The sequence below is a fragment of the Acidiferrobacterales bacterium genome, from assembly GCA_028820695.1.
Classification (GTDB): Bacteria; Pseudomonadota; Gammaproteobacteria; order Arenicellales; family JAJDZL01; genus JAJDZL01.
Genome location: JAPPIB010000050.1, coordinates 57,560 through 115,230, shown reverse-complemented (window position 1 = coordinate 115,230; position 57,671 = coordinate 57,560). Strand labels below are relative to the sequence as shown.

Sequence of the window (57,671 nt, the reverse complement as noted above, 5' to 3'; positions counted from 1 at the left end):
CGTCAGTTCAAACCAGATCTGGAGCGAAGTCGGTATCGGAACTGCCGCGACCCTGATCGGCAACCAATTCACGGTAATGGCAACACCACAAACTGCTCAATTGCTCGGCTGGTCGGTCGGAGAGACGATCACGATCTCAGGTGCCGAAGATGATTTCAATCTGACACTGATTGGCCTGTTGGAGCCGGCAAATCCCCTGCAAGCACAATCGCTTCGATATCTTCTCCTTACAGATATCGCTACCGCCCAGATCGTGCTTGACCGTCGCGGTTACCTGTCCGCAATTCATGCCCTATTCGATGAGTCGGCCGAGATCGAACTGACTCAGTCCGCCCTGCCCGACGATGTTTACATCGAAAACCAATCCCAGCAGAACGATTCGCAAGTCGCGTTGACTCGGGCATTCCAAATCAACCTTACCGCTCTGGGATTGCTGGCATTTCTGGTTGCGATGTTTCTCATCTACAACACCACATCCTTTATGATTAATCGCCGCCAGCGGCACATCGGACTGATTCGGATACTGGGTGCGCTGCCAAGGGATATCATTGTTTGCGCGTTGCTTGAGGTCGTGATCATCAGTGCGATCGCGACCGCAATCGGGCTTGCGATTGGAATTCAGCTGTCCGTAGTTCTGCTGGAACTTGTTGAGCAATCCATCGCGACCCTATATTTTCCGATATCCGCAGATATTGCCGTATTGTCACCGATTACAGTGACCAAGGCGATCATATTGGGTATCGTCACACCGGTGCTTTTGGCACTGGCGGTGATTCGTACAATTTCATCCATGCCGCCTGCGGTGGCGGTCGGACGGTCGCGAGTCGAACATTACTCGACAGGGCCCGGTATCAGGTCTTTCGCAGTCGGATGCGGGGGGATGGTCGCAGGGGCGTTGCTGCTGTGGGGGAATCAGCGCAGCATCGTTCTCGGATTCGCCGGCATCTTCCTGATCGTTATCGGGTATCTCCAGCTTGTTCCATTGATAACCGACCGGTTGAAACGACTGCTGCGCCCCCTCATCAGGCGAGGATTAGGCGTACAGGGCCTGATGACAATCCGGGCGTTCTCGTCGCGACCGGGACAGACTTCCATTACGATTGCAGTGCTGTGTCTCGCCTTGTCGGCAGTTATCGGAGTTGACATCATGGTCAGCAGTTTCCGTCTGACGGTCGACCAATGGCTGACCAGCCGCCTCAGGGGGGATGTCTACATCACCACGCCATCACAATCTGATACCGGCCTCAAACTCGAGGATATCGCGCAACTTCAGGAGCTTGATGGCCTGACAGCATTCGGAGTCGCAAAGTGGGCGACGATACCAACCGTTTCAGGGAAAACCACCGTATTCGCAGTTGACTACGGAGAAGACGCGTTCCGCGGATTCCAATTCAAGGAACAAACCGATAACGACGTCTGGACACAATTCACGGCCGGTGCCGTGATCGTCAGCGAACCGTACGCTTATCGCAACGATGTCCGGGTGGGAGATACCGTGGAGCTGCTGATCGGGAAAAGCCCTGTTCGGTTCCCGATCGCGGGAGTCTTTTACGACTACAGTTCAGACCAAGGAATTGTTGCGATCCATCGCGATGTCTATGTCAGCCATTTTGGTGATCACACCATTTCGTCCGTTGCCCTGTTTGCAGACCCGCAAACTGACTTGGCGGCACTCTCAGACACCATTGAACAGCGCATACAGTCGCCACAGGCGCGGGTGTGGCGAAATCAGGAGCTTCACGAAGCCTCAATGCAGATCTTCGATCAGACCTTCGCGATCACCTATGTCCTGCGAACCCTTGCGATCATCGTCGCTTTCGTGGCTGTCCTGTCAGCGTTGGCGACACTGCAGATTGAAAGAGAGAGGGAACTTGTCGTATTGAGAACAATTGGTTTCACAGTGCTTCGAAATTGGTCTGTCGCAAGTATTGAAACCGGTGTCATGGGACTTCTTGCAGGAATGCTTTCGCTTCCGATTGGCATCCTGATGGCCTGGCTGCTGATCTGGGTGATCGAGCAACGCTCATTCGGCTGGACCATGAAAATGCAATTGGACCCGTTGATTCTGATCGAAGCGGTGGCGTTGGCAGTCATCGCAGCATTAATTGCCGGAACAATCGCAGCATGGCGGCAGGTCCGTAAGGTTCCGGCCATGGCATTGCAGGGAATTGACTGAAGCTGTGGTATCGGTTCGACCTTTCATTGCAGTTGTGGTGTGTGTGCTGTCGGTCGCGGCGGCGACGTGGGTCCTGCTCAGACCAGACGCGCCACAGCCGCGCCCGGCCCGACTGTCCATAACCGAAGACATCCTGCAACTTGACGATCATGACTTTGCTGTCGTCAACGAGCCGCGTGAGTTTGTTTTTCCCGAAGATCATGGCCCGCATCCGGAATTTCGCACCGAGTGGTGGTATTTCACCGGCAACACAGTCTCATCCGATGGCAAACACTATGGCTATCAGTTCACGATTTTTCGACAGGCCAACGCAAAGGCGAAAACTGAAACCGGCTCAGAGTGGGAAACAAACCAGATCTACATGGCTCATGTGGCACTGACAGACACCTCAGGCAACAAATTCCACTCTGATGAGATCTTCGCCCGAGGCGCGGCAGGCCTGGCCCGGGTCTCAGCGTCACCTTTTGTGGCACATGTCAATCACTGGTCGGCCGAGGGCAACCTGATTTCCGACTGTACCGGTTGCTTGCAATTGAAACTGCAAGCAAAAGCAGACGGTTTTTCAATCGATCTGAACCTGAAGAGTGTCAAACCTGTCGTCTATCAGGCAGATCGGGGGTACAGCCAGAAAGGACATGCGCCTGGAAACGCGTCGCACTACTATTCACTCACCCGTATGGAAACAAGCGGGCACATCCACATCGGCGACAGGGCTGAAGCGGTCAGCGGCCTGAGCTGGATGGACCACGAATGGTCGACGTCGGCACTGGACGACCAACTGGTCGGCTGGGATTGGGTTTCGTTACAGTTCGACGACGGGCGGGAACTGATGTACTATCAGTTGCGAACGCAGGACGGAAACGCCTTTGGAACCAGTGAGGGCACGTTGGTCGACAAAAACGGCGGTACCGAACGGCTCAGGATTCACGAAATCGAATTCCAACCGGTGAGGAATTGGACAAATCCGCATACGCGGGTCAGTTATCCGGTTTCGTGGACCCTCAATATTCCGAATAGGAACCTATCGCTGGAGATTGAACCGGTTATCGACAACCAGGAACATGATCGCATTTTCCGCTACTGGGAAGGCGCTGTCAAAGTTGCAGGTCGTGAAGGAGCTGATCGCATTGTCGGTTCCGGTTATCTTGAACTGGTCGGTTACCGATAACGCGACCAGGTGCGTCGAGACGCACCCCGACACAGCGCTTCATCCGCCGATGGGTTCGTTCAACTCGATCTTGTAGCCGTTGGGATCCTTGATGAATGCGATCACGCGGGTACCGCCCTTCATCGGGCCCGGCTCGCGCACAAATTCTACACCCTGTGACTTGAGATAATTCGCAGTCGCATAGACATCGGAAACCTTGAGCGCCAGATGCCCCCAGGCATCGCCCATGTCGTACGGCTCTTGCTGATCCCAGTTGTAGGTCATTTCGATCGTTGTTCCCTCGTCCTCGCCCTGATATCCGATGAAGGTGTTGGTAAACCGACCTTCCGGATACTCGTTCTGCCGCAGGATTTTCATGCCAAGGATGCGGGTATAGAAATCCAGTGTTTTTTCCTGATCGAATACGCGGATCATGGTGTGGTCAAGTCGAAAGTCAGGTTTTGGCTCACTCATGGATTACCTCCTTTGTCAGTATTTGCGAGTGCGGGTGCAACTGATCGGACTACTAGTTCCTGAAACTTGCGTACGCTGTTTTCCCAGTGCGGTGAGAGCACCCCGCCAGTACTGGCAACCGGAGACCGGCGTCCGAGCTGCATTCGCTCGCACATCTCATGGTCTTCCAGGTGCACCTTGTACCAAAGATCCTCCAGCTGCTTGATTTGATTATCACTATACTGCGATTCCCTGTGAATGTAAATCACCCGGCTCTGTCGGGTGGTCGAGACACTGAGCGGTGTATTGATATGCACCCCCAATTGATCCGGTTGGTATGTGCCCAGAACGAAGTTCGGGAACAGCGTCAGATAGTGCGAAGTCACACCCAAGGTGCCCTCGCGCACCCGAGTCACATCTGACTCTTCCGAATCAAATGCACTGCCAAGGCAGTGCCTGTCGACCACCGTGTAGTGCCCGGTCAGCGGCTGGTCAGTCGTGTCCTTGTGTACAAACTGGACATGGTATGGCTCGATGTAGTTTTCCATCAATGACTTCCAGTTGCAATCAACGACACCCATGTCTATCGTCGTCACCGGCTCGAACTCAGAGACATCGGTCAACCCCAACTGATTCTTGATCGGAGCCAGAAAGTCCTCAAACGGCAACGGACTTGAAGCCAGTTTGACAAATATCCAATCATGCCAGACCTGACAGTGCACCGGCAGCAATCCATATTCCTCAAAACGAAAGTCAACGGGCAGCTCGCGGGTGCGACCGCCAAAATAAGGGGCGCTTTTCAGCGCTCCGCAAAGATCATAGCTCCAGTGGTGATATGGACATCGAATCTGCCGGCCGGTATTGCAGTCAGAACCCACCAGTTGCGTATTCCGATGTCGGCAAACATTGTGATAGGCGGCAATATTCCCATCCTCTGCGCGTAGCAGGAACAGCGGAAATCCCCCCACCTCGATCGGTCGGACATCGCCCACCTTTTCCATCCCGTGGGCAAAACCTGCGAATACCCACTCCCGTGCGAAAATCCGGCTCAGCTCAAGATGGAAAAATCGATCATCTGTGTAGGCTGCGCCAGGCAGGCCGTGGAGCGTTTTCCCGGTCCTTTCGAAGTGTTCCAGCAACGTGATGTCGAAATTCATCAAATGCCTTTATGAGCCAATATCAAACCATCGACGATTTCTGTATTCGCAACTTGTATTGCAAAAAAATTCATCGTTTCGCAGTATTTGATGTAGTATATTCACTATTCAACAAATAATAAACAGTATTTTGATGAATTCACAATGATCAAGACTGAGTCGCGGTCACCTGCAAATCAGAAGTTGAACGGTATAGCAGCGATTGAGGACGACCTCAACCGCGAGATCGTCAAGATGCTTCAAAATGACGGACGTCGTCCGTACCGGGAGATTGCTACAACACTGGGCGTGTCGGAGGGTACGGTGCGCAATCGGGTGCAGTCGATGAAAAACGCCGGAGCTCTTCGGATTGTGGCGCTGGTCGACCCGACCGTGGTACGCTACCAGGCAGATGCAATCATCGGCGTAAGAGTCGCAGCCAATCACTCGGTTGACCAAGTTGCCAAACGAATCGGTGAATCACCCGATGTTGTCTACATTCTATGGGTAACCGGACGTTTCGACCTTTTGGTCGAAGTAGTCACCAACAGTATGTGCAGTTTTCACGATTTTCTGGAAACGGAAATTCATGTCCAACCCGACATCGCATCGAGTGAGGTCATGTCGGGACTGAAGAATTTCAAGAACCAGTTCCTACTCAAGTACGAGTGGAGTTGAACCCTAAAAAAGCCAACCAGCGCCTATGCAAGGAGAATAGCTGATGAATCCCTATATTGAAAACTTTGCCGACGCCCTGCCCTCAGACGAGCGTATCGCTGCGGTACGCAAACAGCTTGAAGCCGAAGGAGTCAAGTACGTTCTGTCGAGCTGGATTGACCTTTTCGGCATTCCGAAAACCAAGCCCGTGCCGATGAGTGACTTTGAATTGCTGTGCAAAGGCAAGGGACCGCAGTTCGCGGTACATTCCATCTCGTATGTTCCCGAACTGACACCGGCGGATTCCGACCAGATCATGGTGCCGGATCTTGATGCGGTATATGTGTGTCCGTGGGACAAAAGCATGGCGATCATATTTGCCGATCTTTTCTGGGAAGGCAAACCCTACGATCATTGTCCGCGTCAGGCATTGAAGCGAGCGATTCGCGATGGCGCCCAAGCCGGCTTTTTGGGCATGGCTGGTATCGAACCGGAATTCATCGCGATGCGTTACGACAACGATGGCAATCCGGTCAAAGCGATCGACAACGACCCCCTGAATGGTGTCAGACCGCGCCGACAGGCATTTGGCTACGATGTCGAGTACTCGCTCGACTCCATGTTTTTCTTCAGGGACATGATCGACATTCTCGAGGGTCTCGGCTGGAATCTGCATGACGTCGTGGCAGAAGGTGCCTATTCGCAGTTTGAGCTTGACTTTCACTACACCCATCCTCTGGAAATGGCAGACCGGCTGGTGTTCTTGCGGATTCTGCTCAAGGAAGTCGCAAAGAAGCATGGCATGTTCATCACTTTCATGCCCAAGCCGACCACCGGTGATTGGCGCTCAGGCGCACACATCAATTTCTCAATGCTGTCGGTGGACGCTCCGGAAAAAAATATCTTCGGCTCGGATGGGTCCGGCTGGTCGGATGAAGCGCTTCACGCAGTCGGGGGCCTGATGACGCATGCGGACGCGCTTACTGCCATTACCTGCCCGACAGTGAATTCCTATAACGGGCTGGTACCGCGGGTCGGTGGATTTGAAGGCGGAACAGTAACCTGGGCACCGACCAATATCACCTACGGTCACAACAACCGGTCGGCCCAGTTTCGTCTGCCACAGAGTCGCTACTGCATCGAGAACCGTGCTGCCGACATGTGCATGAATGTCTATCTGGGTCTTGCGATGACACTGAAAGCAGCAGTGAAAGGCATCGTCAACAAGATCGACCCCGGTCCGGCAACTGACCGCGACTTGTATCAGATGACCGACGCCGAATTCAAGCAAGCCGGAATCCGCCGGCTGCCGCGAAATCTCAGTGCCGCCACCGCGGCGCTGGCCACAGACGAACTCGCACAGGAAGTCATGGGCGAAGGTATGCGCCAGTCCTATATCGCTTATAAAGTCGACGAATGGGAGCGGTACCACCAGTCAGTTACTGATTGGGAAGTTCAGGAGTACCTGAGACTGTATTAACCAACAAAAACCAGGTTGAGTGTTTTCGACCACTGCGAACCGACATGAGTGATCCAGTATGAGCAACGTGCAGTCCGCACCGGCAAGGATAAGCGGTCGCAAGTCTCGACTCTTCGAGTTCAACCGGGCGATTTCGCTGGTCAGCACCATACGTTTGGGATTGGCCGCGTGGTTTGTCTTTTTTGGAATTTGGGAACTCGCAGTCCTGTTGAAAGTGACCAATGCGGTCCTGTTGCCGGGTCCGTTCACAGTTCTCGCGAGTTTCATCGAGTTGTTTACGGTCAAGAACTACCTGCACGACGTCGGGATGAGCCTGTTCCGGATCGTAGCCAGTTTTGCGTTGGCTTGTCTGTTTGCAATCCCGCTGGGCATCATGATGGGTACGTTTCGCAGAGTCGAGGCATTCTTCAACCCGTTGGTTTCGGCGTTCCGCTATCTTCCGGCGCCCTCATTCATTCCCCTGCTGCTGATGTGGCTTGGCGCGGGCGAAGAACAGAAACTGGCTTTGCTGTTTCTCGGTGTGGTGTGGTTCCTGATCACACTCATCATGGACTATGCCAAGTCCGTACCCGCCGATTTTGTCAATTCGGCCCTGACTCTGGGAGGCAACCGCAAACAAGTGCTGCTGACTGTGGTTGTACCGGCAATGTTACCGGACATACTGACCGCCATGCGTCAGATGCTCGCGGTAAGCTGGACCTATCTGGTCATTGCCGAAATTGTCGCTGCGGAGTCCGGCATTGGCGCAATGATGATGCGCGCCAAGCGATTCGTGCACATCGACGAGATCATGGCTGGCATCATCACGATCGGCTTGCTCGGATTGGTTTTCGATATTCTGTTGCGCCGCCTGCGACGTATGCTGTTCCCGTATCTTGATGGTAATTGACGCGATGTCAAAGCCAACCGACACAATTTTTCCGGTCTGACATCAATGCAGACCAATCTTAACTGTCAATACTTTTTCACCCGATTTTGAAGTTGGAGGTACATGAGAAATGACAACAAAAAAATCAATCGCTACATTAATACTCGCATGCGCGAGCTTGCTGACTTTCGCCCTGCCGGCCAATGCGGCCGAAGAGGTCAAGATCTCCGGTTTTACATGGCCGGGTTACGGCTTTTGGTTCATCGCCCGGGACAAGAATCTCGCGCCGAATCTCGATATCCAATACCAGACTATCGAAGACCCGTACGAAAGCTATAACCTCGTGACCGCTGACAGGATGGATGTGGTCTCGAGCACGGTTGAGTTTTCTCCGATCGCGGCTGAACGCAACATGCCGCTGAAACTGGTTGCTTTTGCGAACTTGTCGTATGGAACTGACAAGATCGTGGTCGCACCGGGTATCGAAGGTCCGGCAGATCTCAAGGGAAAGAAAGTAGCCGTGGTTGAAGGCGGACTGGCACAGATTTATGTTGCCATGTGGCTGGAACGAAACGGATTTCCTTTTGATTCGGTTGAATATTCCAATATTATCGCGGATGATGCATTTGCCGCCATGATCGGCGGAGATGTTGCCGCATCTGAGTTCTGGGAACCATACGGCAGCAACGTGCTCAAGGCTCTTGAGGGTTCCAAGGTACTGTCTCAATCGCGAGAAGATTACTGGACCTCTCAAGCGGTCATTGCCGACGGCCTTTACATGAACGCCAAATTCATCGAAGAACGTCACGATGTCGCATTGGATACCATGCGGGCACTGTACGATGCGATTGCCTGGTGGAAAGAAAATCCAACACAAGGCAACGAAATTATTGCGAAAGGAATGAAGATGAGCATCGAGGACGTTGAACTGGTCATCGGTAAGGATGGAACCGGACTTGACGGCGGACTCTACATTTATGACTTCCTTGAAGCGGCACGTTTCTGTGGTTCGGCTCCCGGTAATCCTCCGTTCAACCAAACCAACGGTCAGATGAGCGCTCACTACGAACTCATGTCTGACTGGTGGCTCAAGTTCGGCTTTCTCGAGAGTCGGAATCCTGTTGAGAAGGGCGTAAACTGCGACCTGCTCAAGGAGCTCTATGATTCAGGCTACAGAGGCTAGAAAACCTGCTGCGCGGAGTGTATTAACGCCCGTGCAGCACTCTTTTCATTGACTACTATGGGTACCGGTTACCTGGAACAGGTGCACCGCAGCAACTTGGTGCTTGAGCATGTGTCGAAACAATACATGCTCAAGCGCGCCGAGCCGGTTGTGGCGGTGAAGGACATATCCATGGAAGTTTTTGACAACGAGGTTTGCGTATTGCTGGGCCCGTCCGGCTGCGGCAAGACAACAGTCTTGCATATGATGGCCGGGCTTGTCGATCCAACCTCCGGAGCCCTCAGCTTCAACGGCAAGGAGATTGCCGGTCCCAGTCAGGAACGCGGCATGGTCTTTCAGAGTTACACTTCATTTCCGTGGCTGACGGTCGAAGAAAATGTGGAATATGGATTGCGTCTGAACAAGGTGAACCCGGTTGAACGACGCGAACGGGTGGATTTCTTCATCAAAAAAGTCAAGTTGGAGCGGTTTCGCAAGGCATATCCAAAACAGCTGTCTGGTGGTATGAAGCAACGCGTCGCGATCGCGCGGATGCTGGCCAACTCACCGGAAATTTCGCTTATGGATGAACCTTTCGGCGCACTGGACGCGGAGACGCGCTGGCATATGCAGGAATTGATACTGGACATCATTGATGAATCACAGATGACGGTCGTGTTGGTCACTCACGATATTTCGGAGGCATTGTTTCTCGCTGATCGAATCGTTTTCATGTCAAGACACCCTGGTCGAATCCGTGAGATATTGACCATGGAGTTCAAGCAGGGACGCAGGATTCCCAGCAAGGAAGAATTGTTCGAGACACCGGGTTATTACGAGATTGAACGAAAAATTCTGCATATGATGCGAGAGGAAGCCAGCGATGTGGAACAATAACCCGAGTTTTCCGCCAGACAAGATGACTTGAACGAGTGATGATGACCACAGGCCACGAAAGTTTTTCTCTCGGCAGTTTCGAACTCCAGTCTGGTGCAGTACTGCCGAACGCGTTGCTCGCTTACAAGACTTACGGAAAGCTCAATCAAGACCGAGACAACGTGATATTGTTGCCTACGTTCTACACTGGAACGCACATACGCAACGAGGGCTTTTTCGGACCCGGACGGGCGATTGACCCTGCGCGACATTTCGTGGTGTCAGTAAACATGTTCGGCAACGGAATCTCATCGTCTCCCAGCAACACTCCACCACCATTCGATGCGGCGAGATTTCCCCAGGTGACGTTATATGACAATGTACGTGCACAGCACCGTCTGCTTACCGAAGAACTGGGCGTAAACAGGATCGCCTTGGTTGCAGGTTGGTCAATGGCCGGATGCCAGGCGTTTCAGTGGGGCGCGCAGTTTCCCGATTTTGTCAGCGCGATACTTCCTTTTTGCGGTTCGGCGAGAACTTCCGAACACAACATCGTATTTCTCGAAGGTGTCAAGTCGGCACTCACTGCTGATGCGGTCTATGATGAGGGTAAATACACCACACCACCGGTCAAGGGTCTCAAGGCGTTCGGTCGGGTCTATGCCGGCTGGGCTTTTTCACAGACCTTCTACCGAAACCGAATGTTTGAACTCAAGGGGTTTGCGACTGCGGAGGAATTGCTGCAGGATTGGGAGCGTGACCACTTAGATTGGGATGCCAACGATCTGCTGTGCAAGCTCAAGACCTGGCAGAATGGCGACATCAGCTCGCAACCCGCTTACGGTGGCGATTTCGTTGCGGCACTGAATGGAATCAAGGCAAAGACGATCATCATTGCATGTGACAATGATCTGTATTTTCGTCCGGAGGATAACCAGCTCGAAATCGAACACATTCCGAACGGAGAGCTTCGAATTTACGAATCTCCGTGGGGGCATTGCGTCGCCTCACCGGGTAACGACCCTGAATTTCATGATTACCTGGACCTGGCAATTCGCGAATTACTGGATTGAGTCGGTTTGATCAGAGTGTCAATTCGATCAACCAGCCTCTCGTACTCCCAAATGGAGGTGATAGATTGGTGGGGATAGACGGATAGTGACGTTCCCACCGAGAATTGTTTAGTGCTTTACCGATAGATACTTCAACCCAAAAGGATAACGACTATGTTCAAGAAGGACGTTCGACCGCAGGTCATGGATGGCAGATTCAGTGGATACGCGCAGTCGCAGCCGGCTGCGGCAGATGAGGAAATCGCGAGAATTGGGCCCGGAACACCTGCCGGTGAATATTACCGCCGATTCTGGCATCCTGTCTATACCACCGAAGAGTTGGGTGAGTTGCCTGAAGCGATCAGGATTCTCGGCGAAGATCTGGTTTTGTTTCGCTACGGAGAGCAGCGGGACAGGATCGGACTGGTACACAAACATTGTCTTCACCGGCGCGCGTCGCTGGAATACGGCAAATGCGAGGACAATGGAATCCGATGCTGTTATCACGGATGGCTGTTCGCGCCTGATGGTGAGATCCTGGAGATGCCGGCTGAGAGCTCCAAGACTGCTGACATGCTGCGCAAGACTGCGCGGCTTGGCGCCTATCCCGTTATCGAATACCGCGGATTGATTTTCGCCTATATGGGACCGCCTGACGATCAGCCTGATTTCCCGATATATGACGCATGCCTTTACGAGGACATGACCAGCGCAGTCTACAAGGCTCCGTACAGGTGCAACTGGATTCAGATTCTGGACGCAATTCTCGACCCGACTCACACCACCTACCTTCACAGCCGAAACAGTCACCCACAGTTTTCGGAAGGCATGAAAGCTGAGGGTGTGCTGCAATTCTACGAGCGGCACGAAAACCACTTCCTGGGCTCTGCAACCCGCCGCGTTGGTGACAATGTATGGGTTCGGGTCAATGAGTTGATTCTCCCGAATTTTACACAAGCCGGTTCAGCCTTTGCCGCAGATGGTAAAAAGCAGATTTATTTCGGCCGTTCCTGCTTCACCCGGTGGGTTGTACCGGTTGATGACGAGAACTCGATCGTCTACGCGTGGGCGAATTTCGGCAGTCGCTGGGACCCGCATCAATACAACACCAGGGAAGGTTACGAGATGATCGAGCAAGGCGAAGTGATTGATCGTAGCCTGGAGGACAAGAAACGCTTTCCGGCGGATTCAGAGGCGGTTGAAGGGATGGGCGGCATTTCGACCCACAAGGGTGAGAACCTGATGCCGACGGATCGGGGTATCGCCCTTTACCGCAGGCGCATACGTAAACAGGTTCGCGCACTGGCCGACCAAATCAACCCGCCGCAGCCGACCAGATCGGGCGGCAACTTCGTAAAGACCTATGGCCAGGACACGGTCCTGGCCCTGCCAGCGAGAAGTGGCGAGGATGATCAGGCATATCTTGACCGGATCGGTAAGGCAGTGATGGATTTGCAGTTCGCCGCAGAGGCCGCCAATGAAGAAAGTCGTGATGACGAGATCATCGACCGACTGAAGGATCTTGAAGTGCACGGCATCGACCGAACAGAGTCATTCCAATGAAGGTACATGTCAAGAACAACCGCTGGCGACCGGGTTCGTTTCCCAATACTCCCGAGGGTGAGGCTGTATTCACCATATCGCAGGAACGCATTGATATCGCACTTGCTGAGTTTCCGGATCTCGCGGGCAAAGTTGAGTTCTTTGTCGACTGGGACACCGACAACTTTACGTCGTCCATGTCCGACGCGGACATCTTGCTGACATGGGATCTGCCGACTGAGGCGCTGGGCAGTGTCGCCCCTCGTCTGCGCTGGATTCACTGTATCGGGGCCGGTGTCGAGCATTTGCTGCCAATGAACTGGCTGCCGGAACCGGTGACACTGACCAACAACAAGGGTGTCCATGTGGCCAAAGCTGGCGAATTCGGCCTGATGGCCGTCTTGATGCTGCATTCGCACATTCCCTCGGTGGTGTTCAATCAGCGCAACGCGGTTTACGATTCGCTCTACTCATCACCCATTGCCGGCAAGACACTGGTAGTCCTGGGAACAGGCTCACTCGGCGGTTCGACGGCCCGCAAAGTCAGGCAGTTGAATGTGCAGGTGATCGGTGTGAACCGTTCCGGCAGTCGTGTGGAAGGATGTGACCGGGTGGTGACTACCGCACAGCTCGACGATGTGTTACCCGATGCCGACTACCTGCTGATCGCAACACCAGACACACCACTGACCCGCGGTCTGATGTCGCGTGCGCGGCTTGACCTGATGAAGACCACCGCCGGAATTGTCAATATCGGAAGGGAATCTGTAATGGATTACGATGCGCTTTGTGACAAGTTGGATGAGGGCACGCTCGGTGGCGCCATACTGGATGTGTTCGATCCCGAGCCTATCGCCGCTGATTCACGTCTGTGGACAACCAGGAACCTGATTGTCACACCGCATATTTCCGCTGATGACGGAAATTCCTACGTACCGATGACATTGTCGCTGTTTTTTCGCAACCTTCGACTTTTCCTCTCAGGCAAATCACTGCAAAACCCGGTCAATCCTGAATTGGGTTATTGATTGCAGTGAAATTGACCTTCGCCAAGACTACCGCACAATCATCGTCCGTTATTGATGCATCAAGAGGCGTGCTGGCAGAATTTCGTTGCCACATCCTGCGCCACGTTTTGCAGAAACACTCTTGTATCGGTATCAATCTCACCAAAATAATCGTAACTGTTGCCCACCGGAGATTGATTGTATAGGCACGCAAACACGGTAGCCGTTCCCAGGTAGGTACCAAGCAGGGTTGGATGCGTCCCGTCATATGCCTCGTGTAACCTAATATTCGGACGCCGACGGTAAGCTTCCTCAAATGCGAGGCCCACCGGAATGATCAGTGCATCGACTTCATTTCCCACAGTCGTATACAGAGACTCAATATCCCTGATCATATCACTGCGTTGAAGCTTATGAGGATACACATAAGCTGGGGTCATATACAGTATCACTTCGCCGCCTTGGCGACGTATGAATTGCGCATACTGTCTGACAGAATCGGCGAATTGCGCGCGGTGATCATCCGTCAACGCGGCGGTACTATGCCCCTGTAGAACCACCACCTGAAACGGTTCATCCGAACCGAGTGCGTTCGGTTTGAGATAACTTTCCACATCGTGATGGCGGAGTCTGGCACCGTTGATGGTGACGGATTTGATCGTCATATCAGCCTGATCGTATAACCCGGCGGAAACAACCATCCGAAACAGATGATCGTGGAGGCTATTGTTGTAATAAAGGTAACTGTTTCCGACAAAGAGGAGACGTGAGGGATTATCAACGGCCAAAGACGTGATTTGTGGTGATTCGCCGGCATACGCGACACCCGACAGACAGACGACAAAGACAAATATCAAGCGGACATGCGTCATCATCCCGGTCCACTTACTTGCAGATAACATAGGTCAAACCCTCCATAGTATTGACAGAACCTTAGATTCAATTGCTCACGATTGCATGACAAGGCAATCTGCGCCTACTTGAATCACTCCTGATTGAAGACTATTACGGAACGAACAATCTCACCTCGCTTCATGTCATCAAAGGCTTCATTGATATTCTCAAGCGCGATGCGCTTTGAAATCATCTTGTCCAACTTCAATTGGCCTCGCAGGTAGAAATCCACGTAGCGCGGCATGTCTACGCGAAATCGATTGGACCCCATATTGGATCCCTGCAACCGCTTGTCGTTAATCAGTTCAGCACCTTCGATTTCAATCATCTGTCCCTCTGGCACCATTCCGACAATCGTCGCCACGCCAGATCGGCGCAGCATTTCAAACGCTTGCTCGCTGGTCGGTTTCGTCCCCAATGCCTCAAACGAGTACTCGACACCACCGGATGTCAATTCCCTCACCATTTCCACTGGATCAAGATCGATACTGTTGATGGTATCGGTTGCTCCGAACTGCCGGGCAACCTCAAGTTTCGAGTCCGCAACATCAATGGCAATGATTTGCCCGGCACCGGCAATCGCAGCACCATTTATTGCACTGAGTCCGACGCCTCCACATCCGATTACGGCAACAGTCGCGCCGACTTCAATGTCTGCAGTGTTGACTACGGCACCGACACCGGTCGTTACCGCACACCCGATCAGCGCAGCCCGATCAAGCGGCATATCTCTTCGAATCCTTACCAGAGCATGTTCATGAATCAGCATCTGTTCAGCAAATGAGGACAGATCGTAAAACTGGTGAACAACTTTCCCATCTTGCGACAACCGCGGTGACTCATGGTCTGCCCGCGCGGTTTTTGGATTGGCGCAGCTGAACGGCCGGCCGGTTACGCAAAATTCACAGTAACCACAAAAAACCGAGAGACAGGTTATGACATAGTCACCTGGTTTCACATAGTTCACCTCCGAACCGACTTTTTCCACAATGCCTGAGGCCTCATGCCCAAGCACAGTTGGTAACGGAGTTGCGTAATGGCCATCAATGTAGTGCAAATCCGAATGACAGACCCCGACAGCGGCGGTACGAATCAGGACCTCGCGCGATTTTGGGTTGGATATATCAACCTCCTCGATGATGAGTGGTTGATGCGGTTCGTGCAAAACTGCTGCTTTCATAGGAAAAAATACTTGCCAAACGACACATCTACATTTACCTGGCAATCAAGATACTTATAGTGTCGAAGTCGATTTATTTCAAGGCGAAATTCTGAAGAAGTTTGCCTGAATTGGGATCAACACCAGACAAAAGAACTTAAAGGATTGCAACGTTTCATTTTTACTGCGGTTGATCGGATTGGTTTTGGTGTTCATCCGAGCTTCCGGAGCTTGTCTGGCTGGACGGGTAACCGAAGACAGTCAACGCTGAAAGCCTGCGTCAATGACGCAGGCTTTCAGTATGCGCGTCAGGGCATGGCGCTATTCCGAAACGCGCAGTAGTGGTATGATGACTTGGAGGGGCAAGTCTGCTGCTGACTGGAATCAAACGCCATGGAAAGAAAAACAATTTCATTCGCCGAAAAGTTAGGTGTCGATCCTGAACCGACCAAGACGGACAAATTTGGATTTACCCACTTGCACTGGGCAGTAATCGATAAAGATGTCTCAGCGGTCCAGTATCTGCTGAGTTGTGGAGCGGACGCACAAGCAGTGGCATCCAATGTTTTCGGAGTCTTCGAAAAGCCCCCACTATCTTTCCGAAAACGGATGAAGAGATTCGGAGTCCGGTTCGAGGATGCCAATTTCTGGGCAGTGCGAGAACTGACGCCGTTGCATATTGCTGCCAGTGTTGATTCTGTCGAATGCATGAAGTTTCTGTTTGAATACGGTGCGGCATTTGAAACCTCCGCATATCCCGACCTGAACCCGGTGCACTGTGCACTTTGCGCAGGTTCGGACAAGGCCCTGCGTGCACTGTTGCGCAATGGGTTTGCTGTGGATGCAAAGGACCGGGAGTCCCGGACAATGCTCCATTGGCTCGCCATGTATCGCGCGGACAGCCGGGTTGCTATTTTTCTTGGCGGGCAGTTCTCGAGATTCGGTATGAAGTTACAGGATCCGGCCAGAGCTGTTCGCATAATGCTTGAGCACGGAGCGACGTTTGACCAACAGGACGAAGGTGGAAACACTCCGCTGCATCTTGCCGCCTCAACGAATATGAGTGATGTCGCGGAAGTTTTGCTTGACCATGGTGCACCGGCAGATGTCCGTAATTTTTCCGGTGCGACTCCGTTACATCTGGCAGCATGGTTCAATTCTCCTGAAACTGCGGATCTTCTGTTGGCGCGCGGCGCTCAGATCGACTCCAGAGACTCAGCGAACAATACGCCATTGCATATTGCAACGGCGGATGACGCACAGGATACGCATGATTCAATGATTCCCTACGGGTCGTGTTGCAGTCGACGCGGAAAGAACGTCGTCATAAACCTTCTCGTCGAGCACGGCGCTCAAATCTGTATCGAGAATGTTGAAGGTCACACACCCCTTAGCATTGCAGAATCAAAACGGACATCAAGCGATACGTTTGATTTTTTGAGTCAACAAAGGGCATTGCAGGAACAGACGAATTGACTCCCTGACCAAACAGAACTGAATCGAGTCAAAGTACACCGGCTCAGTTGGTTATTTGCGATCCTAATAGACCGGAGATATTGCGAAAAGACGTGCGTGGCGGGGCTGAAAAAAGCGGCGAACTCGGGTGCTGCGATAGACTGGAGCGCCACCCAAAATATCCGGGTCTCAGTCAATTGCTGATTCAATCATCGTTTGTGCATCACTCCAAAGTTGTAGCAACCGTGTGGGGTCAAATTTGGTTTAAGTGATATCTGTTAGTTGGGATATTGTCAGCGTTTCTCTGTATTTGGTGGGCCGTGCAGGAATCGAACCTGCGACACCCTGATTAAAAGTCAGATGCTCTACCGACTGAGCTAACGGCCCGCAATTCAGGAACTCAAATCTACAGTACAAACGGCGAAGTTCACACCGATCGCCGTTGATTTTCTGGTATCTGGATTGGTCTGCTTGTTGATCGACAAGATGAGGATTTGCAGACAAGACACCCGAACTGAATAACAGAAATGGATTATATCAAACAGCATTCACGATGAAGCCCGATAGATTGCGGCGAATTGCGGTCGATGGATACAGAAATTCCAACCGTCAACAGTGGTTCTTGATCAGGTGTTTTGCGACAGGATCGACCCTGATCAATTCGCCGGTCTCAACTTGGGTTGGGATATCAACATCAAAGCCATGCATCAGCGTAAGCTCCGCAAATGCGGCACCCTGCACCATAATCGGATTCGCACGGTTTAGAATCAATGCGGCAGGTGCCAAACCTCTCGATACCATATCCAGGAGCATCCAGGCAGTAGCGACTCCGCCCTTCGCGGTATTCAAAACCAGAATCTTTCCGACGTAACTTTCCCCATATAACTTATGCGAAGGGCGGGAAAATACACCCCGTATTCGATCCAGATCATATCGGGCGCTGAAATCATCGCTGGCAGACAATGCTACCCCGGATATAGGGTTGCCCATTCCCGCTGAGCATCGGATAATCGTCTCATTCATTGTCATAGAACACCGGTTAGCGCCGCATCAACACACTGTTGCATTGTCGCAAGCTTGGGCTCGTAGCCGTAACCCGCAATGATGTTCACCAGCTTCGCTGAATTGCTGACAAGCATTCTCCAATCGTTCAATTGACCGAGTTCTCTCGCGTACATCTGATAGAAACACACACCGCTTAACACCGTGGCCCCAGATTGCTCCAACTGTTCGGTCAGACCAAACCGGTCACAGGCCGACTTGATTTCAGGCGAGGTGGCAATGAGGAGTTCAGTTGAAGGATTGATCCGACGACCGTCAAGAAACCTGACTATGTCCTGCACCTCGAACAAGGACACCTGCGGCGCCGCAAATACGACAACATCTACCTTGACTGACCGGTCCGCCTTGGCATACATCCGCTCGATGTCTGCGCGGCTAATGCTGACGGGCGTTCCATACGTCTCACCCGCGAACTTTTCGCAATTGAGCGCTTGCGGTGTAACGCCTTGAATGTGAAATAGCGGAACTGACCCGTAACTCGCCATAGCAGCTCCGAAGTGCTTCAGCTCATCGGAAGTTGGACTTCTGTCTATTCCAGAAATCCACGGGGTGTTCCAGTAAGAGCCCGCCTCCCTTCCAATCACGGCACCCAAAGCACCCCAATCAGAAAGCGTACGGGGACGGAAGTCCACCCGAAAATGATGGATGGCAACCCGACACTCATCAAGATGATACCCATAGCGCGGGACTCGCCCTGTCAGCGCGGCAGATAACGCGGCCGGTCCACCTTCGAAATTGCTGCGCGCTCCGAAAACACTGTTCGCGTAAATCACCGATCCGGTATCGCCAAAGGCGAGGTGTTCGCCGAATACCGGTGGCGCTACAGTCTGGTAGTTGATACACGTATCAGTCATCAGAACACCCATGGCCTGCAAGGCGTCAATGAGGCGTTGCTCACGCCTTGCAAACTCTTCAGGCTGACCAAACCGCCGGTAGTGACTGAACTCGATCCCCCTGGGATCAGTAACTGCAGGAATCACCACTTTTCGGCTTTCCTCACTGCTTCGCGCAAGTTTCTCGACATGTGCGATTCCGGCCTCGCCCAGCGATTCCGTATCACACATGATATGAGCCTGAGTCACTTCGACAAAATCCTCGGCACCGAAGAATTGCGCTACCTTCAGCTGCTGTTCCATCGCCCATTGGCGGGGGTAGCCATGCCGGCCATCCAGCATTTGCTTTTCGTGACTCGTCAACTTCACGTCAGAGGTCATGACCGAAAGCTCTCTTGCGCTTGATGTTCACCCGGTCTGCCCGGTCGCCTTCCCGGTGCAATCGGTCAGCAGATCTCAATCGGGTTGGTCAGGAAGAACTGATCCCGATACCTGCGCAGTTCCTCGATAGACTCCATGATGTCGTCCTTGGCGCGATGTCGGTTACGCTTGGTCTGCGTCAGCAACAATTCCGGCCGCCAACGTTTGGCAAGTTCCTTGATTGTGCTGACATCCAGATGGCGATAGTGGAGATATGCTGAAACCTGCGGCATGTATCGGTCAAGAAATCGCCGATCCTGACATATTGCATTGCCGCATAGCGGCGAGCGATTTTTCGTCGCATAACGTCTCAGGAACGAGAGGGTCTGCCGTTCCGCTTCCTGTTCATCAATCGTGGACGCTCGAACAAGATCAATCAGTCCACTCTCCCCATGTGTTTTTGTGTTCCATTCATCCATGGCGTTGAGGCGCTCATCGCTTTGGTGGATGACAAGTTCCGGTCCTTCCGCAACGATGTTCAGATGAATGTCAGTGACAATGGAAGCGATTTCGATAATCCTGTCATTTTGCGGGGAGAGCCCCGTCATCTCAAGATCAATCCAAACTAGATTGGACTTTTTTCGAACAACGGAATCAGCAGTCATCTCTGCGGCCTCCTTACATGTCGCGAGGGCGGGAGCAATATGTGAGTCGAGTTCCGACACCCTGCTTCCTGGCTTTTTGCACGGCCAGGTTTCCCAGCATGATATCGCTTATCGCAAACCCCTTATGCCAGAAAAGACTGCGCTCTGTATCCGACTCCCGACCCGGCTTCAGACCCGCAGCAATTTCTCCAACGTCCGCATACACATGCTCATCACGCAACTCCCCCTGCTGGACCAAGTCAGCGAACTGGCCGTAAGGAGAAATCTTGCACTGATTCCAATCATCAACTACGAATTTATCAACCGAAAACGGCAATTTTCTTTCGACGGATAACACCGCACCGTACGCCTGGACATGCGCGCCGGGTTTCACGTCCTTATCAGCCACTAGAATCTGATGCTCAAGCAGACGCGACGCGTCAATGATGATATCGGCATCCGCTACTGTATCCTTGGTGTTATCCTTCACTTTGATTTCCTTGCCGAGTTCAGATGACAAGACATCCGCAAACCGCTCTCTCGATTCAGGTCGTCGGCTGGTAACACGAATTTCCTCGAAATCGAAAATCTGATCAAGCATCCGTACGTTGTACCATGACGTACCGCGAGCGCCGATATGGCCCAGCACCCTGGAATTCCTGTCGGCGAGATACTTCGCACCGAGTGCAGTCACCGCGCCTGTTCGCATCCAGGTATTCAAAGTGCCGTCGACGATTGCGAATGGCACACCGGTTTCAGGATCGTAAAGATTTACCAGCGCAAATTCTGACGGCAGGTTATGCCGAAAGTTGTCGTGGAAGTCTCCAATGACCTTCACACCGGCGACGTTGACCGGTTCCACATAACCTTTGAGTATGTTGAACAACCGGTTCGGAAAATCCAGAACGAGATGACTTTTTGAGGGCATGATGACTTTCTGCCGGCCATGCGCGATCAGCCCGGCCTCAATGACGTCCATAACCTCCTTCAGGCCTAAGTTCAACGACTCTACATCGTCGTTTGAAAGGAACAACAGTTCCAGCTCATTCATTTGACTTGCACTCGATAGCTGTTCAACTTGCAGCATTACTGATCTCACCGGTCCACAAAGAGCAACGCAAGTCCTTGCAATCAGTTGGAGAAACTACAACGGGGATTTTATACACCAATCGAATCCTGCCGATTCAAGTGTTGTCAGTTGCAATTCACTCGATTTCGCTTCAATTCGAATAATCAAAATCAGACCAGATGCGAAGTTCAGGCACGTTGCAGCCGAATGGAACGTTCACAAAACTGATCCCGAGGCTCGCCTACGTTGCCTCGAGGACGCCGTCCATGCCTGAAAAACTCTCACAACATGGCTTCATTCAAGTGGCAACGAAAAGTTTAAAATATTCGCAGTTGCTGATATTTGCCTTGAACTGATTATCTGATCATCACCAACATGCCTTGACCGGTCTTTTCGGGTGGGGCGAATTGTCGAATGTCACCATTGCGGTCGTCAAGTTCAGAACCTTCCTGCTAACCTGACTTCCCGATCGAGGCGCTCGATTTCAACCATTCTCGTATGGAGTACACCGTGTCCAGCGTAATACACAGAAGCCTATCCAATTCGTTGCCAACTTTATCGCATGGGGAGGGTTTATTTGTCTACGATAACCAGAACAATTCCTATCTGGACGCTTCCGGAGGGGCGGCGGTTTGCTGCCTGGGACACAATCATCCCGCACCAATCGAGGCAATTCACAGACAGATCAGTCAGCTCCCCTATATTCACTCCGGATTCTTTACGTCTGACGTTACCGAAGAACTGGCCGAAGAACTGGCCGCGCTCGCACCGGGCGACATCAGGCATACCTTGTTTCTGTCCGGTGGGTCCGAAGCTGTTGAGTCGGCATTGAAACTGGCACGACAATATTATTTTGAGAAAGGACAGACGAAACGCAATCATTTCATATCCCGTCGCCAAAGTTACCACGGAAATACATTGGGAGTCCTTGCCGTCGGTCATCATGAGTCGAGAAAGGAACCCTATCGACCGCTGCTCATCGATTCGCATGCAATTTCGCCATGCTATCCCTATCGCGAACAGCGCGCCGATGAGTCAGAACAGGAATACGGCAGGAGGATTGCCGACGAGTTGGAGGCGAAAATTCTTGAGCTTCGACCGGAATCGGTCATCGGTTTCGTTGCCGAGACCGTCGGTGGCGCCACCGCTGGCGTGCAGCCGCCGGTTGATGGCTATCTGAAGCGGATTCGCCAGATATGCGACCGCTACGGTATATTGCTGATCCTCGATGAGGTGATGTGCGGAAGTGGACGAACCGGAACATTTTTCAGTTGCGAGCAGGACGGCGTGATACCCGACATCGTGATACTGGCAAAAGGACTGGGTGCCGGTTACCAGCCGATCGCTGCCACAATGTGCAGTTCCGAAATTTACGACACGCTTCAGCAGGGTTCAGGATCACTGGCCAACGGCTTCACCTATATGGGTCACGCAACAGCCTGTGCGGCATCACTGGCCGTAATCCGGACAATCGAGGAGGATAACCTGCTCGAAAATGTCACTAGACAGGGTAAACTGCTTGTCAATTTGCTGAACGAGCGTCTCGGATCTCACCCCAATGTGGGCGACATTCGAGGGCGGGGTCTGTTCGTCGGCGTCGAATTCGTCGCCAAGAGCCAAACCCGGGAACCCTTCGACCCGCGCCTGCAATTCCATTCAGTGTTGAAACAGGCCTGCCACAAAAATGGATTGCTGGTCTACCCCGGCGGCGGCACAATAGATGGCAAGAACGGTGACCATGTACTGCTCGCACCACCCTATATCGTTGACGAGGCACACATAGAAATGATCGTGGACCGATTGTACCAGTCCATTGAAGATGGACTGAAAACGATCAAGTCGTCCACAGTCGCCGCTTAGCTACTGGTCCGGCTGAGGCTTGCGAAACGGCTGGCTGATCAGTCGGTCAAGCCGCAGTTCCTGACCGTCGCGAAATATCGGCAGGCCGATCGACATGCCCAGATGTCCTTCCTGGGGCTGATCGCGATAAGTCCCGAACAGTCGATCCCACCACGGTAGATTGAACCCGAAGTTACTGTCGGTCTCGGTCCTGATCTCAGAGTGATGCACACGATGCATGTCAGGCGTTACCAGGAATAACCGCAATACGCGATCGATCGGGACTGGAATCCGAACATTCCCATGGTTGAACATGGATGTCGCATTCAGCACAATCTCGAACACAATCACCGCCATCGCGGGCGGTCCCAGCAAAGAGATGACCGCAAACTTGATCAGCATGGAGATTACGATTTCGACTGGATGAAAGCGGACACCGGTCGTTACGTCAATGTCGAGGTCAGTGTGATGCATACGATGGAATCGCCAGAAAAACTCCAACTTGTGAAACCACACATGCTGAGCGTAGATTGCAAGATCAAGAATCAGGACTGCGATGACAATCGCGATCCAGTTCGGCAGGTCCACGAGGTTCAGCAATCCAACTCCCTCCGATTCCAGAGTCAGCGCATAGGCCGCCGCTGTCAGCGGAATCACCAGTCGGACAACGACGGTATTGAGTATCGAAAGCGAAATATGGTTGGTCCATCGTCGCACTCTCGATAACTGCCATGGACGTTTGGGGTAAATGGTTTCCCACAACGCAACCGCCGCCAGGATCGCGAAGAATACACCCAGCCTCCAATACACTTCCTGTTCCATTCGTGCCTATCCGGATTCGGTTTCCAAACTACTGTCTTTCTCAGGATCTGCTGACAGTTCTTGACTGCGAGCAATGAGTTCCGCATAGACTTCAGGCGTGTCGATATCCGAAACCACGCCGGGGTCGTCAAACGCCACCTCGGTAACATTCTCTTCATAGTCACCGATCATATGCTTCGCACCCACGTCGCCCCGCACTTCCATCATCTCCTGCATATAACGACGATCCCATAGGACCGGATTTCCACGTTTTCCGTTGAATGTCGGGACACAGATCTGACGTTCGGTGACCGAGTCAAAAGAATCCACCAACGCATTGACATGCTCACTGCGCACAAACGGCATATCACCAAGACACACCAGAACCCCGGAAATTTCCGGTGGCAAGTTCGCGAGTGCCGTTCTGAGCGAGGTACTGAGCCCCTTCGAATATTCGGGATTGTTGACAAATGTCACCGAAGTTTCACTCAACTCCTTGCAGATCTCTTCGTGCTGGTGACCGGTCACGACGAATATCCGGGAGACTGTCGAACCTTCCAGATTCGCGACGACCTGTTGGATGACCGATCCGCTCCCAAGCGGAAGAAACAATTTGTTCTCCGTTCCCATCCGTCTGGACTGACCGGCAGCGAGAACAATCGCCGCGATTTCCTGTTCGCCGCGCCTGCTCCCGACTGTCGCGGCCGTACGACGTTCCGGGCGGCGCGAGGGTTCGGTAAGGATGCCTCCAACCCCCATTGCCATGATCTCTTCCGCGTCCATGTCCAGACCTGCAACGATTCGCTCAAATACAAAGTCAAATCCATTACGCTTGGGCGATCGTACGCACCCGGGCAGACCTAGGATTCGAGTTCGACCCGATTTGGCCAGTAACAGAAGATTTCCAGGGTCGACCGGCATTCCGAAATGCTCGATCTTTCCTCCCGCGTCCACAATCGCGCTCGGAATGACGTCCCGGCGATCCTGAATGGCTGTAGCGCCCAATACCAGGATCAAATCCAGATTCTCGCCCAGCAACTCCTGCACCATGCCCGAGACCTGATCCTCATGATGATCGCAAATCCTCTCAATCCCAATACTTAAGCCTACCATTTCGGCTCTCTCGCGCAGCATACGAGACCCCTTCTCGAGCAGACGCGGATTGAACCAATCCGTCCGAGTCTGAATCAGGCCGACGGTCAATGACTGAAACAGATTGACCCGGACCGCCGGCGCACCACTTGCCACCGCGGACACACATCGGTCAACCAGACGGCGGCTGACCGCATATGGCATCACCTTGACGGATGCCAGCAACTGACCGGGAAAGACCCTGCTGTGAGGGTCAAGCGTCGCGACTGTAACCGCCTCATCAACTGCATTCAACGATTGTATCCGCTCAGTCCGAAGTCGCAGCAAACCCCGGTCGGTGGCATACAGATTACAGCGGCCGGTTACCGCTTTTCTGGCCTCCACTCCGTGACCGGTGAGTACACGCGCAACCGCTTCAGCTGCCGCGTCCTCTCCGACATCGTTCGGTTCCAGTTTCGCGGCATGGACACTCTCAAACCCTTCATGGGCCAGCACACTGACATCGTGTGAAGACAACTGCCTTCCCTTCTTCCACTTTTGCTTCAAGACCACAATCGAATGGGCGAGAATCGCACCCTCGCAGTCTTTCAAAGGGATTCGACCGAATATCATTGTGACTGTGCCTTTCGCAACTTGTGTGTGATTTCAGCAATAATCGAGACCGCAATTTCTGCCGGTGACTGGGCGGCAATATCCAGACCTACGGGTGCGTGTATCCGATCGATCTGACTGGAAGTGATTCCCGACTGCGTCAGTCGGTCACATCGTTCGGCATGGGTTTTTCTGCTACCGAGCGCGCCAACGTAAAAAACCTCTGACTCAAGAGCCTCAATCAATGCCGGTTCGTCAAGTTTTGGATCGTGTGTCAGGGTAACCACTGCGGTCCGCGAGTCCAGTCCAAGATTCCTCATCGCCTGATCCGGCCATTCATGACTCAGATTCACACCGGGAAATCGCGTTTCCGAGGCAAATGCGCGGCGAGGGTCGATCAATGTGACATCGTAACCGCAGGACTGACCCATATCGACCAATGGCTTGGCGATGTGAACCGCACCGACAATCAACAATCTCAATGGAGAATTGTAAACCTGAATGAATTGTCGGTCGCCGTCGACTTCCACAACACGACTTTGATCGCGCCTGAAAGCATCACTTATTGCCAGCTCCAGCGATGTCGTACCGGTCAGTGTGTGGCGGAAGAAAAGGGCCTGGGTGTTGTCCTCAAGGTTGGTCACCAATGCAACCGCCTGTCTGTCGGAACCGGCATTGATCACCTCGTGGAGAATCGTCGTTTTCATGCCAACAGCTTGTTCAATCCACCGTGAGTGGTTCAACATACACCTGTATCTGACCGCCGCAGGCGAGCCCCACCTCCCATGCCTGATCATTGCTGACACCATATTCCAAGATCCGGGGTACGCCGGAATCCATCACGTCAATTGCTTCTTCAATCACCGCTGTCTCGACGCATCCGCCCGATACAGACCCCTCGAATTGTCGCAGATTGTTGACAACAAGCTGGCTGCCGACCGGGCGCGGCGATGATCCCCACGTTGAGATGACAGTGGCGATCGCAACGCGATACCTGTCATTCAGCCACTGTGCGGCAATGGAAAGTTCATTGGTCATGTTCGGATTGTCACTCATCTATAAAACTGCCTGTGCGGGTTGCAGCGACTCCTGCTCCGACAATCGTCGACGCCAATATGACCGGTTTTGATTCAGCCGGTTGGCGGCCGTGCGGGATCCGGATCCCAAGACGTGAGTCAGGTCGCTGAGACTGACAAGGTTGTGTACGGGCAAGAACGCGTCGACATGCGGCAACATCTTTCGGATTCCACTGACTTTCGGCTGAAACTCATCGTACCTCAGCAGAGGGTTCAGCCAGATCAACTTTCGGCAAGAACGTTGGAGCAGGCCGATCTGTGATTCCAGATCACCACTCTCCGAACGATCCAAACCGTCGGTTACGAGCAGGACGACAGCCGAGTGAAGAGGTAGCCGGCGAGCCCAGTTGAAGTTGAAATCCTTGAGACATTCGCCAATTTTCGTACCACCGTACCAGTCTGCGACCGAATCTGCGATCTCGTCCATCGCACAGTCAACGTCTCGAGTGCGCAACTGACGTGTGATGTTGGTCAGATTCGTTCCAAAGACAAAACAGGCGACTTCCTTTCGACTCAAAGTCAGTACGTGTCCAAAGTGCAGCATCATTCTCGAATATTCACTCATTGAACCCGAAATGTCACATAACAGAACGACCGGGACCTGTCTGCTCTTTCGTTTGCTCCTGATCAATGTGATCGTATCCGCGCCGCCTCGCATACTGCTCTTGAGGGTTCTTCGCATATCGAGCCTGTTGCCGGACGAATCAACCTGGTAGCGTCTGGTGGGTATCCGGTCAAATGCAGATCGCATGGTTGCGATTGCTTTTTTTGCCTCCTCCATCTCACTGCCCGACATCGAATCGAAATCGGTAGTCTGCAATCGTTCTCGATCAGAGAATGTCAGTGATGCGCGAAGTTCGATTTGTTCCTCACTTTCCGGCACCATGTCCTCAGAAACCGTGCCGGGATAGAGACTTTCCGTGAGTCTGCGTGCAAGTTCCCGGGACGACTTGTCACTTTGCGCAGTCCGCACTTCGGGGAGAAGAGCTGAGATGGATCGCTCGAATATCCGCGGGTTCTTCCAAAAAATATGGAACGCCTGATCAAAGATGTGTCGCTGACGCGGGTGATTCACCAAGACTGCATGCAGTGCCCAGTAGAAGTCTTCCCGATTCGCGACGCCGACCAGTCGCACCGCCTGAACCGCATCCAGGATTCTGCCGGTACCGACCGGCAAACCGGATGATCGCAATATGCGTCCGAAATGTACCAGATTCGCGACAAATTGCCCGTTGCCGACATCTGTTCCGATGTCATTCATGGCTTCACCCTAGGCACCGGCTGCAGAATGAACCGTCTCCAGTATGCGCATCGCCTGGTGCCCGCGAACCCGCTCAACATCTTCCTGATACTTCAACAGTACACCAAGCGTGTTGTCGACTACTGCAGGTTTCAAGCTGATCACGTCAATCTGAACCAGGGCATGAGCCCAATCGATTGTCTCCGCCACGCCTGGCACCTTATACAAATCCTCGTCACGCAGTTTTTGTACAAACCCCACGATCTGCCGGGCGAGTTCCGAACCTGCCTGCGGTGCCTTGGCGGCAAGAATCAAAAGTTCCCGCTCGGCATCAGGATAGTCAACCCAATGAAAAAAGCATCGCCGCTTGAGCGCATCATGAATCTCCCGGGTTCGGTTAGACGTAATGATCACGACTGGCGGCTCATCGGCTTTCACAGTTCCTATCTCCGGTATGGTTACCTGAAACTCTGACAGCAACTCGAGCAGATAAGCCTCGAATGGCTCGTCGGCCCTGTCGATCTCATCAATCAGCAAAACCGGGGCCGCGCCACTGCGACTATTGAGTGCCTGAAGGAGCGGTCGCTCGATCAGAAACCGTTGTGAGAATATATCCTTTGCAATTTCATCGCGATCGTGCACACCCTGTGCTTCCGCCAGACGAATCTCGATCATCTGCCTGGAATAGTCCCATTCGTACACGGTGGAAGATACATCGAGTCCCTCATAGCACTGCAGTCTGATGAAGGGTCGATCCATTGCCTGCGCAATAACCTTGGCGACTTCAGTCTTGCCGACACCCGCTTCGCCCTCAAGCAGAAGTGGTCGCCTCAGATTGAGGGCAAGAAAGACAGACGTCGCGAGACTCCGATCCGCGATATAGTTGCCTGCCGATAGCAGTTCCATGGTGGACGGGATGTCAACAGGAATCTTCATTGCGGAATGAATGTGGAGGACGCAGCTGTCAATGCGACTCGGCACCTGACCGAAGGTTGGTCAGGTGCCCGAAAACGAATGATTCAGATCAGCCGTTCGCCTTGTCCACCGCACGTTTTGCCATCACTGTGATCAGATGGGCACGATATTGCGCACTGGCATGGATATCCTCGTTCAGACCGTCGTCCGAAACCTGGACGTCCGCCACGCTTGAGGCCGCGAAGTCCTGATTCAGTGCCGCTTCCATTTCGCTGACCCTGAATACACATCCTCCGGCACCGGTAACGGCAACTCTGACACCATCCGAACCCTGTGCCACAAAGACGCCGACGATCGCATAGCGCGATGCCGGGTTTGGGAACTTACAGTAGGCGGCCTTGGACGGAACCTGGAACGAAACCGAAGTGACGATCTCGCCATCATCCAGGACAGTCTCAAACATTCCAGTAAAGAAATCATCGGCTGAGACGGAGCGACTTGTCGTATTGATGGTCGCCCTCAACGCCACCAAAGCGGCTGGATAGTCAGCAGCTGGATCGTTGTTGGAGATGGATCCACCCATGGTTCCCTTGTTTCGAACCTGAGGGTCACCGATTCCTCCTGCAAGATCAGCCAGAGCCGGTATTGCATCGCGCACCTGTGATGAGGCAGCGACCTGTGCATGGGTCGTCATCGCACCGATCGTCACGGTACCATCTGACGACGAAATGCCCGTGAGCTCGTCAATTGCGGACAGGTCGACGAGATCACTGGGCGATGCCAGGCGCTGTTTCAATGTGGGCAGCAGTGTGTGCCCACCGGCGAGCACGAGTGCATCGTCGGAATTTCTCAACAGCTCCGCCGCTTCATCCAGACTCGACGGACGTTTGTAATCAAAAGCATACATAATCAAACCTCAGTTGGGATGCCTACGCATCGCGAATCGCCTGCCACACCCTGTGTGGGGTCGCAGGCATATCAAGATTGGTCACACCGACTTCCGACAGTGCGTTCAGGATGGCATTGATGACGGCCGGTGGTGAACCGATCGCACCAGCCTCACCGCAACCCTTCACACCCAATGGATTGTGTGAGCACTCAGTCACTGTCGTGTCCACAGTGAAAGATGGCACATCCGCGGCACGCGGCATGGTGTAGTCCATGTATGAACCGGACAGCAACTGACCGGATTCATCATAACTGCAACCTTCCAGCAGTGCCTGACCGATACCCTGTACCAGTCCGCCATGTACCTGTCCCTCGACAATCATCGGATTGATGACCACACCGAAGTCATCGGTTGCATGAAAACTCACTATATCCACCGTTCCGGTTTCCGGGTCCACTTCAACCTCACAGACATAGGTTCCTGCAGGAAACGTGAAATTCTTCGGGTCGTAGAACGCAGTCTCTTCCAATCCGGGTTCGAGTTCCTCGAGTGGATACTGATGGGGAACATAGGCCGCCAAGGCAATTTCACCGAATGCCTTGGACTTGTCGGTTCCAGGCACGATGAACTGACCGTCCTCAAACTCGATGTCTGACTCGGAAGTCTCCAGCAGATGTGCGGCAATCTTCTTGCCTTTCGCAACGATCTTGTCGATTGCGTTCACGATCGCGGTGCCTCCGACTGCGATCGACCGGGAGCCGTAGGTTCCCATACCGAACGGAATCTTGTCGGTATCTCCGTGGACGATATCAATACTGTCGAAATCGATTCCCAGTTTCTCGGATACGACCTGGGCAAAAGTCGTCTCGTGCCCCTGCCCGTGGGAGTGTGATCCGGTCATCACACTGACCGAACCGGTCGGATTGACCCGAACTGTCGCAGCTTCATAGAGCCCTGCACGGGCCCCCAGGGAGCCGACAACATTGGACGGTGCGATTCCACACGCTTCAATATAGGACGCGATTCCAATACCGCGCAATTTACCGGATTGTTTCGATGCCGCCTTTCGGTTGCTGAATCCGGCATAGTCGGCGGCTTGAAGCGCCTGATCAAGACTGGCTTGATAGTTGCCTGTGTCATAGATGAGCGCCACCGGCGTCTGATACGGAAAATCACCTGGCTGGATGAAGTTGCGGCGTCTGATTTCCGCCGGGTCCATGCCCATGTCATCGGCGGCAACCTGAACAATTCTCTCCAGAAGATAGGTTGCTTCCGGACGTCCGGCGCCGCGATAGGCATCGACTGGTACCGTATTCGTAAAGACCGCTTTCACCTCACAATAGATGACCGGAGTCGAATACTGACCGGCCAGCAGCGTACCATGAAGATACGTTGGTATGCAAGGTGCAAACGTGGAAAGATAGGCTCCCATGTTCGCAAGCGTAGACTCACGCAGCGCAAGAAATTTTCCATCGCTGTCCAACGCCAGTTCGACTGAGGTTACATGATCCCGTCCATGCGCATCGGATTGAAATGACTCGCTGCGGTCTGCTGTCCACTTGACCGGCCGATTGATCTGACCGGATGCCCAGGTGACGATGATTTCCTCCGCATAATGGAAAATCTTCGATCCGAAACCGCCACCGACATCGGGCGCATGGACCCGCAATTTGTGCTCTGGCAGACCCAGTACAAATGCACCCATCAGCAGGCGGATCACATGCGGGTTCTGACTCGTGGTGTGCAGGGTATACTGACCGGTCGCCTGATCGTAGTCTCCAATCGCACACCTCGGTTCGATCGCGTTCGGAATCAGGCGATTGTTGACAAGATCCAGTCTGGACACATGATGCGCGTTGGAAAACGCCTCGTCGACAGCATCCTTGTCACCCAACCCCCAGTCATAGCAGACGTTGGTACCGACATCGTCGTGAACACTTGCTGACCCGTCTGTCACCGCAGCCTGCATGTCTACGACTGCATTGAGCACATCATAATCAACAATGATGCTTTCAGCGGCATCCCTGGCCTGGGTGCGGGACTGCGCCAGCACCACGGCAACCGGGTCACCCACGTGACGAACCTTGTCTTCCGCAAGCACCGGATGCTTGGGTTCGGCCATCGCGGAGCCGTCTTTGCTGTGCACCTGCCAGCCGCATGGAATGCCTCCGACCTCAGTCATGTCTGCGGATGTGAAAACAGCAACCACGCCCTCGGCCTTTCTTGCAGCGGAGGTGTCGATGGACTGAATCGCCGCATGGGCATGCGGGGAACGCAAGATATAGGCATAGACCTGGCCGGGCAGATTCATGTCATCTGTGTATTTGCCTGCGCCCTGTACGAAACGCAGGTCTTCTTTACGGCGTACAGATGCGCCGATTCCGGTATCACCCATCACTGCACCTCCCTCATGGCCTCAGCACCGGCCTGAATGGACTTGACAATATTATGGTAGCCTGTGCAACGGCAAAGGTTACCTTCCAGCCACTCCCGAACCTCCTGCTCGGTAGGGTCCGAGTTGACGCTCACCAGATCCAGTGCGCTCATGATCATGCCGGGAGTGCAGAAACCGCACTGCAGACCGTGGTGTTGGCGAAACGCCTCCTGCATCGGATGCAGTTCTCCATCAATGGCCAAGCCTTCGATGGTTGTGACCTGCGCGCCATCTGCCTGTGCGGCCAGCATGGTGCAGCTCTTCACTGACTTGCCGTTGACGTGCACAACACACGCACCGCACTGACTGGTGTCACAACCCACATGCGTGCCGGTCAATCGTTGATCAACACGAAGAAAGTCAACCAGCAATGTCCGCGCATCGACCTCAGCCGACACGCTGTTACCGTTGACAGTCATTGATACAGTTACACTCATAAAATACTCTCCCTGGTTTGTTGTGCCGAGTACTGAAAACCGGACTGTCTGCGCTTCTTTTTGTGTCCAGTCCTTATCTGATCGGCTCCCTGTAACTAAAATCGCTTTCCCGACTTGTCCGTTGATTCGCAGCGGCCATTTTCGAGCCGGTCAAATCACACGAATCAGGTAATCTTTCGGTGAAATTCAATATACTCGTTTGGTGCCTCATTGTCGAGTGCTGTCCTCGCTCATTCCAGCGACAAAAGCATCAAAAAACTCATCGATGATCTTGGTCGACATGCCGGTCATCAAGCGGGAGCCGATCTGAGCGATTTTTCCACCGATCTTGACCTGGGCGCCATAAAAGAGCTCGCATCCGTCAGCAACATCCTCGAGTCTGATTGTGGCTTCCGCTTTGGCGAATCCGAGAGCACGGGCATTGGCTGAGCCTGTAATCCGATAACCCTCCTGCTCCACCGCATCCGAAATTGTCATCCGAATCTGCATCCTTGCCTTGATCGCACTGAACTTGAGCGTGATCACGCCCTCAAGCTCGTCGTCAGAGATCCATTGGAGTGACTCACATCCGGATAGTGAGTCGCGGATCAGGTCTGCGTCATGTAACGATCGCCATACCCTGGCACGCTCAACGGGCAATACCCGACTTCCTGAAATTTCCATATCCTATTCCAATAACTCACATCTGATCATGTGTGTTCAGGTGATGTCAAGTCATGAGTCTCATACCGGCGGGGACTCGAACATATAAAATAATCCATAGCGAAAGGTGAATCTTCAATGTCATGACAAAGCAGTCCGACCCGCCGAAAAGTTCAGTCTCACTGTTCGGAGACTACAGGCAAATCAAGAAAAGTGATGAGCCTGATACCCTTGCACCTGGAAAACTCCGAATGGTTATAACCTATTTGGAGATGAGAAAACCACCGATCTACCCCCGCACATCAACCCGCGCCGAGAACCTGTCCATCATACGTGCCTACGATCCGGGTACAGGCTTTTATCGATATCTGTATAACGCGGTGGGAAAGGATTGGTTGTGGTACGAGCGGAATCTGCTCAGCGACGAGGAACTGGAAAAAATCATCCACCACCCCAAGGTCCGATTGTATGTGCTCTATCTGAAAGGTACACCGGCCGGATATTGCGAGCTGGACTTCAGGGTGAATAGGGAAGTTGAAATCGCTTACTTTGGATTGCTTCCGGAATTCACTGGTCGGGGACTCGGAACATATTTTCTTCATTGGGGCGTAAAGACCGCATGGTCTGAGAATCCTAAACGGGTGTGGGTACACACCTGCAACTTTGATTCACCCCATGCTCTTGCGACCTACCAGAAGGCGGGTTTTTCGGTCTATCGCCAGGAAGCTCAGATAATCGATGACCCGCGGATCGACCTCAATACTCACTGACCGGATTTGAAGACGCTGTTTTGCTGATAAGTCCGGTCGGAAGTCTGTTGGATGGCCTTCGAAACTCAAATGTTGTCAGCAGTCCATCCCTCGGCTATGAGACAATCTGACCGAGTACCTCCACAACACAATCCATCCGACACCCTCAAGCACCAGCATTGTGCGACCGAAGTCAGTATCACAGCAGGGATGCCTGCGAGGAGAACTTGATTCTATCCTGAGAACTTCGAACTGATGATCAACGTAAAGTCAGAAATTTGACACTTGGTTTGTGCACAAATAAGAATCCTTGCTGCCAACCGATGAATTTGAACGAACCCTGAGCCGGCCCAAGTTCAATGAATTTATGGTCTCCTCGGTGCGGGGATTGTTTCAAAAGGTGCGAGATTCTCTCTACACTTGACTTGCCTTGAAAATTGTTTTCATTGTGCGGGGTGAATGACACCAATCATGACCGTTTAGTACCAAGTTCCAGCGGAGCATCAAGTACATGGACTTTTTGTCAAAATCAGAATCAGAACAACTGATGAGTGCACGGTAAATGCAACTGTCTGACCCTTGAAGTGACACTGCAGTCTAAATTACTATGGCTGGATTCACTTACGCTGACTGATCAGAATTTCCAAGTTATATGTTTTGATACAATCAATTTAGAAAGTGACGGGGCAGGCTTGTTTCGCGGTCCTGATTATGTATCGCCCATTCAGTCGAACTGGCATCATCCGTGTTGTCTCGGTTCACAGTCAGGACCACAACCTTCGCCCAAGTAGAGGAGTGATTATGGAAAAAATTTACGACTGGACAACACCTTTGAATGTTGTATCCGGCTGGTTTGAGGGATTCATAGATTTCCTGCCCAATCTGATCGGTGCCTTTATTCTGCTCTTTATTGGATGGCTGGTCTCTCGATTGGTGAGAACAGTGGTTGTCAGACTCATCAAGGGTCTTGACCGGTTTTCCGGAAAGATCAGATTTATCGGAATCGACCCCGATTCGAAACTAGGCGAATCTTCAGCAAACTTCATCGGCAGCATCCTTTACTGGTTTACTTTCCTGATTTTCATAACCTCCGCCGCGAGCCTGCTCGGAATGAATATGTTCGCCGGCTGGCTGAGCAGGTTGGTTGACTATCTGCCCAACATCCTGTCCGGCGTGCTGATCGTCGGCGCCGGGGTCATTTTCAGCAATCTGATCTTTCAGGCTGTTCTCGCGACGAAGGTCGGCGTAAGCGACTCGCAACGTACGGTAGTCGCCAGAGGGGCGCAGTTTTTCTTTCTGCTCATGCTCGTCCTGATCGGTGTCAACCAGATCGGAATCGATATCACCGTAATCGTCATTGTGATGTCGGTCGTGATCGGTGCCCTGCTCGGGGGACTGTCCATCGCGTTCAGTCTCGGTGCCAGAACATTGGTCAGCAACCTGATCGGCATCCGCTACCTGAATCCGGACTACCGGGTCGGCGAATTGATCCGGGTCGGCGAATACGAAGGAACAGTCTTGGAAATCAATTCCGTTTCCATCGTACTGGACGGTGAACACGGCCGTGTCACAATTCCCGCCCGAATCCTGTCAGAGCAGCCAAGCATCTTGATCAAGCAGGAGAACGACGATGTCTGAACACATGCAACTGGTGCAGTATTTCATCGAGACGAAGAACCAGGATGCGGCGCGAGCGATCGAACAAATGTCCTCTGACGTCATGGCCAGTCTTCTCGAGGACTTACCGGACGCCACCGCGCTCACCGCCCTGACTGCGATGCTCCCCTATCACGCATCCATTGGCATCCGGGCTTTACCGCTTCCCACAGCAATCGGCTATCTCGGCAGATTATCGCCCAATCACGCGGCCGCAATACTGAGATGCATTGGCAGCAAGCAACGCAATGAACTGATTCGCCAACTGCCAAAATCCAAGTCAGTGCCCATCACCCTGACGATCAATTACTCGCAACTGCTCGTAGGTGCCTGGATGAATTCCGACATCCAGCCACTGCCGGCAAATATCACCGCCGCAGATGCCTGCCGCCGGATCGAGTCGCAGAGCCAGAAATACGCTATTGCTTTTGCAGTCAACAGCGATCTCACCATCAAGGGTTTCGTTTCAGTTGTAGACCTGTATCAGCGTGCCGACAGGAACAGTCCAATCACGACACTGATCCAGGATGGTGTTGGTGCGATATACGCATCATCCAGATTGAAACAGGCAATCAACGACGGTCGATGGGCAGATACTGAGGTATTGCCAGTTGTCGATCGGCAAAGCAAACTGATCGGTGCGATCCGTTTCGTTGATCTGGTCGCAGCACTGAACACCCAGCAGGACTCCACACCAAAAGATGTCGGTGAAAACGAATTTCTTGGATTCACCGAGTCCTGCTATGTCGGAATGGCCAATCTTGTTTCCATGACTTTGGCCGGCAACAATCAAATCAAGGATTCAACCTGATAGAAGGGCAAACCGAAATGAACGCCAATCAAAATGTAGAAACAGCACTGGACAGTCTGACAGCGAAGTTTTTCGAGGAAGCACCAAGCAGTGCAGCCTACAGACTGGAAACTCTCACCGTCAAGGCAGCAACAGATGTCTTGCGACGAGTCCCGATTACCACTGCATCAACGGTCTGGGAATTGCTCAATCCGCAATACGGTGCACAAATCATCAATCACCTGCCGGTTGAGAACGCCAGCGAAGTACTTCGCGGAATTGACCCGGGACGGGCAGCATCCATTCTCGCGCTGGCTGACCCGCGCACGAAAGAGTCTGTTCTTTCCAGCGTCGATGAAGCAACTGCAAACCAAATCAGCGAACTGATCGACTATCCGCACGACAGTGCCGGCGGGCTCATGGATACACGGGTGCTGACATTTCCCGGCAACACCACGGTTTCAGAGGCGAAGCAGATCATCCGCAATGCTGGCCTGAACACCGCAGTTTACGAACTTCGCATTGTCGACGAGCAACGTATTCTCAAGTCGCTTGTAGACATCAAGGATTTCGCGCTGGCCGATTCGGCGGCTACGCTGGACAGTATTTCCAAAGGCATTGAAGCCGTTGTCAAGCCAATGGATTCCCGGCAGGAGATTATCGAAAAGATGGAGGAGTTCCGACTGGAAGAACTCACCGTGATCGATGGCAACGGGCATATTCTAGGAGTCATCCGATATTCCACACTGATGGATACACTGAAGGAAAGCGCGACACTTGACATACAGACCATGGTCGGTGCAAGCAAGGATGAAACAGCCAATTCGAGCATCGGATTCGCAGTTCGAAAGCGAATGCCCTGGCTTCAGGTCAATCTGCTGACAGCATTCCTGGCTGCTGCGGTGGTTGGCCTGTTCGAAGGGACAATCGCCAAAATCACTGCGTTGGCGGTCCTGCTGCCGGTGGTCGCCGGACAGTCTGGAAATGCAGGTGCGCAGGCATTGGCGGTCACCATGCGCAGTCTATCGTTGCGCGAAGTCAATCTCGGAGACTGGCTTAAGCTGGCCATCAAGGAAGGTAACGTTGGACTCTGGAATGGAATTTCCATTGCGATCGTCTGCGGAATCGGTGTCTATGTCTGGAGTGGGACATTCGGACTGGTACTGGTGATCGTATCGTCGATGATCATCAGCATGATACTGGCAGGGCTTGCTGGCGCCCTGATTCCTATGGGACTGATGCGATTGGGACAGGATCCGGCGGTGGCATCTTCAATCGTTTTGACGACTGTTACCGATATTGCCGGATTTTTCTCATTTCTAGGGATTGCGACGCTGCTGATGGGAATGCTCGTCTGACTCCGTCCATACCGGTCCCGGCAGTCCGCCGTTCAGACTCCCCCCGTTTGTCAGCGGGTTCAGGCATTGGGATGAAATATCTGTCCGATACAGGCCGGTGCGTTCAGCTTGACCCGGGTTGATTGCCGGGAAATGATCACAAGCACCAATATAGTCACCAGATACGGCAGCATGGACAGTATCTGGGCGGGAATCTGGACACCGATACCCTGCAGGTGCAGTTGCAAAATGGTGACCGATCCGAAAATATAGGCACCGATGATCACACGGCCCGGTTTCCAGGTTGCGAACACGACTAAAGCCAGCGCAATCCAGCCCCGCCCGGCTGTCATATGCTCAACCCACATCGGGGTGTATGACAAGGACAGAAAGGCACCGCCAAGCCCCGCCATCGCACCGCCAAACATGACCGCAAGAAAGCGTATCTTGACAACCGCATAACCGATTGAGTGCGCCGCGTCGTGAGATTCGCCCACTGCGCGAAGCACCAGCCCCGGTTTGGTATGATTCAGGAACCAATGGACAGCGAATGCCATGATCACCGAGAGATAAATCAGTATGTCCTGCGAAAACAGCAACGGTCCAACAAGAGGAATATTACTCAGGACCGGAACACTGAGCGTCGGCAGCTTCTCAATCGGCAGACCGATAAACGGAATTCCAATCAGTGAACTCAAGCCGATACCGAACAGTGTAAGGGCCAGGCCCGAAGCGACCTGATTGGCAAGGAACACCAGGGTCAGCAATCCGAACAGCATTGACATCAGAACACCCGCAACCGCGCCAGCGACAATTCCGAGCAACCAACTGCCGGATGTCAGTGCGACAACAAAGGCACAGACCGCACCGATCAGCATCATGCCCTCGACACCGAGATTGAGCACACCGGACTTTTCAGCCACAAGTTCCCCGGTTGCCGCCAGCAACAGCGGGGTCGCGGCACTGACGACAGTCAGCATGATCAGCTCGACAGTTACAATCGCTTCCATCAGTCAGACCCCACCAGACTGCCTGTGCGTGACTTTCGCCATTCGACCCGGTAATTGATGAGAACATCACTCGCCAGCAGAAAGAAAAGCAGCATTCCCTGGAACACGCCGGCGATTCCAAGTGGCAGTCCCATCTTGATCTGAACAAATTCCCCACCCAGGTACGACAGTGCCAGTACCAGACTTGCGAAAATTATCCCGACTGGATGCAGTCGACCCAGAAAGGCGACGATAATGGCGGAAAAACCATAACCCGGAGAAATGATCGGCTGCAGCTGACCGATCGGTCCGGCAACCTCAATGATTCCGGCGAGACCCGCCAGACCTCCGGCACCGAGCAGGACATACCAGACGATACGGTTGTAATGAATCCCGGTATAGCGTGCAGCATTGGGTGCCAGACCCGCAACCCTCACCTGGAATCCAGCGACTGTTCGTGAAAACAGCACCCACACCGTCAAAACCGCCAACAGTGCGATGATTGCACCGCCATGCAGTCGTGTCCCACTGAGTATTCCGGGGATCGAAGCCGCGTCCTGGAAGACTACCGACTCCGGAAAATTGTACCCCCCAGGGTCGCGCCACGGACCGTGTACCAAAGTGCTCAAGACCAACACAGCGACGTAAACCAACAGCAAACTGGTGAGAATCTCATTGGTGTTCATCCGTGTCTTCAGAAAAGCCGGTATGGACGCCCAGGCCATACCGCCCAGAATACCAAGCACCAGCATCGCCGGCAAAATCAGTGCATTGTCTGACTCAGGAAAGTAGATCGGCAACACACTTCCAACAACCGCGCCGATGGTAAGCTGCCCCTCTGCGCCGATATTCCAGACATTGGCCCTGAACCCCATGGCCAGCCCGACTGCGATCATTGCCAGCGGGGCCGCCTTGATCATCAGTTCGCTGACTCCGTACAGATCACTGATTGGCGCCAGAAAGAAAGTGTAGAGGCTGGTCAGTGGCGGGTAACCGAGCAGCGAAAAGATGACGCTGCCGGCAATCAGACTCAAGGCCAGTGCCATGATCGGCGTCAGCCATGTCATCAACCGGGAATGGGTTTGTCTGGCAACCAGTCTAATGGGCATTTGCCGCATCCTGGTCAGCTTCGACCTGAGCCCCGCCCATGAGCAATCCGATTTTCTGTGCAGTCAGGCCGGCAACCGGGTGAGATTCGGACAGCTGGCCTGCAAACATGACCGATATCCGATCACACAGGCCCATCAGCTCATCGAGATCCTGCGAGATCACAACAACCGCAGCTCCGTCTTGCGCCAGATCGATAAGGGATTGGTGTATGGCCGCCTGTGATCCTGCATCAATGCCCCAGGTGGGTTGCGATGCGATCATGACAGCCGGATGCTGGAGAATTTCCCGGCCCATGAGAAACTTTTGCAGATTGCCGCCAGACAGGCTGCTCGCATCGACATGAATGCCCGCATGTCTGACATCAAAATCATCACATATTTTCTGTGAAAAGCGACGCGCATTAGAGAAATGCATCAACAGATTCTTGCTGAGATCGTATTTCTTGTGTCCGCTGAGAAAGACGTTCTCAGTCAGCGACATGTTGCCGACAACACCGTGCCCCAGCCGTTCCTCCGGAACGCTCGCCATTCCCAGTTCCCGTCTGGCCCGGACACCGTATCGTCCACAGTCTACGCTGTTGATGCACACTGACGAGTCCAGATCCGCCAATACTTCACCGGACAACATACCCATGAGTTCTGTCTGTCCGTTGCCAGCCACACCCGCGATGCCGAAAATTTCACCGGCACGGACTTCGAAATCAATGTCTTTCAGCGAAATATTGCGTTCACTCTCTGCCGTACGGGAAAGGTTTCGAACTGAAAACACCACTTTACCGGGCTCCTTCGGCTGCGAGGTCGGGGCTTTCAGTGACTTACCGATCATCATCTCGGCAAGTTGCTGGGTATCGACCTTGGTCGGATCGCACTCTGTCACCACCTTGCCATGACGAAGTATGGTTGCGTGGTGACACAAGACGCGGATCTCCTCCAGCTTATGGCTGATATAGAGGACCGCGCAGCCCTGATCGGCCAACTTTCTCAAGACCGCAAACAGCTTGTCGGATTCCTGCGGAGTCAGAACTGATGTCGGCTCATCCATGATAAGAAGTTTTGGCGACTGCAGCAGACAGCGCACAATCTCAACGCGCTGACGTTCCCCGACCGATAACGAAAACACATCGCGTTCCGGGTCCAATCCCAGTCCGTACGTATCTGAAACAGTGCGAATCTCATCCGCAAGCTCCAACCCTTTCTTTCCCGATGAAACCGCCAGTTCGATATTCTCGCGGACTGACATTGCCTCAAACAGCGAAAAATGCTGAAATACCATGCCGATCCCCATCTGACGCGCATGCGCAGGACTGGAAACCTTCACCGGCTCACCCTGCCAGTTCATCGTACCGGCATCTGCGGAGTAGTACCCGTAAATGATCTTGACCAGGGTGCTCTTGCCCGCCCCGTTCTCGCCGAGCAGTGCGTGGATTTCACCCTCGGCAATCTCAAAGTCGACCGAATCGTTCGCAACCACGCCGGGAAAGGCCTTGGTTATGCCTTTCAATGCTAAGAGCGGAGTGTCTGTGGACATGATTACGGACTTGTTCGGAATAAGCTGGGGGCGGGAGTGGATTCAGGATGCTGTGGAATCCAGATTTCGGGGCGAGGCGGTCCGATCGGAAAACTCCACATCCAGAACGCGCTGACGCTCCTCAAGTAATTTGGCGGCTGTTGACATCGCAATGACAGCCGGATGCTTGCCCTTGATGGCTGCAACACCGATGGGGCATTCGAGGCGTCTGAGCGTAAAGGGGTCGATGCCGTCGGCAACAAATCTCTTGTCAAATCTTCTGCGCTTGGTACTGGACCCAATCAGTCCCAGCCATCCAAAATCCCGCTGTTTCAAGATTTCAAGACAGATTTCGTAATCAAGTCCGTGACTGTGTGTCATCACAGCGTAGAACGTCCCGGGCTCCTGGTTCATCAAGATTTCCTTGAGGTCAACCTGATCAATTACTGCAACATTATCCGGAACCGTTAGCGGAAACATATCGGACCGTTGGTCCACCCACTCGATCCGAAACGGCAGATCGCCAAGCAACCTGATCAGTGCCTTGCCGACGTGCCCGGCTCCAAAAACTACCACATTTGTCGGCAGATCATCCAATCGGGTCACCAGCCATTCGGAGATGCCGTCACCCACCACACACGCGTTTGGAACCGCTGCCCGAAGGAGACTGTCTGTCGCATGTCCAAAAAGTTCAGGTACCTGATCGTAGTCGGACTTGTTATTCAGAACGATGGATGGGGTTTCGTCATGAAGCGGAGTTACGAGATACTTGATCGTCCGGCTGTTCTGGCTTTCAAATTCACGCGCGCAACTTGCGACTTCTTCAGGTGATGGCTTTTCGAACAGCAAGCGCACGGCACCACCACAGCACTGATGCATCTCAACACCCAAACCGAACATTTTCGTTTCGCGCAGGGAATCGGAAGTGCACTGAAGGATTTCCCGCGCCCTGCGGATCGCGTTGTATTCAAGATTGCCACCGCCGATACTCTCGTATTCGCCGGAGTCGGTCACCAGCATCCGCGCGCCAATCTCACGCGGGGCGGAGCCAATCACCTCAATTACAGTGACAGCAACAAATGGCTCTGTGCGCTGCGCAAGCGAAACAAATTCGCGCGTCCAACTCATTATCCACTCCTACCAGCCTGAATATTGCTTATCGCCTCGATCACCCGCTCGGGTGTGGCAGGCGCATCCAGATGCGGCCAAACCTTATATCCGGAAAGACTTGAAATCGCATCACAGATCGCACTGTAAACTGAGATCGCAAGCATCAACGGCGGTTCACCCACAGCTTTTGAACGATAGATTGTATTCTCTTGGTTTCGACCACGCGTCCAAATTCGAACATTGAACTGCTCGGGAACGTCTCCGGCGGTCGGAATCTTATAGGTCGAAGGTGCATGAGTCTTGAGATTGCCGCTGTCGTCCCACCACAACTCCTCACTGGTCAGCCAGCCGGCACCCTGCACGAATCCACCTTCAATCTGTCCCAGGTCCACGGCAGGATTCAGCGACTGGCCTACGTCGTGCAGGATGTCGACCCGACTCAATCGATACTCACCTGTCAGCCGGTCCACCGCAACCTCGCTGACCGCCGCTCCGGTTCCGAAGTAAAAAAATGGCCGCCCCTGCATCTTGGTCCGGTCCCAGTTGATCTTCGGCGTCCTGTAGTGTCCGGTCGCTGAAAGCGGCACCCGGGACGCGTGCGCCAGCCGGACGACTTCAGCGAACGAAGCGGAGTCTCGGCCGGCCACCACCTGCCCGCGTGTGAACTGTACAGCAGCAGGCTTGGTGTTCCATAGCCTTGCGGCAACCTCACACAGGCGATCTTTTATTTTCCGGGCGGCATCCTGCGCCGCCTTTCCATTGACGTCCGAACCGGATGAAGCCGCAGTGGCGGACGTATTCGGTACCCTCGAAGTATTGGTTTCGGCTATTTTCACTGTACTCAGGGGAACACTGAACTCCTCGGCCACCACCTGGGCGACCTTGATGAACAGTCCCTGTCCCATTTCAGTCCCGCCATGATTCAGATGAATGCTTCCATCGGTATATACGTGAACCAGTGCATGCGCCTGGTTGAAGTGTGTCGCGGTGAACGATATCCCAAACTTGACCGGCGTCAGCGCAATTCCGTGACAGATTCTCGCGCCGGCGCGGTTGGCCCGTCGAATGGCGATTCGGCGGGCGTGATAATTCGAATCCTCAACCAACTCAGACACCAATGACCGTATTTCGAAACCGGTCATCCGCATTCCGTACGGTGTGATGTTTCGGGTCCGTCTGCGGTAGAAATTCAATCGTCGTACCTGCAACGGATCCTTGTTCAGATGGCAGGCAATCTCATCGATGATCCGTTCGATACACAGCATCCCCTGCGGCCCGCCAAACCCCCTGAAAGCCGTATTCGATACTGTATTGGTCCGGCAAAGACGGGTTGTCGCTATGACATTATCCAGGTAGTAGGCATTGTCGAGGTGCAGCAGTGCGCGGTCGTTGATGGGGCCTGACAGATCTGCCGAGTAACCGCATCTCGATGCCATGTCAACCTTGAGACCCTGAATGCGTCCCTTCTCATCAAATCCCACTTCGTACTCGTATCTGAAATCGTGCCGCTTGCCGGTTGCCAGCATGTCAGTGTCGCGATCCAACCTCATTTTCGCGGGTCTGCCCGTCGACTTGGCTACAATCGCTGCGATACAGGCCCACTGCGCAGCCTGTGACTCCTTGCCGCCGAATGCGCCGCCCATGCGACGGACCTCCACCTGAACAGCATTGAACGGTATGTCCAGGACCTTTGCAACCAGATGCTGGACCTCAGACGGATGCTGGGTCGAAGAATGAATCAGAAAATCTCCTCCCTCGCGCGGAATCGCCATCGCGGCCTGTCCCTCAAGATAGAAATGATCCTGCCCTCCGCATTCGAATAGCCCGCTGATCCGGTTGGCCGCGCCGTCGATCGCAGTCTGCGGATCACCTTTTTGGATGGTCGAGGCTGGCAACACGTAACTCTCCCGGTCAAGTGCCTGCTTGACAGTCAGCACAGGTTCTTCAAGTTCATATTCGAAATGCGCCTGTCGGCACGCGTCCCGCGCCTGCTGTTCGGACTGCGCAGCTACCGCAAACAGGACCTGACCTGCGAAGTCAACACGCGATTGTGCGAAAACAGGATCGCCGCCGACGGTGGGACTGCATTCATTGACGCCCGGAATCGATTCCGCATCAAACACCCCGACCACACCGGGCGACTGTGAGACAGCTCGAAGATCGGCGGAAATGATGCGCGCACTGGCATGTGGGCTCAACGCTGCCCAGACATGAAGCAGATCGCGCGGTTCTGGCACATCGTCAACGTAACAGGCCTCGCCGGTCACATGACGAACCGCACTGTCGTGTGCCACCGGGTGGCGGACAGTTCGTGTCAGATTCTTGTCCGGAACATAATCAAGCATGCTGCACCTGCCACACGCTGATCGGCTCACCACTTCGCAACTCATCAGCGAATCGTTCCAGCAAGGCGGTCGCGACAGTCGTTCGGTAGCGGGAACTTCCCCTGAAATCGGTAATCGGACTGAAATCCAGATCAAGTGCCTCGCGAGCCTGTGCGACACCCGCCGCGTCCAGTACATTTCCGACCAGTGCTTGCTCGCAGTTGGCGGCTCTCAACGGCGTCGCCGCCATGCCCCCATAACAGACCCTGGCGGTCTGCACCTGCTTATCCCGCATGGTCACCGAGAACGCACCGCAGACCGCAGAAATGTCCTGATGGAAGCGTTTTGAGATCTTGAAGATGCGAAAAGTCTGATGCTCCCGCGGCAACGGCACATCAATTCGTTCGAGATACTCACCTGGTGCAAGATCCTGTCTGCCGTAGTCGATGAAAAAGTTTTCGGCGGCAACCGTTCGGGATTCCTGTTTCGAGGAAATGAGCAAACGTGCATCCAACGCCACCAATGCCGGCAAACTGTCACCGATCGGTGAGCCATTGGCAACGTTGCCTCCCAGTGTGGCAAGATTGCGAATCTGTTCGGATCCATAGCGAACAAAAAGCTCATCAAGGCTGTTGTAGCGCTCGGCAAGCACAGCCATCGCGTCAGCGATCGTCACCGCCGCGCCAATACGTATGTAACCGTCATCGATGTCGATTCGGGTCAGCGACTCAACTGCACCGGTGTAGACCACAGTTTCAAGGTGTTGCCTCTGCTTGGTGACCCAAAGACCCACATCGGTCGCGCCAGCCACCATGCGACTTTCTGGATGAAGTTTGAGGATTTGCGCCAATTCGTCGGTCGTGGTGGGCGCGAAGTACTTCTGGCCATTGGCCCTGACTTCGACAGGTGCGCCGGCATCGAGTTTCGAAATTCTGCCGACAGTCTCGCGCTCGCACTGATCGAATTGATCGTCAGTCACCGACTTCAGGGCTTTGCGGCAAGCCCGGACGATCGGAGCGTATCCGGTACACCGGCAAAGGTTTCCCGCAAGTGCGTTGTCAATCGATTGCCTGTCGGTCGGGCACCGATTGTGATACATGGCAAACATCGACATGATGAACCCGGGCGTACAGAAACCGCACTGCGAGCCATGCTCCTCGACCATCGCCCGCTGAACCGCATGCAACTGTCCGTCGGCTGTTTTCAGATGCTCAACGGTGATCAGCTGCTGTCCGTTAAGGAATGGCACGAACATGATGCATGAATTGACCGCACGATAGTGCATCCGGCCGTTCTGTACCCGACCCACGACCACGGTACAGGCACCACAGTCGCCTTCTGCGCAACCTTCCTTGGTACCCGTCATATTTTCTGTCTTGCGCAGAAAATCCAATACGGTCATGGTCGGCGGAGGATCGGACAATGTCCGGGGCTGGTCTCCGAGAAGAAACCGAATCGAGTTGACTGACTGCATCAGCTGCCCCGATAGGTTGAATATCCGAAGTTGGACAGCAACAATGGAACGTGGTAGTGCTGATTCGCATCGGCGACACAGAATCGAATCACAATCTCATCCAGAAATTCCCGATTCTGGTAGTCCGGTTGTTTTGCCCGCAGATATTCCCCAGCCTGAAATACACTTTCGTAGGTTCCTGCAGTCAGCGCTCCGGCTTCCAGCAAGGGCGAGTCCACCCGTCCGTCGTCGTTGGTGACCCGGGATGCGAGGTGCTCCCTTGTCTCACCGTCGACGCGATAAAGATCAATACGAATTCCCTTTCCCGGCGTTCCACGCACCAGGTCTAAAACGTGTGTTGTCAGTTTTCCCATCCGGTTTGCATCTCCGACTATTGACTCGGTTGTGATTGCCCTGATCGAATCGTCTGTGTATACCAGGCAGCGATCATCTGACGCTCCTCTTCGGATATTGCCGATACGTTGCCGATCGGCATGGAGCGGGTGGCAACGGCGGAAGAGTAAATGCGCGCTGCCATGGTCTCAATCTGACTGTCCGAATCCAAGACAACACCCCCGGGCGCAGCGGCGAATCCAGGTTGCACCGGCGTGGCAGAGTGACAGACCGTACAACGCTCATGAATGATTCCGCGTATGGTGTCCATGGTCACAGATTTTAACTCATTCGGGTTTTGCATCGACTTGGGAATTGAGAGCGCCGCAATCAGGATGAACAGCGCGCAGGCGCTGGCCGGCAGCCACCACTTCATCCCGGCGAGATGCCGTATGTTGAAAAAGTGACGGATCAGTATTCCGACAACGCCCAGTGCGATCAGTATGAGCCAATTCCACGAGCTGCCGAACGTGGACGGGTAGTGACTCGCAATCATCATGAACAGTACGGGGAGAGTCAGGTAATTGTTGTGTCTTGATCGAGTCAACGCGGCCTGTCCAAGCGCGGCGTCCCGCTCGGCAGCGGTTTTCATGGCATTGACCAGTGACTTCTGCGATGGAATGATCACGACCATGACGTTCAGCACCATCACGGTGCCAATCGCCGCCCCGACGTGAATATAGGCCCCGCGGCCACTGAACAACTGGCACAGTACAAACGCAAGCACGGCAAACCAAATGAATATCAGTGCGCCAAGCCATCGCGGTCGGTCTCGAAGAAACGATCGACACATGCCGTCGTAGACCACCCACGATCCCACCAGGGTCAGCACTCCGATCACAGTCCCCTGTATCGGCGATAGGTCATTCAAGGTCGGATCCAGCAGGAACAGGCTTGCATCCAGATAAAAGATCCATGCCAATAACGCGAGACCGGTAAACCAGGTGAAGTATGCCTCCCACTTGAACCAGTGAAGTTGAGGCGGCAGATGCTCAGGTGCCACTGCGTATTTCTGGACGTGATAGAACCCGCCACCGTGGATCGCCCATAGATCACCTTCGATCCCGGCGGCTTCGGCACGATCTCGCTCAAGACGATTCTCGAGCCAGTTGAAATAGAAGGACGCGCCGATCCACGCGATTCCAACTGTCAGATGGGTCCAGCGCAGGGCCAGTTCAATCCATTCTGCGAAAAAATTTCCTGTCATCACCCTCGTTTCCAGTTCAGATCAAACGGCGATCAGCCGCCAATGTCGTTCGGCATTGTCGGGTGCGGTTCCATTGCCGGTTGAAAGTCACGGATTATTCAATACAATGAATGCGTTCAACACACCGCCGCGGACGATACCCATACCGACTGCCCGGCCGGCAGTTCATCAAATCCAACTACCTTCAATATCTTAACATCATCATGTCCAACTTCTTCTCCACGCTTCACGAACAGATCCGGGCATCAGCCGATCGCATCTTTCTTGAGTTGGAAGATCAACCATCGATCACGTATGGCGAAGCTGATCGGACTTGCGCCCGAGTTGCCAACCGACTGGCGGCATTGGGTCTGAAATCCGGGGACCGGGTAACCGTACAAGTGGAAAAGTCAGCACAGGTGGTTATTTTATATCTAGCGTGTCTGAGATCAGGACTGATATTCCATCCGCTGAACACTGCATACACCCTGCACGAACTTGAACATTTCTTTGACGATGCACAACCATCTCTTGTCGTCTGCCGACCCGGAATCGCCGACAACGTTCGGCTGCTCGCCAAGCGGTTCGACATACAACACGTTGAAACGCTGGATGTGGATGGCAGTGGTTCCTTGTGGGATCAGGTGTTGGATCAATCCGATGAATTCGCAGTTGCGGAACGTTCGGGCGATGATGCAGCCTTGCTGATTTACACCTCCGGCACGACCGGCAGGCCGAAAGGTGCCATGGTCACGCACCGAAATCTTCAATCCAACCTTCTGGCACTCATGGAGTTCTGGCACTGGACTGCACAGGATGTCCTTTTGCATGTGTTGCCTGTGTTTCACGTCCACGGACTGTGCCCTGCACTTCACTGTCCAATTATGGGTGGCTCGAAAATATTGTTTCGGAACAGATTCTCTGTCAACGAAACCATGAGGTTGATTCCCTGCGCCTCGGTTCTGATGGCGGTACCCACAGTCTATGGGCGTCTGCTCTCGGATGACAGGCTGACGGGGGAGCTGTGTCAGGACATCCGTATCTTTGTTTCTGGGTCCGCGCCGTTGTTGCCGGAGACCGCACACGAATTCGAACGACGAACCGGTCACCGGATCATTGAGAGGTATGGAATGTCAGAAGGCCAGATGATTTCGTCCAATCCGATACTGGGTGAACGGCGGATCGGTACTGTGGGTCTGGCGCTTCCGGGTGTCAGGTTGCGAATCTGCGATGACTCGGGCGAGCCGCTCGATCACGGTGAAGTCGGCATGGTGGAAGTCAGCGGGCCGAATGTGTTCCGTGGTTACTGGCGCAATCCAGCCGCGACTGAACGGGTTTTTCGAGAGGACGGGTACTTCGTTACAGGCGACCTCGGCACGATTGACGAAAATGGTTACCTGTCGATTGTCGGCAGGGAAAGTGATCTGATCATTTCAGCAGGTTTCAACATCTATCCTAAAGAAGTGGAAATGCAACTGAACCGGATTGCCGGCGTTGTGGATTCAGCCGTGTTCGCAGTTCCGCATCCGGATCTGGGTGAGGCGGTTTTTGCGACTGTGGTGAAAGAGATGAACGCCGTCATCACCGCCGATGACATTGTCGCGGCGATCAGGGACCGGCTCTCTTCATTCAAGATCCCGAAAACAATCGAGTTTGTTGATGAACTTCCCAGAAACGCAATGGGCAAGGTCGAAAAGAAGCGCCTGCGGCTTCGATATCAATCAGCGTTCAATACCCAATAGCGACACCACAGGCGGCAGCAAACCCCAATTGTCGGTTTCGGTGTTGCGCCTTATCGGTCAGTTGGATTCGTTTTCCAACTTTTCCATCAGGCTGGATACACCGGACAGGGACCAGCCACCATCGACCGGCAGGATCGCACCGGTGATGTAGTCGGCCAGCGTTGATGACAGGAACATGGCAGCCTGGCCGATATCGTCAGTGCTTCCAAGTCGCTTGAGGGGTACGGACTCGCTCACGTCATCCAGAATCTGCGCGGTGGGCGCCAGTCTCCTCATGCCTTCGGTATCCTGGATCGGACCCGGCACAATCGAGTTGACGCGGATGCCTTCACCGCCCCATTCCATCGCCAGGGTTCTGGTCAGCATATCGACGCCGGCCTTGGCGGCACAGACATGAGACTGGAGAATCATCGGGACGAAAGACTGAGGAGCGGATATGTTGATGACCGAAGCGCCCGGTTTGACAAGGTAGGGATAAGCCGCTCGCAGCACGTGATAACTGCCCAGAAGATCAATATTCATCACTGCAGCGAACCCGTTTGCGGACATGTCTGTCGCACGGGCGGGAAAATTTCCGGCAGCCCCCGATATCAGAACAGAAATTTCTCCGAATTTCTTGTGGAACGTCTCGAATGCCTCTGTTACCTTTGCGTAGTCCCTTACATCGGCACTGAATCCATATGCCAGGACCCCTGCCTGCGTCAAGTGTTGAACCGCAGCGTCAATTTTGTCCTGCGACCGCCCGATCACGCCGACATTGGCACCGGCATCCGCGAAGTTTCCTGCAACGCCAAGATTGATTCCACTTGTTCCCCCAACGACAATGACTGTCTTGTTCGTAAAGTCAAAACCGTTGGCTTTCATTTTTTCAGATGCCCACAGGAAAACCTGTCTGGTCAGTGAGGAGAAACGAAAGGTGTGGAAGTGTCGCCTGTCTGACCGGGTCTGGTCGTCGAATTCGAGGTATCAGATGGATTGATCGAGGCGCATTGATTTCATGACCATATAGATGACAGAAACAACAATCCCCCACAGTGCGACATTGTTCAGTGGAAAGTCCAAGAAGATGGTGAAAGTCGACAATATGGCGCAACATACAATCGCAGCAATTCCCAGTAGATAATGCATTTCATAACCTGCAGTGATGTTCACAAGAGTGCTGTGATTTTACCAGATTCAGACAAAATATTGGGCAAGTCCAAGTCGATGAAAGTAAAATTGGCGAAAGTAGGGATGGGTTGAAGTTTGGCGGATGATGGAACAGTTTTCGCAATAAGATAATGTCATATATCCTACATGTTATTGATTTTATTGTCTGATGATGATTGATGAATATTCTTGATCTTTCGCACGAACAAAGTAGCGGACAACTTGAGTGTCTGGTTGACGACGGTTTTGCCTGGACCAATAGTGAGATCGATCCGCTCAGCTGTGTTGTTCCGGTCAGCGACGAAGTCAGACGGGAAATCCTGAAAGCCGCAGAGGTGATCGACGCAAATCCGCTGCCAACACTGCTAAGGCGCCCTGATCAGTTTGAAATTCCCAAAACTGTTGAACTGATGACGGAAATTCGGGAGAGGTTGGATAGTCCGCCCGGTGTCGCGGTGATCGATTCATTTCCGCTTGATGACCTGTCGATTGAGCAGGCAATCGACGTCTTCTGGATCGTCGGCCAGAAGGTCGGACGTCATGTCGCCCAGAAATGGGATGGGACCATGATCTATCACGTCCGCGATACAGGCGTCGAGTACGGGTATGGCGTACGCGGCTCATACACAAAGGTTGAACTTCTTTTCCACAATGACAATGCTTTTGGTATCGCACTTCCCCACTACGTCGGACTGATGTGCATCCGTCCTTCGGTTGAGGGCGGACTGAGTCGGTTCTGCAGTCTGTATTCGATTCACAACCAGATGCTGAGCAGATATCCGGCCGAACTGAAGCGCCTGTACCAACCTGTTCTGTGGGACAGACAGGCGGAACACGCCCAGGGTGAGCCAATAGTCGTACGAGCTCCGGTTTTCCGGTTCGAAAACAACCGACTGTGGACACGGGCCAATCCAAGTCTGATCAGGAAGGGCTATGACGTGGCGGGATTCGAGATGGATGCTGAGACATCAGATGCCGTTCACGCACTGAAGGAAGTATCTGAAGAGTCCGGCCTGTGGTTTGAGTTGCCGATCGAACGGGGGCATCTGCAATACATCAACAACATCGATATCGCACACTACCGCAGCGAAATCGTAGATCATCCAGACCCCTCCCAAAAGCGGCATCTGGTTCGATCATGGCATCGCGACCTGGGGCTTACCTCCTACGACGGTTGACGATTTTGAAATGATGCGGGTGGGGAACCTGCGACAAGATGACCAAACTCAGTATCAATCTGAACAAAATTGCTTTACTTAGAAACGCGCGCGGGATGAATTTCCCTAAAGTGCTGGACTTCGCGCAGCTGTGCGCAGCGAACGGCGCGGACGGCCTCACCGTCCATCCGCGTCCGGATCAACGTCACGCAACTTATGAAGATGTTAAAGACCTCGCCGAGTTTTGCAGTCAGTATCCCGGGGTTGAGTTCAATGTGGAGGGTTATCCGACAGCTGATTTTCTCGAGGTGGTCAGGTCCGCCAGACCGGACCAATGCACTCTGGTGCCAGATGCGCCCGACCAGATCACCTCGGATCATGGCTGGAATACGCTGGCGGAAATTCACTTTTTGCGCCCGGTCATATCGGAACTCAAGCATCACGGAGTCCGTACGAGCATCTTTCTGGACCCCGATGTGGGACTGATTGATTCTGCTGCGCAGACCGGTGCTGACAGAATTGAACTCTATACCGAAGAATATGCGAGAACTTACGATAGTGATGACAACGCTGATGTTCTGGACAGATACCGACAAACCGCCGACGCTGCTCAGAATGCAGGGCTCGGAGTCAACGCCGGTCACGATCTGAATCAGAGAAATCTCGCGAGATTTCTAACCATTCCGAATGTACTTGAGGTGTCAATCGGACATGCGCTGACAGTTGAGTCCTTGCTTGAGGGCTTCGAGCCGACCCTGCGATCCTATGTATCGATCATTGAGTCCTGCAACAACTGATCGAAGATTTCACAGGCGTACCCCGCGACACGTCGCTGCCAACGGCATCCGGGCAGACTCGCAACCGGTTCTGCACTGTCGCCAATTTGTGGTATTCAGCTGAAGCGGCAGGATGTTGGCGAATCTGCTGATCACCGGTTTCGGACCTTTTCGCGGGGTCGAAACAAACTCCTCTGAACTTGTTGTTCGTGAATTGCGGAATATGACAGCTGAAAAGCACGGATTCCGTCTGCAAGCCCGTATTCTTCCAGTCGTCTACGAGACTGCATCGGCAACGGTTTGCAAGGCGATTGATTCGACCAATCCGGCAATTTTTATCATGACCGGAGTTTCCAACACGGCAAAGGAGTTGCAGTTGGAACGGGTCGCACGGAATCTTGACTGTTCGGAATCTTGCGACAATCACGAAACTGTCAGGAAAAACCATCGTATCGTTGAAGAAGGACCTGATCGATACTCCATAGACCTTCCACTGGATGAGTACGCCAATGCCCTGACAGAACAAGGCATACCCTCAAGAGTATCGAATGATGCCGGAGGATTCGTGTGCAATCACTGCTACTACCGGGCTTGCCATCATGTCGCGACTTTTTCGGTTGACTGTATCTGCTTGTTTGTACACGTTCCCGACCTGGTGAGCGGCGATCATGCGCTGAACCAAAGTCGGATCCTGACAGTCTCGAGTGCAGCAAATGGCATACTCATGCTCGCGCAATGCATTGCGCAAATCAATTGACCCGTCCGCAATAACGGTGAGGTGGTAATTTCGGTTTCTTGTGGCGAGAATTCCGGGGACAGATGAGCTTTCGTTATGATGCTGAGTGGTTGAATACCGCAGGCTTTTCAACCTCCCAATCCCTTGCCTTCCGGGTTCGTCATTGTGGTCAGGTACGCAGTTCGCCTACATCTGACCGCCCAAGATTCTCCCTTGCAGGAGTTCAAGACAAGCACCCCATTCTTATCAATTTTGTTCAAATGCAACAACGTTCTGTACCTGTTCACCCAATCCTTCAATACCAAGCCTCATGGTATTCCCGGCTCTCAGATACACGGGAGGCTTCAGACCAAAACCAACCCCGGAAGGGGTTCCTGTAAGCAGTAGGTCGCCTGGCATCAGCGTCATGTACCGACTTACATAACTGACCAGATGGCTCACGCTGAAAATCATGTCGTCGGTTGAGCCATCCTGATATCGCTTGCTGTCGACTTCCAGCCACAACCCGAGTTGCTGCGGGTCAGTGATCTCGTCACGCGTCACAAGATATGGACCCACGGGACAGAATGTATCGGCGCTCTTCCCTTTCACCCACTGCCCTGTGCCTTCAATCTGGAACGCCCTTTCCGATACATCGTTCGCGATGCAATAACCGGCAACATGGTCAAGTGCATCAGCTTCCTCAACATAACTGGCGCGGGTTCCGATCACTGCTGTCAGTTCAACTTCCCAATCCGACTTGACACTGTCTCTGGGGAGCATAACATTGTCATTCGGTCCGCAAAGTGAAGTGGTGGCCTTCATGAAGATAATCGGCTCTTCGGGGATAGCAAGACCTGCTTCCTGAGCGTGCAATCGGTAGTTGAGTCCGATACACACCAACTTGCCGATGTTGCTGACAGGTGGTCCGAGTCTGTGGAAGCTCGGCACGACCGGAAGCGAGTTCGTATCCAAAGCTGCAAGTTCAGCCAGACTGACAGGTGCCAGAGTTTCTGGTCCGATGTCGGGGATATGACCGGATAGATCACGCAATGTCCCATCGGAGTCCAAAACTGCCGGTCTTTCTTCTCCATGCACTCCGTAACGCGCCAACTTCATTTGATTCTGTCTCCGCTCGTAAATTTTTCGTCAGATAATATTGATTGATCGCAATTGACAACCCTCAGTTGTTGCCTATTGTACGAGACATCGAAGCAAACTGCTTCCATCCTGATTCGCATATCAAACCGATGAAAAAGGAATGGCCTTGTATATTCAGAACATCAAGGCAATGGTTTTAAGTTGCTTTTCGAACCGTCATTTCGGTGATGGCGCAACCCGCATTCAGCGGGGTTCGTGAACTATAATAAATTCAACTACATAACATTTCGATCCGACTTATGTCATGCCTAAATCCACTGCGTGAAGGGGTTCGTCATCAGATTGCAATCTGGTCAACCCGATTGAAGTTCACAGTCACCCCGAATCCATATATGAATCTCTCTCCGTCGATCGCCCTACCCGGCTCCCTGAAGAACCTGACGCTCGCCGTACTGACTGCGATTGCAGTGAGTATGGTGACAGCGTCTGCCGCCGCGCCGCTCACGCTCACCTTTTTGCATGTGAACGATTGGGATCAGATGGCGGAAACCGATGGAGCAGGCGGTGCCGCAAAGATCGCTACTGTCATTACCGAAGAGCGGAACCGTGCTGAAGCCAAAGGTGGCAAAGCATTGGTTACTTTCGGCGGTGACTTGGTGTCGCCATCTGTATTCTCAGGGATTGATCAAGGCGCCCACATGATTGCGCTCGCCGATGCCATAGGCTTTGATGTGGCAGTCGTTGGTAACCATGAGTTCGACTTCGGTCCCGAAGTGCTACAGGAACGAATCGCTGAGTCCAATTCCATTTGGTTGGCAAGCAATGTGACCCACAAAGGTGGGCGCTTGCCGGGCACTGCGGACCGATGGATAGTGGAACTGGATGGGTTTCAGATCGGCTTTGTTGGTTTGGTCACACCGCGGACGTCTGTCATCTCATCTCCCGGCCCCGATACATCCTTCAGGCCAGTAATTGAATCAGGCGCTTTCCATGCTCAGGCACTCAGGGATGCCGGCGCAGACATCGTTGTCGCACTGACCCATCAAGAACTGAAATACGATCGGGAACTGCTGCGGGACGTAAAGAATATTGACATTGTGCTCGGTGGACACGACCACCTGCTCATCGCTCTCCATGATGGACAACAAGTCATAATGAAAGCCGGATCCCAAGGCCGTCATATCGGTATTTTGTCCTTGCAGATCGAACGCCTCACCAACGACCTCGGCGAGCAACGGGTGGTCTGGTACCCGAGCTTCCGTCTGCGTTCCACCCGCAACGCTGATCAGACCGCACGACTGGCAGACATGGTCAGTGCCTATCAGGCTCAACTTGACGAAAACCTGAATGTACGGATCGGCGAGACGGCCACGGAAATCGATACCCGACGGTCGGCGAATCTTGTGACGGATATCGCATTTGGAAATATGATCGCAGATAGCATTCGACTCGCGACGGGAGCGGACATGGCCCTCACAAACAGTGGCTCAATACGCGGCAACACGGTGTATCCATCCGGAACCCAAATCACGCGAAAGATGGTACTCACCGAATTGCCTTACGATGACACTATCGTGGTGCTTCGTCTCACCGGTGCCCAGGTTCGAGAGGCACTTGAGATCGGTGTCAGTCAGGTAGGGGAAGGCTCGGGTCGCTTTCCCCAAGTCTCCGGGCTGACATTCCGCTTCAACCCGCGTATGTCGGCTGGTTCGCGTGTCAGCAGCGTTTCAGTAGGCGGTACGCCGCTTGAGGACGAGAAGTTCTACACACTCGCAACAAATGATTTCCTGGCAGGGGGCGGTAACAGTTATGACGTGTTTGCCGATAGTCAGGTGGTGCTTGATGCCGTGTCCGGTCCCTTGCTGACCGAAGTGCTGATCGACTATATCATCGCAACTGGCACGGTTGCCCCTGTCACGGATGGACGCATCAAGGTCGAAGATTGACTTGTCCCAATTTCGAGCCAGCGTACACATGCGTTGAACGCGGGCAAAGAATGTCTTTGGGTATTTGATATACTTGAACACGAGCGGCAGTTTGCCGGCGGCCAGCGTATCTTCTCGTCTAAGGCCGACGGCGCAACAGTTGCCGTCCGCGAAATTGCGCAATCCGATTGCAGGGTTGCACCTCATCTAGACATATATCCTTTCCAGTTTTGATGGTATTGGGTGCGTTGCGCGTCCTGCCACAGTACGGATTTACGATTCAGGGGACATTCCCACGATGAATTGTCTTAGTCCGATTCATGCCAGACGGTTTCGCCTGGGTCGGGCCAGCAGTCTGTTGTCTGGAAAGCATTGGTTGGCAGGATACGAGAATCACCTTTGGAGGAGCAAATCATCGTAGACAAGCAAAAAGGGAACAAGGTCAAATTCACCCACAACTGGCTGTTTGTGAAACTGTGTGAGAGTCGCAGTTTCCGGCGTGACGCATTGAGGCTTGCGCTCAATGACGAGAAGTTCCGGATTATTGATGCGGACCGGTCGGAACTTGTGCCTACTGCGATGGGATTGGCCGATGGTTCGCTGGGACATGCCGATGCGGTCATGACCGTACCGCTCAGTGACCGGGGCGGATCAGAACGCGAGATCATTGCCAGATTCTTGTTTGAGCACAAGAGCAGGATTGATCGAAACTCGCTTGGCGAGCAACTGGTACGGTACCAGGGCGGTCTGTATCAAGGCGACAACACGCCGGTCATCAACGTGGTGGTAACCAATGGCAGTGTGCCTGGTTTTGGCGGTGTGTTTCAGTTTCGCCATTGGCTCAAGCAGATGGATCGGGAGTTTTGGCGCGAATACGACCGTTATGTGATGGACTTCGATGCGTTGGTGGTAAACCTGCGAGATCCGCAGGTACAAAGTCGGTTATTAGCCCCGGGGCTGTCGACTGCGGTGGGCTGGTATGCGATGGGTACGGTATCGGGTGCGATGGACCGGACGGTGGGGACGAATATGGTCGAGATGATCGGACGGTTGGAAGGGAGGGACATTGCCCGAATCTGGTGGCCGACGTATGACTATTTGCAGCGCTATCATAAGGAGGTTACAATGGGGTGGTTGCAAGATCTTGAGATTCAGGAGAGTGGGAGCGATAAGGTTATGGCATTGGCATTGAGCAGTCTTGAGTTAAGAGAACAGAAAGCTCTGCAGAAAGGTATTGACAAAAGCAGGACCACGATTGCGGAGCGACTGCTTCGCAGGGGATTTGACAGTAGCACCGTTGGCGAGATTACGGACCTGGACCAAGACCAACTGGAAAGGATCAAAAGCACGCTGGACGACCCAGACTAAGCGGCTCGATTCATCAATTTCAACAGTGCCGCACTGGCCGGATGACTTGTCCAGGATGACAATGGGGCGGTTGCGAGATCTTTAGATTCAGAAGAGTGGGAGCGATAAGGTTATGGCATTGGCATTGAGCAGTCTTGAGTTAAGAGA

50 protein-coding genes and 1 tRNA gene (1 of these 51 cut by a window edge) are annotated in these 57,671 nt (G+C 53.3%); 22 read left to right on the top strand and 29 right to left on the bottom strand.

The window, feature by feature from the left end:
* Together OXI60_08775 and OXI60_08770 are read left to right on the top strand one after the other, a co-directional pair.
* On the top strand, positions 1–2,176 hold the 3' portion of the coding sequence (locus tag OXI60_08775; protein MDE0309905.1) for an ABC transporter permease. 335 nt of this gene lie to the left of the window's left edge; 2,176 of the gene's 2,511 nt are visible here — the last part of the coding sequence; its start codon lies beyond the left edge, outside the window; the stop codon is at positions 2,174–2,176.
* Complete coding sequence (locus OXI60_08770; GenBank protein MDE0309904.1) at positions 2,169–3,344, top strand: hypothetical protein; 1,176 nt, start codon at positions 2,169–2,171, stop codon at positions 3,342–3,344. Before OXI60_08775 ends, OXI60_08770 begins: the two co-directional genes overlap by 8 nt.
* A gap of 39 nt (positions 3,345–3,383) precedes the next feature.
* On the opposite strand, the gene gloA is transcribed toward OXI60_08770, so the two are convergent.
* Together gloA and OXI60_08760 are read right to left on the bottom strand one after the other, a co-directional pair.
* On the bottom strand, positions 3,384–3,797 hold the full coding sequence (gloA, locus tag OXI60_08765; protein MDE0309903.1) for a lactoylglutathione lyase: 414 nt from the start codon (positions 3,795–3,797) through the stop codon (positions 3,384–3,386).
* Entirely contained in the window at positions 3,794–4,933 is a 1,140-nt protein-coding gene (locus OXI60_08760; protein ID MDE0309902.1) for an aromatic ring-hydroxylating dioxygenase subunit alpha, read from the bottom strand. Before OXI60_08760 ends, gloA begins: the two co-directional genes overlap by 4 nt.
* 183 nt (positions 4,934–5,116) lie before the next feature.
* Between OXI60_08760 and OXI60_08755 the strand changes: the two genes are divergently transcribed.
* The 8 genes from OXI60_08755 (at position 5,117) to OXI60_08720 (ending at position 13,577) form a co-directional block, all read left to right on the top strand.
* Positions 5,117–5,590: an Lrp/AsnC family transcriptional regulator gene (locus OXI60_08755; GenBank protein ID MDE0309901.1), complete on the top strand. Its 474-nt coding sequence runs from the start codon at positions 5,117–5,119 to the stop codon at positions 5,588–5,590.
* A 43-nt stretch (positions 5,591–5,633) separates the two neighbouring features.
* Positions 5,634–7,049 carry a glutamine synthetase family protein gene (locus OXI60_08750; protein MDE0309900.1) on the top strand — a complete coding sequence of 472 codons (1,416 nt, stop codon included), beginning with the start codon at positions 5,634–5,636 and terminating at the stop codon, positions 7,047–7,049.
* A gap of 58 nt (positions 7,050–7,107) precedes the next feature.
* Positions 7,108–7,938: an ABC transporter permease gene (locus OXI60_08745; protein ID MDE0309899.1), complete on the top strand. Its 831-nt coding sequence runs from the start codon at positions 7,108–7,110 to the stop codon at positions 7,936–7,938.
* A gap of 109 nt (positions 7,939–8,047) precedes the next feature.
* The gene (locus OXI60_08740) at positions 8,048–9,100 is read left to right on the top strand and encodes an ABC transporter substrate-binding protein (GenBank protein MDE0309898.1); all 1,053 of its coding nucleotides are present in this window, start codon (positions 8,048–8,050) and stop codon (positions 9,098–9,100) included.
* A 57-nt stretch (positions 9,101–9,157) separates the two neighbouring features.
* The gene (locus OXI60_08735; protein MDE0309897.1) at positions 9,158–9,976 is read left to right on the top strand and encodes an ABC transporter ATP-binding protein; all 819 of its coding nucleotides are present in this window, start codon (positions 9,158–9,160) and stop codon (positions 9,974–9,976) included.
* 38 nt (positions 9,977–10,014) lie between these two features.
* Positions 10,015–11,028, top strand: a complete 1,014-nt coding sequence (locus OXI60_08730; GenBank protein MDE0309896.1) for an alpha/beta fold hydrolase — start codon at positions 10,015–10,017, stop codon at positions 11,026–11,028.
* A 153-nt stretch (positions 11,029–11,181) separates the two neighbouring features.
* Positions 11,182–12,570 (top strand): aromatic ring-hydroxylating dioxygenase subunit alpha, encoded by a 1,389-nt coding sequence (locus OXI60_08725; GenBank protein MDE0309895.1) that lies wholly within the window; start codon positions 11,182–11,184, stop codon positions 12,568–12,570.
* On the top strand, positions 12,567–13,577 hold the full coding sequence (locus OXI60_08720; GenBank protein ID MDE0309894.1) for a D-2-hydroxyacid dehydrogenase: 1,011 nt from the start codon (positions 12,567–12,569) through the stop codon (positions 13,575–13,577). Before OXI60_08725 ends, OXI60_08720 begins: the two co-directional genes overlap by 4 nt.
* Positions 13,578–13,636: 59 nt before the next feature.
* Here OXI60_08720 and OXI60_08715 read toward each other — a convergent pair whose 3' ends face one another.
* A complete protein-coding gene (locus tag OXI60_08715; protein MDE0309893.1) occupies positions 13,637–14,458 on the bottom strand; it encodes a hypothetical protein in 822 nt (273 codons plus the stop codon).
* A gap of 83 nt (positions 14,459–14,541) precedes the next feature.
* Positions 14,542–15,630, bottom strand: coding sequence for a Zn-dependent alcohol dehydrogenase (locus tag OXI60_08710; protein MDE0309892.1), 1,089 nt, complete (start codon positions 15,628–15,630; stop codon positions 14,542–14,544).
* A gap of 372 nt (positions 15,631–16,002) precedes the next feature.
* Here OXI60_08710 and OXI60_08705 point away from each other — a divergent pair, with 372 nt between their 5' ends.
* Positions 16,003–17,085 (top strand): ankyrin repeat domain-containing protein, encoded by a 1,083-nt coding sequence (locus tag OXI60_08705; protein MDE0309891.1) that lies wholly within the window; start codon positions 16,003–16,005, stop codon positions 17,083–17,085.
* A 290-nt stretch (positions 17,086–17,375) separates the two neighbouring features.
* Here OXI60_08705 and OXI60_08700 read toward each other — a convergent pair.
* The 5 genes from OXI60_08700 to OXI60_08680 all read right to left on the bottom strand — a co-directional run bounded on the left by OXI60_08700 (position 17,376) and on the right by OXI60_08680 (position 21,050).
* Positions 17,376–17,451 (bottom strand) — tRNA-Lys (locus tag OXI60_08700).
* Positions 17,452–17,673: 222 nt separating this feature from the next.
* Positions 17,674–18,087 (bottom strand): DUF126 domain-containing protein, encoded by a 414-nt coding sequence (locus tag OXI60_08695; protein MDE0309890.1) that lies wholly within the window; start codon positions 18,085–18,087, stop codon positions 17,674–17,676.
* A gap of 2 nt (positions 18,088–18,089) precedes the next feature.
* Positions 18,090–19,340 carry an aconitase X catalytic domain-containing protein gene (locus tag OXI60_08690; GenBank protein MDE0309889.1) on the bottom strand — a complete coding sequence of 417 codons (1,251 nt, stop codon included), beginning with the start codon at positions 19,338–19,340 and terminating at the stop codon, positions 18,090–18,092.
* 65 nt (positions 19,341–19,405) lie between these two features.
* A complete protein-coding gene (gene orn / locus OXI60_08685) occupies positions 19,406–19,984 on the bottom strand; it encodes an oligoribonuclease (protein MDE0309888.1) in 579 nt (192 codons plus the stop codon).
* 13 nt (positions 19,985–19,997) lie between these two features.
* A complete protein-coding gene (locus OXI60_08680) occupies positions 19,998–21,050 on the bottom strand; it encodes an ornithine cyclodeaminase family protein (GenBank protein ID MDE0309887.1) in 1,053 nt (350 codons plus the stop codon).
* A gap of 492 nt (positions 21,051–21,542) precedes the next feature.
* Here OXI60_08680 and OXI60_08675 point away from each other — a divergent pair, with 492 nt between their 5' ends.
* Positions 21,543–22,892 (top strand): aspartate aminotransferase family protein, encoded by a 1,350-nt coding sequence (locus tag OXI60_08675; protein MDE0309886.1) that lies wholly within the window; start codon positions 21,543–21,545, stop codon positions 22,890–22,892.
* On the opposite strand, the gene OXI60_08670 is transcribed toward OXI60_08675, so the two are convergent.
* The 10 genes from OXI60_08670 to OXI60_08625 all read right to left on the bottom strand — a co-directional run bounded on the left by OXI60_08670 (position 22,893) and on the right by OXI60_08625 (position 33,009).
* A complete protein-coding gene (locus tag OXI60_08670) occupies positions 22,893–23,693 on the bottom strand; it encodes a sterol desaturase family protein (protein ID MDE0309885.1) in 801 nt (266 codons plus the stop codon).
* 6 nt (positions 23,694–23,699) lie between these two features.
* Complete coding sequence (locus OXI60_08665) at positions 23,700–25,355, bottom strand: molybdopterin-binding/glycosyltransferase family 2 protein (GenBank protein ID MDE0309884.1); 1,656 nt, start codon at positions 25,353–25,355, stop codon at positions 23,700–23,702.
* A gap of 17 nt (positions 25,356–25,372) precedes the next feature.
* Positions 25,373–26,062 (bottom strand): XdhC family protein, encoded by a 690-nt coding sequence (locus tag OXI60_08660; protein ID MDE0309883.1) that lies wholly within the window; start codon positions 26,060–26,062, stop codon positions 25,373–25,375.
* A 13-nt stretch (positions 26,063–26,075) separates the two neighbouring features.
* Positions 26,076–26,411 (bottom strand): hypothetical protein, encoded by a 336-nt coding sequence (locus OXI60_08655; protein ID MDE0309882.1) that lies wholly within the window; start codon positions 26,409–26,411, stop codon positions 26,076–26,078.
* Positions 26,412–27,692 carry a VWA domain-containing protein gene (locus OXI60_08650; protein MDE0309881.1) on the bottom strand — a complete coding sequence of 427 codons (1,281 nt, stop codon included), beginning with the start codon at positions 27,690–27,692 and terminating at the stop codon, positions 26,412–26,414. It lies immediately after the preceding gene.
* 9 nt (positions 27,693–27,701) lie between these two features.
* A complete protein-coding gene (locus OXI60_08645) occupies positions 27,702–28,607 on the bottom strand; it encodes a MoxR family ATPase (protein MDE0309880.1) in 906 nt (301 codons plus the stop codon).
* 88 nt (positions 28,608–28,695) lie between these two features.
* A complete protein-coding gene (locus tag OXI60_08640) occupies positions 28,696–29,493 on the bottom strand; it encodes a xanthine dehydrogenase family protein subunit M (GenBank protein MDE0309879.1) in 798 nt (265 codons plus the stop codon).
* A gap of 22 nt (positions 29,494–29,515) precedes the next feature.
* On the bottom strand, positions 29,516–31,870 hold the full coding sequence (locus OXI60_08635) for a xanthine dehydrogenase family protein molybdopterin-binding subunit (protein MDE0309878.1): 2,355 nt from the start codon (positions 31,868–31,870) through the stop codon (positions 29,516–29,518).
* The gene (locus OXI60_08630) at positions 31,870–32,346 is read right to left on the bottom strand and encodes a (2Fe-2S)-binding protein (GenBank protein MDE0309877.1); all 477 of its coding nucleotides are present in this window, start codon (positions 32,344–32,346) and stop codon (positions 31,870–31,872) included. The genes OXI60_08635 and OXI60_08630 overlap by 1 nt, the downstream gene beginning before the upstream one ends.
* Before the next feature lie 207 nt (positions 32,347–32,553).
* The gene (locus OXI60_08625) at positions 32,554–33,009 is read right to left on the bottom strand and encodes a carbon monoxide dehydrogenase subunit G (GenBank protein ID MDE0309876.1); all 456 of its coding nucleotides are present in this window, start codon (positions 33,007–33,009) and stop codon (positions 32,554–32,556) included.
* A 122-nt stretch (positions 33,010–33,131) separates the two neighbouring features.
* On the opposite strand from OXI60_08625, the gene OXI60_08620 reads away from it, so the two are divergent.
* The 4 genes from OXI60_08620 (at position 33,132) to mgtE (ending at position 37,541) form a co-directional block, all read left to right on the top strand.
* Positions 33,132–33,758 (top strand): GNAT family N-acetyltransferase, encoded by a 627-nt coding sequence (locus tag OXI60_08620; GenBank protein MDE0309875.1) that lies wholly within the window; start codon positions 33,132–33,134, stop codon positions 33,756–33,758.
* Between the two features lie 780 nt (positions 33,759–34,538).
* Entirely contained in the window at positions 34,539–35,375 is an 837-nt protein-coding gene (locus OXI60_08615) for a mechanosensitive ion channel (GenBank protein MDE0309874.1), read from the top strand.
* Positions 35,368–36,204, top strand: coding sequence for a hypothetical protein (locus tag OXI60_08610; protein ID MDE0309873.1), 837 nt, complete (start codon positions 35,368–35,370; stop codon positions 36,202–36,204). Before OXI60_08615 ends, OXI60_08610 begins: the two co-directional genes overlap by 8 nt.
* 17 nt (positions 36,205–36,221) lie before the next feature.
* Entirely contained in the window at positions 36,222–37,541 is a 1,320-nt protein-coding gene (gene mgtE, locus OXI60_08605) for a magnesium transporter (GenBank protein ID MDE0309872.1), read from the top strand.
* A 59-nt stretch (positions 37,542–37,600) separates the two neighbouring features.
* Here mgtE and OXI60_08600 read toward each other — a convergent pair whose 3' ends face one another.
* Genes OXI60_08600 through OXI60_08565 form a run of 8 tightly spaced genes read right to left on the bottom strand, consistent with a single transcriptional unit; the run spans position 37,601 to position 47,612 of the window.
* Positions 37,601–38,530 (bottom strand): ABC transporter permease, encoded by a 930-nt coding sequence (locus OXI60_08600; protein MDE0309871.1) that lies wholly within the window; start codon positions 38,528–38,530, stop codon positions 37,601–37,603.
* A complete protein-coding gene (locus OXI60_08595; GenBank protein MDE0309870.1) occupies positions 38,530–39,618 on the bottom strand; it encodes an ABC transporter permease in 1,089 nt (362 codons plus the stop codon). The genes OXI60_08600 and OXI60_08595 overlap by 1 nt, the downstream gene beginning before the upstream one ends.
* The gene (locus OXI60_08590) at positions 39,608–41,146 is read right to left on the bottom strand and encodes an ABC transporter ATP-binding protein (protein ID MDE0309869.1); all 1,539 of its coding nucleotides are present in this window, start codon (positions 41,144–41,146) and stop codon (positions 39,608–39,610) included. The genes OXI60_08595 and OXI60_08590 overlap by 11 nt, the downstream gene beginning before the upstream one ends.
* 42 nt (positions 41,147–41,188) lie before the next feature.
* A complete protein-coding gene (gene xdhC / locus OXI60_08585; protein MDE0309868.1) occupies positions 41,189–42,253 on the bottom strand; it encodes a xanthine dehydrogenase accessory protein XdhC in 1,065 nt (354 codons plus the stop codon).
* Positions 42,253–44,580: a xanthine dehydrogenase molybdopterin binding subunit gene (gene xdhB, locus OXI60_08580; GenBank protein ID MDE0309867.1), complete on the bottom strand. Its 2,328-nt coding sequence runs from the start codon at positions 44,578–44,580 to the stop codon at positions 42,253–42,255. Before xdhB ends, xdhC begins: the two co-directional genes overlap by 1 nt.
* Positions 44,573–46,033, bottom strand: coding sequence for a xanthine dehydrogenase small subunit (gene xdhA, locus OXI60_08575; protein MDE0309866.1), 1,461 nt, complete (start codon positions 46,031–46,033; stop codon positions 44,573–44,575). Before xdhA ends, xdhB begins: the two co-directional genes overlap by 8 nt.
* Positions 46,033–46,386, bottom strand: coding sequence for a hydroxyisourate hydrolase (gene uraH, locus OXI60_08570; protein ID MDE0309865.1), 354 nt, complete (start codon positions 46,384–46,386; stop codon positions 46,033–46,035). The genes xdhA and uraH overlap by 1 nt, the downstream gene beginning before the upstream one ends.
* Before the next feature lie 17 nt (positions 46,387–46,403).
* Positions 46,404–47,612, bottom strand: a complete 1,209-nt coding sequence (locus tag OXI60_08565) for a urate hydroxylase PuuD (GenBank protein MDE0309864.1) — start codon at positions 47,610–47,612, stop codon at positions 46,404–46,406.
* 110 nt (positions 47,613–47,722) lie between these two features.
* Here OXI60_08565 and OXI60_08560 point away from each other — a divergent pair, with 110 nt between their 5' ends.
* The gene (locus tag OXI60_08560) at positions 47,723–49,333 is read left to right on the top strand and encodes an AMP-binding protein (GenBank protein MDE0309863.1); all 1,611 of its coding nucleotides are present in this window, start codon (positions 47,723–47,725) and stop codon (positions 49,331–49,333) included.
* A gap of 57 nt (positions 49,334–49,390) precedes the next feature.
* Here the strand turns inward: OXI60_08560 and OXI60_08555 are convergent, their stop codons facing one another.
* Positions 49,391–50,197: an SDR family oxidoreductase gene (locus OXI60_08555; GenBank protein MDE0309862.1), complete on the bottom strand. Its 807-nt coding sequence runs from the start codon at positions 50,195–50,197 to the stop codon at positions 49,391–49,393.
* Between the two features lie 464 nt (positions 50,198–50,661).
* Between OXI60_08555 and OXI60_08550 the strand changes: the two genes are divergently transcribed.
* From OXI60_08550 to OXI60_08540, 3 genes are all read left to right on the top strand, one after another.
* On the top strand, positions 50,662–51,660 hold the full coding sequence (locus OXI60_08550; protein MDE0309861.1) for a TauD/TfdA family dioxygenase: 999 nt from the start codon (positions 50,662–50,664) through the stop codon (positions 51,658–51,660).
* 38 nt (positions 51,661–51,698) lie between these two features.
* Positions 51,699–52,436, top strand: a complete 738-nt coding sequence (locus OXI60_08545; GenBank protein MDE0309860.1) for a pyridoxine 5'-phosphate synthase — start codon at positions 51,699–51,701, stop codon at positions 52,434–52,436.
* Between the two features lie 112 nt (positions 52,437–52,548).
* Complete coding sequence (locus tag OXI60_08540; GenBank protein ID MDE0309859.1) at positions 52,549–53,172, top strand: pyroglutamyl-peptidase I; 624 nt, start codon at positions 52,549–52,551, stop codon at positions 53,170–53,172.
* A 225-nt stretch (positions 53,173–53,397) separates the two neighbouring features.
* On the opposite strand, the gene OXI60_08535 is transcribed toward OXI60_08540, so the two are convergent.
* Positions 53,398–54,249 carry a fumarylacetoacetate hydrolase family protein gene (locus OXI60_08535; protein MDE0309858.1) on the bottom strand — a complete coding sequence of 284 codons (852 nt, stop codon included), beginning with the start codon at positions 54,247–54,249 and terminating at the stop codon, positions 53,398–53,400.
* Positions 54,250–54,623: 374 nt separating this feature from the next.
* Between OXI60_08535 and OXI60_08530 the strand changes: the two genes are divergently transcribed.
* Complete coding sequence (locus tag OXI60_08530) at positions 54,624–56,177, top strand: 5'-nucleotidase C-terminal domain-containing protein (GenBank protein ID MDE0309857.1); 1,554 nt, start codon at positions 54,624–54,626, stop codon at positions 56,175–56,177.
* 351 nt (positions 56,178–56,528) lie between these two features.
* Positions 56,529–57,524, top strand: coding sequence for a hypothetical protein (locus OXI60_08525; protein MDE0309856.1), 996 nt, complete (start codon positions 56,529–56,531; stop codon positions 57,522–57,524).
* Positions 57,525–57,671: the final 147 nt, after the last annotated feature.

Excerpts from the sequence above, each read along its gene's own strand:
- gloA (MDE0309903.1), bottom strand. The coding sequence starts at position 3,797 with ATGAGTGAGCCAAAACCTGACTTTCGACTTGACCACACCATGATCCGC.
- OXI60_08760 (MDE0309902.1), bottom strand. The coding sequence starts at position 4,933 with ATGAATTTCGACATCACGTTGCTGGAACACTTCGAAAGGACCGGGAAA.
- OXI60_08750 (MDE0309900.1), top strand. The coding sequence starts at position 5,634 with ATGAATCCCTATATTGAAAACTTTGCCGACGCCCTGCCCTCAGACGAG.
- OXI60_08745 (MDE0309899.1), top strand. The coding sequence starts at position 7,108 with ATGAGCAACGTGCAGTCCGCACCGGCAAGGATAAGCGGTCGCAAGTCT.
- OXI60_08740 (MDE0309898.1), top strand. The coding sequence starts at position 8,048 with ATGACAACAAAAAAATCAATCGCTACATTAATACTCGCATGCGCGAGC.
- OXI60_08735 (MDE0309897.1), top strand. The coding sequence starts at position 9,158 with ATGGGTACCGGTTACCTGGAACAGGTGCACCGCAGCAACTTGGTGCTT.
- OXI60_08730 (MDE0309896.1), top strand. The coding sequence starts at position 10,015 with ATGATGACCACAGGCCACGAAAGTTTTTCTCTCGGCAGTTTCGAACTC.
- OXI60_08725 (MDE0309895.1), top strand. The coding sequence starts at position 11,182 with ATGTTCAAGAAGGACGTTCGACCGCAGGTCATGGATGGCAGATTCAGT.
- OXI60_08720 (MDE0309894.1), top strand. The coding sequence starts at position 12,567 with ATGAAGGTACATGTCAAGAACAACCGCTGGCGACCGGGTTCGTTTCCC.
- OXI60_08715 (MDE0309893.1), bottom strand. The coding sequence starts at position 14,458 with ATGTTATCTGCAAGTAAGTGGACCGGGATGATGACGCATGTCCGCTTG.
- OXI60_08710 (MDE0309892.1), bottom strand. The coding sequence starts at position 15,630 with ATGAAAGCAGCAGTTTTGCACGAACCGCATCAACCACTCATCATCGAG.
- OXI60_08705 (MDE0309891.1), top strand. The coding sequence starts at position 16,003 with ATGGAAAGAAAAACAATTTCATTCGCCGAAAAGTTAGGTGTCGATCCT.
- OXI60_08695 (MDE0309890.1), bottom strand. The coding sequence starts at position 18,087 with ATGAATGAGACGATTATCCGATGCTCAGCGGGAATGGGCAACCCTATA.
- OXI60_08690 (MDE0309889.1), bottom strand. The coding sequence starts at position 19,340 with ATGACCTCTGACGTGAAGTTGACGAGTCACGAAAAGCAAATGCTGGAT.
- orn (MDE0309888.1), bottom strand. The coding sequence starts at position 19,984 with ATGACTGCTGATTCCGTTGTTCGAAAAAAGTCCAATCTAGTTTGGATT.
- OXI60_08680 (MDE0309887.1), bottom strand. The coding sequence starts at position 21,050 with ATGCTGCAAGTTGAACAGCTATCGAGTGCAAGTCAAATGAATGAGCTG.
- OXI60_08670 (MDE0309885.1), bottom strand. The coding sequence starts at position 23,693 with ATGGAACAGGAAGTGTATTGGAGGCTGGGTGTATTCTTCGCGATCCTG.
- OXI60_08660 (MDE0309883.1), bottom strand. The coding sequence starts at position 26,062 with ATGAAAACGACGATTCTCCACGAGGTGATCAATGCCGGTTCCGACAGA.
- OXI60_08655 (MDE0309882.1), bottom strand. The coding sequence starts at position 26,411 with ATGAGTGACAATCCGAACATGACCAATGAACTTTCCATTGCCGCACAG.
- OXI60_08650 (MDE0309881.1), bottom strand. The coding sequence starts at position 27,692 with ATGAATGACATCGGAACAGATGTCGGCAACGGGCAATTTGTCGCGAAT.
- OXI60_08645 (MDE0309880.1), bottom strand. The coding sequence starts at position 28,607 with ATGAAGATTCCTGTTGACATCCCGTCCACCATGGAACTGCTATCGGCA.
- OXI60_08640 (MDE0309879.1), bottom strand. The coding sequence starts at position 29,493 with ATGTATGCTTTTGATTACAAACGTCCGTCGAGTCTGGATGAAGCGGCG.
- OXI60_08635 (MDE0309878.1), bottom strand. The coding sequence starts at position 31,870 with ATGGGTGATACCGGAATCGGCGCATCTGTACGCCGTAAAGAAGACCTG.
- OXI60_08630 (MDE0309877.1), bottom strand. The coding sequence starts at position 32,346 with ATGAGTGTAACTGTATCAATGACTGTCAACGGTAACAGCGTGTCGGCT.
- OXI60_08625 (MDE0309876.1), bottom strand. The coding sequence starts at position 33,009 with ATGGAAATTTCAGGAAGTCGGGTATTGCCCGTTGAGCGTGCCAGGGTA.
- OXI60_08620 (MDE0309875.1), top strand. The coding sequence starts at position 33,132 with ATGACAAAGCAGTCCGACCCGCCGAAAAGTTCAGTCTCACTGTTCGGA.
- OXI60_08615 (MDE0309874.1), top strand. The coding sequence starts at position 34,539 with ATGGAAAAAATTTACGACTGGACAACACCTTTGAATGTTGTATCCGGC.
- OXI60_08610 (MDE0309873.1), top strand. The coding sequence starts at position 35,368 with ATGTCTGAACACATGCAACTGGTGCAGTATTTCATCGAGACGAAGAAC.
- mgtE (MDE0309872.1), top strand. The coding sequence starts at position 36,222 with ATGAACGCCAATCAAAATGTAGAAACAGCACTGGACAGTCTGACAGCG.
- OXI60_08600 (MDE0309871.1), bottom strand. The coding sequence starts at position 38,530 with ATGGAAGCGATTGTAACTGTCGAGCTGATCATGCTGACTGTCGTCAGT.
- OXI60_08595 (MDE0309870.1), bottom strand. The coding sequence starts at position 39,618 with ATGCCCATTAGACTGGTTGCCAGACAAACCCATTCCCGGTTGATGACA.
- OXI60_08590 (MDE0309869.1), bottom strand. The coding sequence starts at position 41,146 with ATGTCCACAGACACTCCGCTCTTAGCATTGAAAGGCATAACCAAGGCC.
- xdhC (MDE0309868.1), bottom strand. The coding sequence starts at position 42,253 with ATGAGTTGGACGCGCGAATTTGTTTCGCTTGCGCAGCGCACAGAGCCA.
- xdhB (MDE0309867.1), bottom strand. The coding sequence starts at position 44,580 with ATGCTTGATTATGTTCCGGACAAGAATCTGACACGAACTGTCCGCCAC.
- xdhA (MDE0309866.1), bottom strand. The coding sequence starts at position 46,033 with ATGCAGTCAGTCAACTCGATTCGGTTTCTTCTCGGAGACCAGCCCCGG.
- uraH (MDE0309865.1), bottom strand. The coding sequence starts at position 46,386 with ATGGGAAAACTGACAACACACGTTTTAGACCTGGTGCGTGGAACGCCG.
- OXI60_08565 (MDE0309864.1), bottom strand. The coding sequence starts at position 47,612 with ATGACAGGAAATTTTTTCGCAGAATGGATTGAACTGGCCCTGCGCTGG.
- OXI60_08560 (MDE0309863.1), top strand. The coding sequence starts at position 47,723 with ATGCGTTCAACACACCGCCGCGGACGATACCCATACCGACTGCCCGGC.
- OXI60_08555 (MDE0309862.1), bottom strand. The coding sequence starts at position 50,197 with ATGAAAGCCAACGGTTTTGACTTTACGAACAAGACAGTCATTGTCGTT.
- OXI60_08550 (MDE0309861.1), top strand. The coding sequence starts at position 50,662 with ATGAATATTCTTGATCTTTCGCACGAACAAAGTAGCGGACAACTTGAG.
- OXI60_08545 (MDE0309860.1), top strand. The coding sequence starts at position 51,699 with ATGACCAAACTCAGTATCAATCTGAACAAAATTGCTTTACTTAGAAAC.
- OXI60_08540 (MDE0309859.1), top strand. The coding sequence starts at position 52,549 with ATGTTGGCGAATCTGCTGATCACCGGTTTCGGACCTTTTCGCGGGGTC.
- OXI60_08535 (MDE0309858.1), bottom strand. The coding sequence starts at position 54,249 with ATGAAGTTGGCGCGTTACGGAGTGCATGGAGAAGAAAGACCGGCAGTT.
- OXI60_08530 (MDE0309857.1), top strand. The coding sequence starts at position 54,624 with ATGAATCTCTCTCCGTCGATCGCCCTACCCGGCTCCCTGAAGAACCTG.